This is a genomic window from Mesorhizobium sp. M1A.F.Ca.IN.020.04.1.1 (assembly GCF_003997315.1).
Classification (GTDB): domain Bacteria; phylum Pseudomonadota; class Alphaproteobacteria; order Rhizobiales; family Rhizobiaceae; genus Mesorhizobium.
On the sequence record NZ_RZSN01000028.1, the window covers coordinates 1 to 43,310 of the forward strand.

Sequence of the window (43,310 nt, forward strand, 5' to 3'; positions counted from 1 at the left end):
GGTCGCGGCTCCCTCCTTCGCGCCAGAACCGCAATTCCTCGACTTCGAGCGTTTCATCGAAGGCAACATTTCCCGTCGCCGCGTGCTGCGCGGCGAACTGGGCTTCCTCAAGCCGGTGATCAGCCGGGCGTTCCTCGATCGTCACGGGCTGAGCTACGATGAAAACCTGCGGCTCGGTGAGGACTACGAGCTCTATGCGCGCGCGGTCGCCCGCGGCGCGCGTTTCAAGATCATCAAGACCTGCGGCTATGGTGCGATCGTTCGCGCCGATTCGCTGAGCGGCCGCCACAGGACGCAGGATCTGAAGCGGCTTGCCGATGCCGACCTGGCCTTGCTGGCGCTGGGCAACCTGCCGGAGGGCTCGAAGGCCGCGTTGCGGCGCCACGAGCGCCATGTGCGCGACAAATACCGGCTGCGGAATTTCCTTGACGTGAAGGCGGAGCGCGGCCTGGCATCGGCCGCCGCCTATGCCTTGGCCAGCCAGTCCAATCTGATCCCGATCGTTCGCGGCGTGGCGGCCGACAAGCTGGACGCCCTGCTCCGCCGCGCCGGCATTGCTGCGAAGCAGCAGGTGCCGCCGATGCGCTTCCTGTTGCCGGCAACAAGTCCCGCGACGGAATGATCCGACAAAGGCGGTCAGCGCGGGCGCCGTTCCCAAAAAAATCCGCTTTCCGAAACTACGAGGTTGCCTACGTGCCCCGAGAATGGCAAGCTATGCTGCGGTGCAGCAATTTCGAAAGGCCGATCGAATGGCTTCGATTTTTGGCTTCAGATCCAGGGATCCGGCGCGTGACCGGCAGACCGATCTCCAGCGGCTCGACCGTCTGGCGAAGCTGTTCGACCAGATCTCCGCCGAGATCGAAGCGGAAAAGACCGGGCTGGAGAGCCGCTATCGGTCGACGGCGACCAACGCCGCTTTCCTGGTCGAGGCAATGGAGAACGGCTCCGCGTCGACAGACAAGTCGTCGGATGTCAACACGATGACCGGCGCGATCCTGAATTACGAGCGGCGCATCGCCGAACTCACGCGTCAGAAAGGTCTGATGAAGGAACTGCGTCATTCGCTCGACGCGATTGTCGAAGATGGTGTCGGGCAACCCGGTTCGCAGGCCGCACAGGCAAGGTCTGCGGGCAGAGGCTGACAGCGCTTCCAGGCGCGGTCATAGCTGCAAAACATTAGAGGAGTAAGAGGGGGGAGGATCAGAAGCGGCTCTCTGGAGGCGGGCCAGGAATGACTTTGGGTTGGGGCGGACAGCACAAAGGTAAGTTTGTCATGAACGCATATCCGAACGACACCTCCACCGCGGCTGCTTGCAGCATGCCGCGCGCGAATTCGAATAGGTCGAAGACGCTTAAGCTCTGGCTCGCCGGCGCGCTGGTTGCGGCCGCGGCCGCCATTGTGGCACCACCCCATTCGGTGCATGCCGAGGAGATGCAGAGCGCGCCGTCCTTCGTCGACAATTTTTCGAATTTCGACCGTTCGCGCTGGTTCGTCTCCGACGGCTGGAGCAACGGCAATCATCAGAACTGCACATGGTCGAAGGACCTTGTCCGGCTTTCGGACGGCGTGCTGTCGCTGAGCTTCGAAAAGCGCAAGCTGAAGGATCGCGAGTTCGCCTGCGCCGAGGTCCAGACCAAGCAGCGCTATGGCTACGGCGTCTATGAGGCGCGGATGAAGACCGATACCGGATCCGGCCTCAATGCCGCCTTTTTCACCTATATCGGACCGCAGGACAAAAAGCCCTGGGACGAGATCGACTTCGAGGTCCTCACCAAGGACCCGACCAAAGTCCAGGTGAACAGCTACATCCAAGGCAAGCCGAAGAACGGCAAGCTGGTCGACGTCGAAGGCGGCGCCGATAAGGGCTTCAACGACTATGGGTTCGTCTGGGAGAAGGACCGGCTGCGCTGGTATGTCAACGGCAAGCTGGTCAACGAGGTGACCAACCCGGACGAATTGCCGACCAATCCGCAAAAAATATTCTTCAGCTTGTGGGGCAGCGACAAACTGACCAACTGGATGGGCGCCTTCGCCGATCCCGGCCGCACGGTGACCATGCAGGTCAAGCGCATCGCTTTCACAGCGCTCGGCCAGCCGTGCCAGTTCCCGGAGTCGCTGGCATGCACCATAACCAACAGCAACTAGGCATGTCCCCCAAAGTAGGAACTGGTTTTGGGATGCGGATCATGCCGAATATCTAGGCCTCATGGGCCTGGGGGACATCTTAACTGGCCGGGCCGTCTTTGCGGCCCGGCCTTAAACAGGAATAGAACCAAATGAATTTGACGGTGTTTGGAATTGGCTATGTCGGTCTCGTCCAGGCCGCGGTGCTTGCGGAAGTCGGGCACGAGGTGGTGTGCGTCGACATCGACGAAGCGAAGGTGGACCGGCTCAACCAGGGCTTCATCCCGATTTTCGAGCCCGGACTGGAAGCTCTCGTCAAGGAGAACCACGCCGCCGGCCGCATCCGCTTCACCACCGACGCGGCCGCGGCGGTCAAGCATGGCCAGATCCAGATGATCGCGGTCGGCACGCCCCCTGGCGAGGATGGCTCGGCCGACCTGAAATACGTGCTTGCCGTCGCCGAGGCCATCGGCCGCGAGATGGACGCGCCCAAGATTGTCGTCGGCAAGTCCACCGTGCCGGTCGGCACCTGCGAGAAGATCAAGGAAAGGGTCGCCCAGACGCTGAAGGCGCGCGGCCGCGAGGACCTGACCTTCGACGTCGCTTCGAATCCGGAATTCCTCAAGGAAGGCTCGGCGGTCGCCGACTGCATGAAGCCGGACCGCATCATCGTCGGGACGTCGAGCGAGGCCACCGAGGCGGTGATGCGCGAGCTTTACGCGCCGTTCAACCGCAACCACGAGAAGATGATCGTGATGGATGTCCGTAGCGCCGAGTTCACAAAGTATGCGGCCAACTGCATGCTGGCGACCAAGATCAGCTTCATGAACGAGATGGCGAACCTCGCCGAGCAATTGGGCGCCGACATAGAGGAGGTGCGCAAGGGCATCGGCAGCGATCCGCGCATTGGCTACCATTTCATCTATCCCGGCCTGGGCTATGGCGGCTCCTGCTTCCCCAAGGATGTACGCGCGCTGATCAAGACCGCCGAGGGCGTCAAGTTCGACGCCAAGCTGCTGCGCGCCGTCGAAGAGCGCAACAACGCGCAGAAATCGGTGCTGTTCGACAAGGTCAACCGCTATTTCCAGGGCGCCCTCAAGGGCAAGACATTTGCGCTGTGGGGCCTGGCCTTCAAGCCGAACACCGACGACATGCGCGAGGCTCCGTCGCGCACGCTGATGGAGGCGCTTTGGGCCGCCGGCGCCAAGGTGCAGGCTTACGATCCGGAGGCCATGCAGGAGTGCCAGGCCATCTACGGCCAGCGCGAGGACCTTCTCTTGTGCGGCACCAAGGAAGCGGCCCTGCGCGGCGCCGACGCGCTTCTCATCTGCACCGAATGGAAGAGCTTCAGGGCTCCCTCCTTCGACGCGCTCAAGGACGCGCTGTCGACACCGGTCATCTTCGACGGCCGCAACCTCTACGACCCGAGGGTCATCGCCCGCTACGGCATCGAATACCACTCGATCGGCAGGATGGCGGCATGACAGTGTCCGCCGCCGGCTTCCCGCCGCATGGCTCCGGCGAACGGACAGTGGGACCGACAATGATGGAGGGTCGATAATGATCGTGCGCGTTTCGGGAGATTCGATCTGATGGTGATGGACGTTCAGCCCGAACAAATCGCCAACGAGCATTTCGACCTCGTCGTCATCGGTTCCGGGTTCGGTTCAGCCTTTTTCCTGCATGAGTTCCTGAAGCGGCGCAAAGCCCGGGTCTTGGTGCTGGAATGGGGCCGCCACAACACGCATGAATGGCAGCTTGACCAGAACGCCAACACCGACATAGACGACGAGAGCACTTATAAGACCGACAATGCCGACAAGCCGTGGAACTACACGATCGGCCTCGGCGGTGGCACCAACTGCTGGTTCGCGCAAACGCCGCGTTTCCATCCCAACGACTTCAGGCTGAAGAGCACATACGGCGTCGGCAACGACTGGCCGATCAGCTATGACGAGCTGGAGCCGTTCTACTGCGACGCCGAGGAGGTCATGTCGATCTCCGGCGACCCCGACATGGCCCGGATGCTGCCGCGTTCGCGGCCGTTTCCGCAGCCGCCGCACCGCATGTCGACGCCGGACCGGATGATGAAGGCGGCGCAGCCGGAGCAGCATTTCGTCATGCCGACCGCCCGCGCCCGCGTCGCGACGGCGCAGCGCAACTCATGCTGCGCCAACCTCAGATGCTGGCTGTGCCCGGCCGACGCCAAGTTCACCGCCAACAATGGTTTGATGCACGTCTTCCAGCACGCGGACGTGTCGGTTTGCTTGGGCGCCGAAGTGCGGCGGCTCGACCATTCAGCCGGCTCGGTGCGTTCGGTTGCCTTCCTGCGCGACGGCAAGGAATACTCTGTCAGCGGCGAACTCGTCATCCTTGGCGCCAACGCCATCCAGAGCCCTGCAATCATGTTGCGCTCGGGGCTCGGCGGCGAATTCGTCGGGCTCGGCCTGCACGAATCCTATGGCTGGAACTACGAGGTCTATCTCGACGGCGTCGACAATTTCGACGGCAGCACCATCACCACCGGCTTGAATTTCGGCCTCTATGACGGCCCGCATCGCGCCGAGCACGCGGCGGCGCTGGTCTATTTCGAGAACCGCTGGCAGCACGGCATGCGAGCCGAGAAGGGGCGGCTGCGGCAGGCGCTGCCGCTGGTCATCGTCACCGAAAACCTGCTCGACCCGGAAAACCGGGTGATCCTCGACAAGAACGAGAACGTCTTCGTCAGCTTCAAGGGTGCCTCCGACTATGCAACCAAGGGCATGGCCAAGGCGCTCGAGAGGCTGCCGGAGCTGCTCAAGCCGCTTCCGGTCGAGCAGATATTCGATCGCGGCATAAGGCCGACCGAGTCGCATGTGCAGGGCACCTTGCGGATGGGCACCGGCCCGGCCGACTCGGTGGTCGACCGCGACATGATCCACCACCAGCTCCGGAACCTCGTCGTCGTCGGCACCAGCACCTATCCGAGCTGTTCCTGCGCCAACCCAAGCCTGACCGCCGCGGCGCTTTCGCTGCGGGCGGCGAGCCGGCTGGCATGAAGGAGGGGTCGATGAAGATCACGCGACGCACCGCATTGGCCGTTGTTGCCGGCGGCATTGCTTCGACCGGCATCGCCGCTGCGGCCGTATCGTCCTTCTCGGATGAAGATCTGGTCCGCATCACGCTCGAGAAATACTTCGGCCCGCTCAACATGCGCATCGAGCACCTGCAGCAATTCGTGCTCGAATTCCGCAACCGCAACCCGTGGATATTCCCGAGCGAAAAGCTGGCGGACGCGGTGACGCTTTTGGAGACCGTGAGGCTCGACAGGGCGCGCGAATTGCTACCCAGGCGCAAGCAGCAGGATGTCGGCAATTTCGAGCGCTGGGTCATCGCCGAGTTCCACATGCTGACCGATTATGCCTGGCGCAGCTCGCCCCATGATCCGATCCGCTTCACCGGCTGGCATCCATGCACCAATCCGTTCGCCAATCTCGAGCAGCAGACTGCCTGACACTGCCCGCCGGCATGTTTGCCGGCAAGCCAGGAAAACTGGCCAAGAAAATGTGACAAGGAGCCGAACCATGAAAGTTCTCTTCGCAGGCGGAAACGGCTATCCGCCGCAATTCAGCGGCGGGGTCCAGTCGAGCACCCATCATCTGGCGGAGCAATTGATCGAACACGGTCATGAGGCATCGGTGCTTGCGGCCTTGTTCGGCCAGGGCATGTTCGGATACAAGGCGCGCGCCAAGATGAAGCTCCTCGGTCAGCGCGCCGTCATCGACAATTTCCCCGGCTATCCGGTGGTGCGCGCCTGGTTCCCCTGGGAAGCGGCCGCCTTTGCCGTAAAGAAGCTGCAGCCGGACGTAGCGGTGGTGCAGTGTCACAAATCGGTTCCGCTCGGCAAGGCGCTGGAGGCCGAGGGCGTGCCGCTGGTGGTCTATCTCAGGAATGTTGAATTCCATGAACTCGGGGGCGATCTGCGCGAGCTGAACTCGGCGTCTTACATCGCCAATTCCGAGTTCACGGCGCGCACTTACAAGCGCGAGTTTGGCATCGATTCCACGGTAATCCCGCCGACGATCAATCCGGCCTCTTACAGCACGCCGACGACGGGCGAGTACGTCACCTTTATCAATCCCTACGAGGAAAAGGGTTTCGAGCTGGCGGTGCGGATCGCGGCCGCCTGCAGGGAGATCCCTTTCCTGTTCGTCGAGAGCTGGAAGCTGGATGACGATCACCGCGCCCGCATCGCGGAAACGATCGCGCCGTTCTCCAATATCAAGCTCGAAAACCGCACCGACGACATGAAGACTCTCTACGGCCGCACCAGGATCCTGCTGGCGCCGAGCAAATGGGAAGAGGCGTGGGGTCGCGTTGCCTCGGAGGCCCATTGCAGCGGTATTCCCGTCGTCGGCTCGCGGCGCGGCGGACTGCCCGAAGCGATCGGCTCCGGCGGCGTCGTGCTGGACTATGACGCGCCGCTCGAGGACTGGGTCACGGCGCTCAGGCGGCTGTGGAACGATCGCGAGGAATATGAGCGAGTCTCGGAAGCCGCGCTCACGTTCTCGCAGCGCCCGGAACTCGATCCCGAGCGCCAGTTCGCCACCTTCTTCGCCTTGCTGGACAGGGCTGCCCGGCAGCGCGCCCGGCGCGCTGCTTAATGCATGTCGCCCAGAAATCTGCAGCGGTTCTGGGGCGCGACAGGCATCAAAACGACGGCTCAAACGTCGACTGAATGCGATTCGGCGCGAGGCACCCTAGTTCCGCGTTAGGTTTTGCTTACGCTGGTCTTTTGACCCGGCTCTTCAGCATTTCATAGGCGCGTTCGCCGAGCAGGGCGCGCGCGGCGGTCTTGATGACCTTCTTGCGCCCCTCGGGCGAATTGATCTGCCTGAGCCGTGCCGGCAGGTTGCGGGCCGCCTGCTCCAGCGCCGGCAAGGAAAACGCGTCGGGAAAGCTCACGATGTTGGTTTCGACGCACAGCACCGGCTTGCCCGATAGCTTGGCGATCTTGAGCGCCTGCTCGTGCTCGCTCTCGATGAACAGGATGGCGTCCGACTTGCGATAGAACTCGGCCTTGAAGCTGCCATGCGCGCCAAGCCGCTGCCGCTCGGCCTTGCTCGGCAGGTCGAGCATGACGAGATGGTCATATTTGATCTCGTGCTTGGCCAGCCAGGCTTCAGTCAGCTTGCGATACTTTTCCAGCCGGCTGGTCACCAGCCAGCCGATCTTGCGCGTCGGCCCGAGAAGCGGCCGCGCCTCGGTGAGGAATTTCTCGTAGGCCGGGCCGTCGTCATTCTCGTCCGCCGTCGGATCGAGGCAAAGCACGCCGTCTATGTCGACGCAGCATTGCTCGAGGAAGACGTGGTGCATGAAGTTCCACTGGAACATCCTGGGATGCGGCACGACCTCGAAGACGATGTCGGTTTCGTTGTGCTGCGAAAGCAGGCCGAACACGGCCGCGTAGACGAAATCGCCCGGGATGCCGGCAGCCGCGATTTTGCTGCGCGCGTCGCGCATGGCGTTGCCGCCGCTAACGCTGTCGTCGATCACCAGGATCTTGCGCATTTCGGAATGCTGCCGATCGAGCGCCGCGCGCCGCTTGGTGATCCCCGAGGTGTAGATCTTGCCGGCGAGAAAGCTGTCGAGATCGGTCATCGGGATATTCGCCGTCAGGCTGACCAGCGTCGCGGCGAGGATGCCGCTTCGCGGCACGCCGACCACCAGGTCGATGTCGCGCGGCAGCCGGTGCAGGTTCCGCGCGATCGCGTCGTTCATGTCTGAGATCGATCGGTAATTCATGCTGTTGCCTAACCCTCAAAAGTCAGCAGTTTTGGGCTGTCCGGCCGCGGCCGGAATGCCTGGCGGTTTGCGCAGGCAAGGTCATTTCGCCTCGCTGGGCGCGGGCGAAAACCCGCGCGCCGGGATCAGTCGCAGGGCCTCCCGAAGCGCCTCGCGGCCGGCGCCGAAGGCGAGCGCGACGATGATGGTGACGACATAGGACAGCACCGCGCCGCCTACGAGAGCGATGATGGGCTGCGCCGGCAGCATCGGCTTGGCGACCCAGACCAGGGCCAGCGCCAGATGCGCGCCGAGCACGAAGGGGGCGGCTGCGTGCAGCACATGGCTCGCCCGCAGCGGCCCGGCCTTGCCGACATAGAGCCAGAGGAAAGGCGTCCGCAAATATTCGCTGACCGCATAGGCGACCGCGACGCCGAGCGCGCCATAAGGAAGGCCGATGGCGAAGGCCAGCACCGAGGTGACGGCGGTGATGATGCCCCAGCGCATGAAATCGCCCGAACGGCCCTGGCTGACGAACAGCCATCCGGCCGGATTGTTGAGCGGCTGCAGCAGGCCGGCGAAGCCCAGCGCGAGGAAAATGTTGGCGCTCTCCCGCCATTGCGGGCCGAGCACGAAAGGAATGAGCGTATCCGACATGGCGGTGGCGAAGGCCACGCCCGGCAACGCCACCAGGAGGATCAGCGGCATGACGCGCAGATAGGCGCTGCGATAACGGTCCGGCTCGTCCTTCAGCCGCGAAAGTGCCGGCACCATCACCTTCGACAGCGGGTTGGTGATCTGGCTGAGCGGGAAAAGCAGCAGCTTGTAGGCGCGGTCGTAGAGGCCGAGCTGCGCCTCGCCCCAATATTTGCCGATCAGCACATTGTCGAGATTGCGGGCGAAGAAATTGGCGAAGTTGAAGCCGGTGATGCCGGCGCCGAAATTGATCAGCTGGCTGATGCCTTCGACCTTGCGCGGCAGCCCCGGACGCCAGCGCGATGACACCCAGTAGCAAAGCGTCGGCAACACGGCGCCGGTCAGCGTGCCGGCAAAAAGCGCCCAATAGGAGCGGTCGATGAAGGTCCAGGCGATCGAGACCACAAGGCCCGTAACGGCGCTGGCGACGTCGATGACGGCGAGCCGGCTGAATTCCATGCGGCGCGTCAGCAACGCCAGATGCTGGGCGCCGAGACCATAGGCCATGATCTGCAGGCCGAAGGCGGCAACCAGCCCCGTGACGCGCGGCTCGCCGTAGAAGGCGGCCACCAGGGGAGCCGCCGCAGCAAGCACGCAGGCCAGGATCGCGCTCACCGCCGTGTTGATCCAGAAGAGGTAGTTGACCTCCTCGTGCCGGATGCCGGTTTTCTGGATCGTCGCCTGGGTCAGGCCGAAATCCTGGAACAGCGCGATGAAGGCGAGCACCGGCGCGCACATCGCCACGACGCCGAAATCCTGCGGCGACAAAAGCCGCGACAGCACGATGACCGACACGATTTGGGTGGCGACCCGCACGCCCTGCGCCATCGCGGTGACGACGGCGCCGCGCCCGACCGATCTGCGCAGGGAGCCCTCGGGCGGATCGAATGCACTGGTTTCCAAATTCTGGATTCCTGATTTTGCGCCAGTCATCATCGCGACCGGCGCCCGCCGCCATGCACAAACTACCGCAAGAGGTTTTTGCAGCGCAACAAAAAATGTGCGCCGATTGCTACGCTGCACCAAAAATGTTGCGATGCAGCAAAAGCTGTACTAGCATCCCCTCTTGGGTGGCGGGCCCAAAAGCGGTCGAGTTTCATGCTGCATGTCTTGTACCTTGTGCATGACATATCCGACCCGGCGGTGCGCCGGAGGATAAAAATGCTCAGGGCAGGCGGCGCCGGGATAACCCTGGCGGGCTTCCGTCGCACCTCCAATCCGATCGCCGAGATCGAAGGCATCAGGCCCGTCGACCTCGGACCGACGCGCGATGGCCGATTCGCCCAGCGCATCGGCGCAGTTGCCAAGGCCGCCATGTCGATCGGCGCCAAATTCGCGGGCCTGGCGCGACCCGACCTGATCATCGCGCGCAATCTCGAGATGCTGGCGCTTGCCAGCCGCGCCAGGCGCGCTTTCGGCGCCAGCGTGCCGATCGTCTACGAGTGCCTCGACATCCATCGGCTGGTGTTGCGCAACGACCTGATCGGCAAGACGTTGCGCGGCGCCGAACGCCATCTGGCCCGCGACGTCAAGCTTCTGGTGACCAGCTCTCCCGCCTTCGTCGCCAATTATTTCAAGCCGTTCGGGCAAATCGCGGCGCCGGTCGAGCTGATCGAGAACAAATATTTCGACACCATGCCCGTGCCGGCGGATCATCGCCGCGAGGACGACAGCCCGGTAGCGCCGCCTTGGCGCATCGGCTGGTTCGGCGCGCTGCGCTGCCGGCGCTCGCTGGAGCTCCTGGCCGAGTTCACCCGCCGGCAAGACGGACGCTTTGAAGTGGTGCTCAGGGGGCGTCCCGCGCTCTCCGAATTCCCGGATTTTCATGCCTTTGTCGAAGCCGAGCCCTGGCTTTCCTTCCGCGGTCCCTACCGCAATCCGGAGGACATGGCGGCGATCTACCGCGAGGTGCATTTCTCCTGGGCGATCGATTTCTTCGAGCAGGGCCAGAATTCCGAATGGCTGCTTCCCAACCGGCTCTACGAAGGCTGCCGCTTCGGCGCCGTGCCGATCTCGATGGCGAGCACCGAAACCGGCCGGTTCCTGAAGCAGCAGGACATCGGTGTGCTTCTGTCCGAGGCCACGTCCGAAGGACTCGACACCGCGCTCGGCCGAATGGGTCAGGAACACTACGGCAAGCTGAAGTCGCGGGTGCTGGCACGCAATCCGCGGACCTGGAGCTACGACCGCAGCGATTGCCTGGCTTTCGTAGACAAGCTGCGCGGCCTGACCGCCGGTCGCGGGAGCTTTGCGACCGAGGCGCTGGCATAGGATGGCTAAGAATGGACAAAACCCGATGACGCGCACGACGAGATCGAGCCTGATCGTCATCCCGTGCCTCAACGAGGCCGCTCATATCGGCGGGCTGCTCCAGCGGCTGCGGCCGGCCGCGGCTCGGCTCGGCGCGCGCATCGTCGTGGCCGACGGCGGCAGCACCGATGGCACACAAGGCATCGTCGAAGAACTCGCTGCGGAGGATCCACGCGTCATCCTGATCGCCAATCCGAAGCGCATCCAAAGCGCGGCGATCAACCTTGCGGTGGCGACCTTCGGCGACGACGCCGACTATCTCATCCGCATCGATGCGCATGGCGGGTATCCGGCCGATTATTGCGACAGGCTGGTCGAGGAAGCGCAAGCCACGGGTGCGGATTCGGTCGTCGTTTCGATGCTGACCAGCGGCACGGGCGCGGTGCAGAAGGCCGTGGCGGCGGCGCAGAATTCCAGGCTCGGTACCGGCGGCTCCAAGCACCGCCACATGTCGGCCGGCGAGTGGGTCGATCACGGCCACCATGCGCTGATGCGCATTGCCGCGTTCCGCGCGGTGGGCGGCTATGACGAGAGCTTCAGCCACAACGAGGACGCCGAGCTCGATCACCGCCTCCGTCTGGCCGGCTACCGCATCTGGATGAGCGGCAAGACGCAGATGGTTTATTATCCGCGCTCCACCTTGAAGAGCCTGTTTTTCCAATATCTCGGCTATGGCCGCGGCCGCGCCAGGAACGTGCTCAAGCATCGCATGATGCCCAAGTTGCGGCAAATGATCCCGCTGCTGGTGTTTCCGGTGGTCCTGATGGCGCTCTTGTCTCCGATCTTTGTGCTGGCGGCCGTGCCGTTTCTGGTGTGGGCGGGTGTCTGCCTCGGTTACGGCATCCGGACCGCGATCAGCCAGCGCAACCCCGCCATCGCGTTGGCCGGCGTGTCGGTGATGGTCATGCATCTGGGCTGGTCCATGGGCTTTTGGCTGCAACTTTTCGGCCCGCAGCCGTCGCGTGAGGCGGCGTGATGGCTGCGAAGAAGAGCGGCAGCATCGACATCTGCATCTGCACTTTCCGCAGGCCGGAGCTTGCCGACACGCTGCGCTCCATCGCCGCGCTGGAGAACCCCGCCGGTTTCGAGATCGGCATCGTCGTCGCCGACAATGACGACGAGCCGAGTGCGCAGCCGCTGGTGAAGGCGCTGGCGCAGGAACTGAAGCTGCCGATCCGCTATCGCCACGCGCCGGCGCGCAACATCTCGATCGCTCGCAACGCCTGCCTCGATGCCAGCGTCTCGGACCTCGTCGCCTTCATCGACGACGACGAGACGGCTTCGCCGGGCTGGCTCGTCGAACTCGTGGCGACCGCGGAGGCGACGGGCGCGACGGCCGTGCTCGGGCCGGTCCGCGCGACATATCGCCAGGACGCGCCGGACTGGATGCGCAAGGGCGATTTCCACTCGACCTTGCCCGTCTGGGTGCGCGGCGAGATCCGCACCGGCTACACCTGCAATGTCCTGCTCAGGATGACCGAGGAAAGCCTGCGCAACCGGCGCTTCAGCCTGGCGCGTGGCCAGACCGGCGGCGAGGACACCGAATTCTTCGATTCGGTGGTCAAGTCCGGCGGGCGCATCGCCTTTGCCTCGCACGCCTTTGTCGACGAGGTGGTGCCGAGTTCGAGGGCCGCCTTCGACTGGCTGCGCCGCCGCCGCTTCCGCTTCGGGCAGACGCATGGTCATCTCATCGGGCGCAACACCGGCGGCCTGCGTCGCGTCTGCCAGGTCGGTCTCGCCTCGGCGAAGGCGGGCTACTGCTTCGGTATGGCGCTTTTGGCCGCAGTCAGCCCGGTGCGACGGAACCGCAGCATGCTGCGCGGCATTATGCATCTCGGCGTCGTCAGCGGTTTGGTCGGAGTCCGCGAAATCCGCCAGTACGGCATCACTCCGCAGGAAGGGGAAAAGCGTGCAGCCTGACGTCAGCTTCGTCATCGCCGCTTACAACGCCGAGGCAACTCTCGACCGGGCGATCGCCAGCGCGATGGCGCAGCGCGATGTCGCGATCGAAGTCATCGTCGTCGACGACCGGTCGAGCGACCGCACGCTCGATGTCGCGCGCGCTTATCCTCAGGACATCGTCAAGGTAGTCGCGCTTCCTGCCAACCGCGGCCCCGGCGGCGCCAGGAATGCCGGGCTCGATCTGGCCCGCGGCCGCTGGGTCGCCGTGCTCGATTCCGACGATGCCGTCCTGCCCGGCAGACTGGCGGCCATGATCGCGCGGGCGGAGAAGGCGGGTGCCGAGATCGCGGTCGACAATGTCCAGGTCGTGCGCGAAGACGGCACGCCCGAAGACATCATGTTCCCGACCAGGTACCTCGAAGGGCTCGGCGAAATCTCGCTGACCGACTATATCGCCGGCAACATCGTCTTCGAGTCGCGCTTCAACCTCGGCTATCTGAAGCCGATCTTCCAGCGCCGTTTCCTGGACGATAATCACCTCCGCTACGACGAGAAGCTGCGCATCGGCGAAGACTACATTCTTCTGGCGAGCGCGCTGGCCAAAGGCGGCCGCTGCGTGGTCGAGCCGACCGTCGGCTATGTCTACCATATCCGCACCGGCTCGATCTCGCGCGTGCTCGAGTTGCATCATGTCGAGGCGATGGCCGAGGCCGATGCCGCCTTCGCGGCCGAGCATTTCATGGACGACGGCGCCAAGGCGGCTTTCGCCAGACGCGGCCGCAGCCTGCGCAAGGCGGCCTCGTTCCTGTCATTGGTGCAGCACATCAAGGCGCGTGCGCCGCTGAAGGCGATACGCACGGCGCTCAGCGATCCGGCCGCGGTCCGGCATATGTCGATGCCGATCGCGGTTCGGCTGAGAAGGGTTGCGGCACAGTTTGCCGTGGGCACGGGGAGGTGAAGTATGCAGGCGCATGGAATGCGGTTTCATAGCCAGCGATAGGTAAAAAAGCGATATCCTCAGAAGGAATAAGCGATGCAGAAAGTCAGGAAGGCAGTCATACCAGTGGCGGGGCTCGGAACGCGGTTCCTGCCGGCGACCAAGTCGATGCCGAAGGAAATGCTGCCCGTCGTCGACAAGCCTGTCGTGCAATATGCCGTGGACGAGGCCTTCGAGGCCGGCATCGAGCACATCGTCTTCGTCACCGGGCGCAACAAGGCGGTCATCGAAGACTATTTCGACCTGCACCCTGAACTGATCGGGACGCTCGAGCAGACTGGCAAGAAGGCGCAGCTCCAATCGCTGGAAAGCTTGCTGCCGGTGGCCGGCGCCACCTCCTTCATCCGCCAGCAGTCGCCGCACGGTCTCGGCCATGCCGTATGGTGCGCACGCGACGTGATCGGCAACGAGCCCTTCGCGCTGCTGCTCCCCGACATGGTGTCCTTCGGCGCGCCGGGCTGCCTGGCGGAAACCGTCGACCTCTATCAGCGGACCGGCGGCAACGTCATCGCCGTCGAGCGCTGCGATCCTTCGGAAACCAGCAAATACGGCATCGTCGGCCGCGGCGCCGAGGTGGCCTCGGGCTTCGAAGTAACCGCCATGGTCGAGAAGCCGGCCCCCGCCAACGCGCCGTCGAACTTCTACATCAATGGCCGCTATATCCTGCAGCCGGAGATCTTCGCCCTGCTCGGCACCCAGCAACGCGGCGCCGGCAACGAGATCCAACTCACCGACGCCATGGTTCGACTGGCTGAAAGCCAGCCTTTCTATGCCCAGCCCTTCAACGGCCGCATGTTCGACTGCGGCTCCAAGGAGGGCTTCATCGAGGCCACCATCGCCTTTGCTCTGGCGCGCGACGACATGAAAGGACCTGTCTTCGAAATGCTGCAGCAATTCGTCCGGTCGCACGAGCGCCGGGAAGTAGCCGCATAATGCCCAAATTTTGGGTGCATATGCGAAATCGCGATGGCGCGACAGCCACGCAAGCGCTTGGCCTTCTTGGCCGGGCGCTCCGTGGCACGAATGTTGCGTGGCCTTTTCTGGTAACGACGACACTCTTCGAAGGCCGGTAGCGCCTGCAACCTGGAATTGGACCGACGATGAATTATGCCAACTTTCCTCTCGACAAGAGGATTCCATTGCCCACCACCGAACCGGAAAAGGGTGAAGACTTCATCGACATCGAGCGTCTGCTTGGCATGGCCGCCCGGCAGGCCAAGGTGGTGGCGGTCTGCGCCGTCATCGGTCTATTCCTGGGTGTGATTTATCTCCAGACGACGCCCAAGCAATACACCTCCCTTGCGAGCGTGCTGATCGACGACGGCCTGAACAAGGTCGTGGACGACATTTCGGCTGTCAGTGCCACGCAGCAGACGGACGCGACGATCCTCAGCCAGATCGAGATACTCAACTCGGCGCGGCTGGCATCGGAGGTGGTCGACAAGCTGAAGCTGGACCAGAACCAAGAATTCATGAACCCGCCGCAATCGGCTTTGGCCCAGGGAATCGGATTCTTGCGCGGCATCGTCGGCTATTTCCGCAGCGGCGGCGGCAACCAAATCCCCGGGATCGAGAATGTCGATGCCGCAACGCGCGAAGCCATGATGAAGGCGGCAACCCATGACTACGCGGTCCTCGTGCTGCAAACCGGATTGATGGCGGATCGCAACGGCCGCAGCAATGTCATCAGCATCGGCTATCAGTCGACCAATCCGGCTTTGGCCACGGCCATCACCAAGGCCTATGCGGACGCCTACCTTGCCGACCAGCTCAACGCCAGCTTCGACGCCACCGAGCGCGCGGCCGTTTGGCTGCAAGGCCGGCTGACCGAACTGCGCGAAAGCTCGCAGGCAGCTGCGCTGGCGGTCGAGAAGTTCAGGGCCGAGCACGGGCTTTCCGCAAACAGCGACGGCCAGTTGCTCAGCGACAAGCAACTCGCCGACCTGAACGCCCAGCTTATCGTCGCGCAGGCCGATACAGCCCGCGCCAGCGCCCGCTACCAGCAGTACAAGGCGATCGTCGACAGCGGCTCCGAAAGCGCCTTCAACGATTCGGCGATAGCGGCCGATCAGCCGAGCAGCTCGGTCATCATCGCGCTGAAAACCCGCTATCTCGCGATCGCCAAACGGTTGCAGGACGTGGAGAACAACTTCGGCAAGGATCACCCGCAGGCGGTTGCGCTGGCCAAGGAGAAGGCCGACGTCTCGGCGCAGATCTTCGGACAGTTGAAACAGATCACCGAAAGCTATCGAAACGACTATCAGGTGGCGCAGGCGCGCGAGACCGCGCTTAGGGAGAAAATCGCCACCCAGGCAGGCAAGAGCTCGATCGACAACCAGTCGCAGGTCAGGCTGAAGGAGCTCGATCAGCAGGCGCAGGCGCTGACCACGCTCTATCAGACCTTCCTTAGCCGTTACGAGGAAGCGTCGCAGCAGCAGTCATTCCCGGTCGGTAAGGTCCGCATCATCTCCGACGCGTCGATGCCTCTCACCGCCTCGGCTCCGCGCACCTTGCGCGTGCTGGCGCTCTCGCTGGTGCTTGGCCTCATGCTCGGCGCCGGCTGCGGAGGCCTGAACGAATTCAACGAGCGCTTCTTCCGGACAGGCGAGGACATTCGCGACCGTGTCGGCCTGAAGTTCCTCGGCTATCTGCCGACGATCGGTGGCGGCAAGCCCAAGGAGTCGAAGCCGGACGACTTGCCGGCCGACGGCAAGGTCACCAGCCTGTCGGCCGCCGAGAAACGGGCGCGCATGCGGGTGAGCCTCGATGCGCCGGCATCGATGTTCGCCGAAACGCTCCGCAATGCCAAGATCGCTTTCGACGTGGTGATGGAAGACAAGGGCAGTCGGGTGATCGGCGTCATCTCCGTCCTGCCCGGGGAAGGCAAGTCGACGGTTGCGGCGAACCTCGCCGGTCTGCTCGCCGCCAACGGCGCCAAGACTTTGCTGATCGATGGCGACCTGCGCAATCCGGGCCTCAGCCGCAGCCTCGGCATGGAGTCGGAGCACGGGCTGATGGAAGCGGTGGTCAATGGACAGACCTGGCAGTCGGTCGGCAAGGTCGACCGCCAGACCAAGCTGGCGATCATCCCGGCCGTGGTGCGCGGCCAGTTCTCGCACACCAGCGAGCTTCTCGGCTCCGCCGGCATGCGGCGTTTCATCGAGAACGCCAAGGAGACGTTCGAATACATCATCGTCGACCTGCCGCCGCTCGGCCCGGTGGTCGACGCCAAGGCCTTCGCGCCGTTGGTCGACGGCTTCGTGCTCGTCACCGAGTGGGGACGCACGCCACGCGCCATGGTGCGCTCGATGCTGGAGTCGGAACCCTACATCGCCGAAAAGATCACCGGCGCGGTGCTCAACAAGGTCGAGCTGAAGAAGCTGGCGAAATACGGCTCTCTCGGCGGTTCGGAAAAGTTCTTCGACCGCTATTCGAGTTACTACCTCGAGAAGTCGGAATCGCGCGCCAAGCATGCCGCCTAAAGCAGTTCATCCGACGAAAAGCCGCGGCGGTTATTCTCCGGTCGACAGCAGCCGCCCATATTTGCCGACGATCCTGAGGGCGGTCAGCCGGCCGCTCTGGAAGGCGCCGGTGTCGATGCCGAGCCGGCGCCCGTCGAGCGTCGGAACGTCCACGATCGTATGTCCGTGCACGACCCAGCGATCGAGGCGGTGAGCCGCCGCCAGGAACTCGGATCGTATGTTGAGCAGGTCGGCCTCGTCCTGCGCTTCGAGCGCGATGCCGGGCCGGATGCCGGCATGGACGAAAAGGAACCGCTCCGAACAGATCATCACCGGCAGCGTGCGCATGAAGGCGACGTGGGTGGCCGGAATGGCCTCCCGGATACGCTCGACTACCTCTTCGCTCGATCCGTACAAATCGGCCAGGCGGTCGGGATCGATACCGTAGGAGAACAGCGTTTCCCGTCCGCCGACGCGGAGCCACGGCTCCAGTGACAGATGGCCGTCGAGATAGGCGAGCATCGCCACTTCGTGGTTCCCGGCAAGGCACACGCGCATGAAACCTTCTGGCGGCGGTGCCATCAAATGCTCGACCACGCGCCGCGAATTGGGCCCGCGGTCGACATAGTCGCCCAGCATGATGATGATCTTGCGGCCGCGGAACTGCAGCGCGTCGGCCTCGATCTTCTGCTCCAGCGTGCGCAGCTCGTCGTAGCAGCCATGCACGTCGCCGATCGCGTAGACCACCGTGTCGCGCATATCCATCATCAGCCGTTCGCGCGGCAAGGGCCGGGGTCGTCTCGATCGTTGGAACAGGCTCACGGATTGAGGCTCGGTACTCAAACTAGGGTCATGCCACGGAGCGTGGACCAAGCCTCGATATCATGTCGAATGCAAACATTTCCACACCGGGCTGCTCGATGCACATCGCCAAAAAGGCGCAGCGGTCTTGGCAAAACGACGTGCGTCAATACCCCGAAAAGCGTCGCCTGAACCGTTTCGGCGCGATGCGCTTTAGGCCGCTTTGAGCCGATAGCGGAAAAGCGTGCGGTCGAGCAGCATGCGGACGCGCGGCTCGGCCTCGGCCGCCACCAGCCAGCTTGCCGCGATCATGGCCATGCCGACGATCGGGATCGAAACCAGATATGGCACGCCGGCGCGGATCAGGACGCCGAGCAGCGCCGCGCCGACGACATCGTGGATGAGGTAGAGCGGATAGGTCATCAGCCCGATCCGGCGCCAGCCGCCCCAGGAAAGGTTGAGGCGCAGCGACCAAGCCATCAGCGCTACCGCGGCCAGGAAGATGATGATCGGCGGCGCATAGGGCATCGCCGCTTCCACCTTGATGCTGTGCACGTCGACCGAGCTTACGATCTGCAGCGCCCCGCCGGCGAGAAACAGCGCCGAGAAGCAGAGCCGTGCCGCCGTCACCGCCTTGAAGCGCATCAGCCAGATCAGCACGCCGACCGCGAAGAATGCGCCGTGATGCACTAGGGTGAGCTGCAGCCAGCGCGCCTCCGCGAGATCGGTCCAGCCGAAGGCGAAATAGAGACACCAGAACACCGTGCTGAGCAGGCCGATGATGACGGCGACAGCTTCCATCAGGTCGAATCGGCCGAACCGCAGCAGGGTCCAGACGATGGCGTAGAAGGCGATCTCGATGCCGAGCGTCCAGTAGACACTGTCGACCCATGGCTCGAACGGCACGAACAGCGCCGTGCGGGCAAGTCGCACCACGGCATCGGTCGGCCAGGAAAGACCGACCATCAGCAGCACGATCGCGGAGATGGGCGCGCAGACCCAGACCGCCGGCGCCAGCCGTCTGACACGAGCTTCGAAGAACTTCAGCGGCGTCGAATTCTCGGCGCTGAATGCGATGACGAAGCCGCTGATGACGAAGAACACCTGAACGCCGACCCAGCCGGAGCCGACAAACGCCATTTCGGGATGGGCAGGGATGCCGCCGGTCGAGCGCGCCGACACGCCGTCGGGAAACGCCCATACCCAGAAGCCGTAGTGATAGAACATCACCATGACGGCGGCGAAGAAACGCAAAATGTCGACGCCGCCGAATGTGGTCTTGTGCTGAGCCATGCCGTGCCTTCGGAACGGCCCCCCGGGCAGACTTCTAGGGGGTGCTGCTGCATTGCACAACAGTCGATTGCAGCGCAGGATGCATTCGTGAGGCTGCCTCGCGTTGCGATCCCGCGAGCGGCTAGATCCCGATGCCGCGCCCCTTGAGCGCCGCCGTGATCTCGTCGAGGATCGCGGGATCGTCGATGGTCGCCGGCATCGTCCATTCCTCCTTGTCGGCGATCTTCTGCATCGTGCCGCGCAGGATCTTGCCGGAGCGCGTCTTCGGCAGCCGCTTGATCGTCACCACCGTCTTGAAGGCTGCGACCGGGCCGATCCGCTCGCGCACCAGGCCCACCACCTCGCTTTCGATGGCGCCGGTGTCGCGCGCCACACCGGCGTTGAGCACGACGAAGCCGAGCGGCACCTGACCTTTCATCGCGTCGGCGATGCCGATCACGGCGCATTCGGCGACGTCCGGATGCGCGGCCAGCACCTCCTCCATCGCGCCGGTCGAGAGGCGGTGCCCGGCGACGTTGATGATGTCGTCGGTGCGGGCCATGACGTAGAGATAGCCGTCCTCGTCCATCATGCCGGCGTCGGCCGTCTTGTAGAAACCGGGGAACTCCTCGAGATAGGCTTGGCGGAAGCGGGCGTCGGCGTTCCAGAGCGTCGGCAGGCAGCCTGCCGGCAGCGGCAGCTTGACCACGACATTGCCGAGCGTGCCGCGCGGCACCTCGTGGCCGGCATCGTCGAGAATACGAATATCGTAGCCCGGCATCGGCACGCCCGGCGAGCCGTATTTCACCGGCAAAAGCCCGAGCCCGGCCGGGTTGATGGTCATTGGCGAGCCGGTCTCGGTCTGCCACCAATGGTCGATCACCGGACGGTTGAGCTTCTGCTCTGCCCATTTGATGGTCTCGGGGTCGGCGCGCTCGCCGGCGAGGAACAGCGTGCGGAATTTCGACAGATCGTATTTCGGCACGAACTCGCCGCGCGGATCCTGCCCCTTGATGGCGCGGAAGGCGGTCGGCGCCGTGAACAGCGCCACCACACCGTGTTCCGAGATCACCCGCCAGTAGGTGCCGGCGTCCGGCGCGCCGATCGGCTTGCCTTCGAAGAGCACGCTGGTGCAGCCATGCAGAAGCGGCCCGTAGACGATGTAGGAATGGCCGACCACCCAGCCGACGTCGGAGGCCGCCCAGAACACCTCGCCGGGGTTGACGCCGAACTCGTTGTCCATCGTCCATTTCAGCGCGACCATGTGACCGCCATTGTCGCGCACGATGCCCTTCGGCTGCCCGGTCGTGCCGGAGGTGTAGATGATGTAGAGCGGGTCGGTGGCCAAGACCGGCACGCAGTCGACATTGGCGCCGGCGGCGCGCTCGCGGGCGACCGCATCGGCATAGTCGATGTCGTAATTGTCCTTCATCTCGCAGCGCAATTGCTCGCGCTGCAGGATCAGGCAGGCATCGGGCTTGTGCTTCGACATCTCGATCGCCTTGTCGAGCAGCGGCTTGTAAGCGACGACGCGTCCCGGCTCCAGGCCGCAGGAGGCGGTGATGATCAGCTTCGGCCTGGCGTCGTCGATGCGGGTCGCGAGCTCATGCGAGGCGAAGCCGCCGAACACCACTGAATGCACGGCGCCGATGCGGGCCGACGCGAGCATGGCGATCGCCGCTTCCGCCACCATCGGCATGTAGATAATCACCCGATCTCCCTTGCCGATGCCACGGTTCTTGAGGACAGAGGCGAGCGCGACCACCTCGCGCTTCAGTTCGGCATAGGTGAATTTCCGGATCGTGCCGGTGATCGCGCTGTCATGGATCAGCGCCAGCTGGTCGGCGCGCCCCCCCGCCACGTGGCGGTCGATGGCATTGAAGCAGGTGTTGCAGGTGGCGCCTGTGAACCAGCGGCCATAGACGCCCGCCGCCGGATCGAAGACCTTTTCGGCTGGCGAATACCAGTCGATCGCTTTGGCCGCTTCGGCCCAGAACGCTATGGGGTCGCGTTTCCAGCCCTCATAGACTTCGTGGTAGCGTGAGGCCATCGACTTTTCCTCCCCAGGAACATTCCGTCGTATGGCAATAGCCTAAGCCGCTTTGGCCGGCCATGTCTCCTCGCATTTTGGTCGGCGTTGCCGGCAAACGGATCCAGCCGCTCCCGGATCGGAGCGCGCTATGACGTCAGCAAGTGAATTCGGCTTAGAGCGGCAGTGCTGCCAGCATCAGCCCGACACCGCCGGCTATTAGAATGGCGGCGGCCAATGCCTTCCGATGGCGTTCGAATGCCGTCGGAGCGCGATCCCAGTTGTAACGCATACTGTCCACTCCCCAAAAAGCCGGCAGACTCTTAGCTTACTTATGGGAAAGATGGCAACCCTGGCGCGAACGGCGGCTTGATAGTGGTTCCAGCCCACCATCATTCTCGCGCGAGTTGGATAGTCTTTCCGGGGAAGTTTTGATGGAAAGAACTTACGAAAAACCGGTTCCGGTCAGGCGCGGGAAGCTGTCGAGCATCGTTGCGGGCCCGAGTGGCCCGATAGGCCCGGCCGTCTGACACGCAGCGTTGCCCGCTTGGCAATGGACAGCGACGGCATGCCGCGCTAATTGCAGTTCGGCATAGGGAGCGGGCGTATGGCTGAAATCGCCTTTGAAACGGTTCTGCGGATGGCGGACGACGCCTCCGTGCAGCATGTCGGCGACGGCGCCGTGGTGCTTCTGGCGCGCAGCGGCCAGCTTTACACCTGCAACGGCACCACCGAAGCGTTCCTCGACAAGGTCGACGGCGCCCGCAGCCTCGACCACATCGTCGATCTGCTGTCGGAAGAATTCGAGGTCGACAAGGCGACGCTCGGCGACGACATGACGGCGCTGGCCGCCGAGCTGGTGGCCGAAGGCATCCTTGCCGACCCGGGCGCGTGATGGCCGGCGGACCGTTCCTGCGCGCCCTGTTCCGCACTCATCTGTGGCTCAGCGCCCGGCTGATACCGGTACTGGTCGTCCGGCGCGACTTCGAAAGCGTGCTGAAATTGGCGCCGCTGCAATTGCGCACACCCTATCGTGGCCTGCCATGGAGCTACGTCGTCAGCCGCGTCAACCGCACGGTTCGGCATCCCTGGGTGATGCGTGATCGCAGATGCCTGAGGGAAGGGCTGCTCGGTTTCCGCTTCCTGCGGATGGCGGGTTTCAACCCCGACCTCCATTTCGGTGTCGATGCCAAATCGATGCATGAGCCGCGCCTTTCGGCGCATTGCTGGGTTTGCCTCGACGGCAAGCCGGTGGTCAGCGACAGCCTTCCCGACATGGTTGAAATCTATCGCCACCCCGGCGGCAGCGTGAAGGCGCGCGCCGCTTGACCGGCGCCGCAGCCACCGTTTGCTATGACCTGAACGGCCAGGTCATCGGCATATCGGCAGAGCGCGCCGAGCTCTGGCCGAGCTTCGATCTGATGCTCGGCACATTGCGCGTCAATGAAGCGGTCGAACCCGGCTTTCGCATCGATATCCTCGAAACGTCGGCGCTGCCCGAAAACCCGGAGGGGAAGCTCGCCTTCGACGGCGAAGTGCCGCTGGACGGCCATTGCCGCATCATCGACGCCGACGACGTCGTCCATCTGGTCTTTCCCGGCCTCCAGACGGCCTCGATCCGTGCCGACGAGGGCTCGGCCGAAATCCGCGTTCATCCCGACAGCAAGGTCAAATGGACGCTGCTGATGATGGTGCTGGATGCCGCGCTCGATTCCGGCGGGCAGTACATGCTCCATACCGCCGGTCTGACGCTGCCCGATAGCGGGGCGCTCGTGCTAATCCATGCGCCGAGCGGCACTGGCAAGTCGACAACTTCAATGGCGCTGGCATCGCAGGGCTTCGGCCTATGCTCGGACGATGTGATGATCCTCGGTGCAACATCTGAAGGCACCCTAGCCTGGGGCATGCCGCGTAAGGTGAAGATCCATCGCAACACCGCGGCGATGCTGCCATTCCTCTCGCCCTGCCTTGGCGACAGATGGGACGCCGAGGGCGAGCAGGCCGTCTCGCTGGAGCGTCTCGCCGAGATCATTCGCATCGAGGACGTCCGTCCCAGGCCGGTCTCGGCGCTGCTGCATCTGGCGCGCTCGACCGACGGCCACACCCGGCTCACGCGCTTGGCCAGGACCGATGCGATGGTCGCGCTTGCCACCGACAATGTCAGGACCGGCCTGACCGGCCTGTTGCCGATGCAGCAACGGCGGATGGCGTCGATCGCGGCACTGGTCAGGGCCGTCCCCACTTTCACCCTGGAAGTCGGCTCAAGCCCGGCCGATGCAGCGGGGCTGATCCGCGGCGCGGTGGAGGAGTAGATCTCCAAACGGGCTTTCAGGCCGGATAGGGCCTTGGCCGGGCAAGCCGCTGGACCCAGCGGAAGGCGTCGCGGCTAAGGCGCGAGCGCATCTTGTCCCGCGAATTGACCCTGAGCAGCACGTTGCCGGTGATCAGCCATTTGGCGAGCCGTATCGACAGATCGGGCTTGATGCGGTTGGCAAGGGCGATCGCGCGCGGCTCGTCGAACAGCCGCCCGGTCACATTGAGCACGGTCGCCAGCTCGAGCTCGATGCCGGTCATACGCGCGGCATCGAGAAGGCGCGCTTCGGCTTCCGGCGATTGCAGCGCGCGCACACCTTGCAGCACGTCGATACAGAGCTGCAGCCGGTGGAATTTGTGGCCTCCGGCGGCATGAACGATGGCGATGGTGAGCAGCGACGCCGGCGTGTCGGCCTCGCCGCCGTCAATGATCTGCAACTCGCGGAAGCCGAGCGACAGGCGCCGCCGCATGCCGGTGTCATGCACCAGATTGCCATGCAGCTCGATCAGCAGGCTGGAGTTCTCCTTCTCCAGCCACTTGAACTCCTGCAACTCATGCGATTCGGCCTCGCCACTGGCAAGCGTGAAGCCGCATTCGGCGATCACGTTGTTGGCCTCGCCGATGCTGGCCGGATCGACAAGTATGTCGATGTCGGTGAACGGCCGATCGGCAGCATGGCGATAAAGCTTGCGCGCGAACACCGGGCCCTTGACGATGCGAGCCGCAACGCCTTTCGCGGCCAAGGCCTTCATGATGCGGTCGCCGTGATATTGCAGCAGCATCGACTGCCCGGTCGCCAGTGTAGCCTGATCGCGAAGCCCGGAGAGTTTTTGCCGCAGGGCGGCATCGTTCGGCAGATCGGCCTCGCCGATTTCCCGAAGCTTGCGCAGCATGATCGGCAGCACGCCGTGGAACTCGGCATTGGCGAGCAGCGCCATGAGGCTGCTTGCCGAGAGGGCCCCGCCCCGCTCGGACGGCGCCTCCGGATCGGCAAATTCGAGCAGCAGCTTTTCTTCGGCAGGTGAAAGCGGGAGCAGCATCAACCGGGCAATATCGCGAACAACAGGCGACCATGGTCGCAGAAAAGCCCGCGCGACGCTACATCCCCCAGCGCAGCGCCGCCGTGTGCACCGGAGCGTCCCAAAGCGCCGTCGTCTCATCCTCGAGCACCGTCAGCGTGATCGAGCAGCCTGCCATGTCGAGCGAGGTGACATAGGAGCCGACCAGCGAGCGGGTCACCGTCACGCCTCTCTTCTCGAAGATTTTTCGCGCGCTGTTGTACATCAAATAAAGCTCCATCGACGGCGTGCCGCCGAAGCCGTTGACGAAAAGAAGCGCCGGTCCCCTGGCGCGGTCACCAAGATCGCCGAGGATTGCCGTGCAGATCTCCTCGGCGATGGCGTCGGCACTCTTCAGCTCATCGCGCCGCCGGCCGGGCTCGCCATGGATGCCGACGCCGAATTCCATCTCGTTGTCGCCAATGTCGAAGGTCGGCCTGCCCGCAGCCGGCACCGTGCAACTGGTCAGCGCCACGCCCATCGAGCGCGTCGCGGCGTTGACGCGGTCGCCCAGCGCCTTGAGCTCGGGCAGTGGCATGCCTTGCTCGGCCGCGGCGCCGACGATCTTCTCCACCACCAGCGTGCCGGCCACGCCGCGCCGACCGGTGGTGTAGGACGAATTCTCGACCGCGACGTCGTCATTGGTCACCACCTGCAGAACGCCGTCCGACATTTCGGCGGCCATGTCGAAATTCATCACGTCGCCTTCATAGTTTTTGACGATAAACAGGCAGCCGGCGCCGGTGTCGACGGCTTGCGCGGCCGCGAGCATCTGGTCGGGCGTCGGCGAGGTGAAGACCTGGCCGGGGCAGGCGGCGTCGAGCATGCCGTGGCCAACCAGCCCGCCATGCAGCGGCTCGTGGCCGGAGCCGCCACCCGAGATCAGCGCCACCTTGCCCGGTTTCAGCGTCTTGCGGCGAACGAATTTGTGCTCGTCGCCGATCGCGAGGATGTCGGAATGCGCGGCGACGAAGCCATCGAGGCTTTCGGTGAGGACCGTGTCCACCGAATTCAGAAACTTCTTCATGGCAGTCCTCCCGAATAGAGATCGCTCAGCCGCTGCCCCTGCCGGCGATGCTGGTGATCTTCTGGATGAATTCGTTGATCGCTCGGTCGAGCGCTGCGTTCTGCTTGTCGTCGCCGAAATCCGGCACGATGAGCGAGACGTGGCGCGTCTTGCGCGGACCCGAAGCCGCCGGCAGCTTGCCCGGATGCGCCTGGTGGTAGGCGGCCAGGAACTGGTCGCGCTCGGCCGGGCTGAAATGGCAGACGGAAAAGATAGCCGGCAAATGCTTCGACGGGATCGGGATCGAATAGGCCGGGCTGGAGATTTGCGTGACGAAACTGCGATGCTTGCCGAGCGCATCGGCAAGTCGCTGGCGCATGCCGGAAGGCCGCTGGTCGATGACTTGCGACAGGATGGTCTTATACGCGCGGATCGCGTCTTCCGCGCCGGCTTCTTGTATCTTGGCTGGCCTGGCCATGCTGTGCTTACACCGGGACGTCCGCTATGGCCGCCTTGGCCATGGCGAGTTGCGCCGGAGACACCGATAGGTCGCGCAGGCCGGCCTCAATCAGCGCCGGAATGGCGGCCGGATCGCCGCCCGCATCGCCACAGAGGCTGACCGGAATTCCTTTCTCGCGCCCGAAGGCCGCGACCGAAGCGATCAGCCGCATCACAGCCGGATGGCGGACAGCGTTGAGATGTGCAACGGCGGCGTTGTCACGCGCGGCTGCCATCACATATTGCGTCAGGTCGTTGGAGCCGATCGAGAAGAAGGCAACGTCGGCAAAAGCCTCCGGCGCGATGGCCACCGAAGGGACCTCGACCATGATGCCCAGCGGCGGCAGCTTGTGCGCAACACCGCGCGACGCGAGAGCGGCCTCCTCCTCCGCAAACAACGCGGCGGCCTGCCTGTGCTCTTCGGCCATGGCGATCATCGGAAACATCACCTTCAGATTGCCGTGGACGGCGGCGCGCAGCAATGCCCGGATTTGCACCCGGAAGATGTCGCTCCGCGCCAGCGACAGCCTGATACCGCGCAGGCCGAGAAACGGGTTGGTCTCCTCGACGGTGAAGTCGGGGATCGGTTTGTCGCCGCCGGCATCGATGGTGCGGATGGTCACCGGTTTTTCTCCGGCCCATTCCAGCACCTTGCGGTAGGCTTGGTACTGTGTCTCCTCGTCCGGCAGGGCCTTGCCGAACAGGAATTCGGTGCGCATGAGCCCGACGCCATCACAGGTCGCAATGTCGATGCCGTCGACATCGGAAGGGTAGGCAATGTTTACCTGCACCCGCACCGACGTGCCGGCCTTGGTCGCCGCCGGCTGGGCGAGAAAAGTCTGCGCCTGGCCTTGTCGCGCCGCGAAGGAGGAGGATGATTGCCGGAACGCCTCGATCTCCTTCGGCGAGGGCGAGAGCACGATGCCGCCATGCTCGGCGTCGAGCAGCGCGTTTCCGGTGGGCTCGTCCGCAAAGGCACCAATCCCCACCACCATCGGCACGCCGCGCGAGCGTGCCAGCATGGCGACATGGCTGGCGGTGCTGCCGGCCTCGAGCGCAATGCCGCCGCCTCTGCTCCAGTCGGTTTCGAGGAAACGCGTCGGCGCGATGTCCAGGCCATAGAGGATGGCGCCGAGGGGCGCCGCGGTCTCGCTATCCTCGCTCAGCGCTCGCAGCACCTGGTCGCGGATGTCGCGCAAGTCCGAGGCGCGTGCCCGGAAATAGTCCTGGTCGGACGCCTCATAGCCGGCGATCTCGGCATCCAGTGCTTGCCGCCAGGCAGCGTCGGCCGGCTCTCCGGAGCCGAGCGCCGCGAAGGCGGGCGCGCTCAGCGCGACGTCCTCCAGCATGGCGATGTGGAATTCGAGGATGCCGGCGGCATCGCCATCGGCCGTCTCGACAAGCGAGGTCAGCCGGCTCACCGCCCTGCCGATGGCCGCCTTCAGCGCTGCTTTCTCCTCCGCCTCGCTCGCCTTGGCCACATAAGCAGCCGGTGGACGGTCGAGGTTGAACAGCGGCCCTTCGGCGTAGCCGGGAGAGGCAGGGATGCCCTCAATCCGCATGGCCCGCATTCCTTGCGGATTGAGAGGGCGGCAGACCCGGCTCAAGCGGAGCGGGCATGATCCGCATCCTCGTCGAAATCGCGCTGCACCAGGCCGACCAGCGCTTCGACCGCGTTGCTTGCGCCGTCGCCTCGCGCCCTTATGTGCAGCACGGTTCCTTTCGGCGCCTTGGCCGCCATGACCTTGACGATGCTCTTGGCATCGAACCAGGGGCCGTTGGCGGCGACTGCCACCTCCACCTCGGCCGTGAACGACTTGGCGAGCTTGGTGAACTTCACCGAAGGGCGCGCGTGCAGGCCCACCTCGTGGGTGATCAGAACCGTGGCTTCGGCGGATGCGGACATTCAGTCGATTCCCGTTCACTCACGACGGCGACAATTCATGCGCCGTCGCCACCACTTCCTTGAGCGATGCGCCGCCGGACGATTCCGTCGCCGCCATCACCGCACCCTCGACGATCGGCGCATTGCAGACGACTATTCTGCGGGATCGCGGCTCGCCGATCATTTCGACCGCCATCTCGCTGTTGGTCTCGGCGCCGCCGAGATCGACCAGGATGGCGACGCCCGCTTCCGACCAGGCCTTGTCGATCGCGCCCATGATCGCCTCGACGCTGGTGCCGAGCCCGCCATGGCCGTTTCCGCCGCACCATGCAAGCGGCACTTCGTCGCCCACCATCTGGCGCACCATGTCGGCCGTGCCTTCGGCGACAAGCGGCGAATGCGAGACGATGACGATACCGACATTGCTCATCAAGAACCCTCGATCGCTTCAGCGACTGCGCGCACCAAGAGCGCGGTCGAGCGCGCCCCGGCGTCCATATGCCCGATCGAGCGCTCCCCCAGGAAAGAGGCGCGCCCACGCAAGGCCTTCATCGGCACGGTGGCTTCGGCCGCCTTGTCGGCAGCGTCTGCGATTGCGGCAGCCGTCTTGCCCTGCGCCAGTGCCTCATACACCGGCTGCAGCACGTCGAGCATCGTTTTTTGCCCCGGCTGCGATTTGCCGCGCGCCGAAACCGCCTCGATCGCCTTACCCAGCGCCGCTGTCAGCGCGGCGCGGTCGGGCGTGCCGGACAGTTCCTTGCCGAGCGCCATGAACAGAGTACCGAACAAGGGCCCGGAGGCTCCACCGACGGTCATCACCAGCTTGGTGCCGACCGCGGTCAGCGCGTCCGGCAGCGGTTTTGCCGCGATTGCGGCCTTTTCGGCGCGCACCGCATCGAAGCCGCGCTTCATGTTCAGACCATGGTCGCCGTCGCCGATCGCCTGGTCGAGCGCGGTCAGCTCGTCGGCATGCGCCGCGATCGTATCCGCAGTCGCCGCGATCAATTGTGAGAAATCGGATGCGGCCATCGCCTGTCCTTCATGCCGGGGCGAACATGGCCACCACGGCCGCGAACGCCTCGGCAACTGCAAACGCGCCCGGATCCGCTATGTCAAGCTGGCGGCCGATATAGGCCGAGCGACCGGCCTTCGCCTTCTGCATCGCCACCGTCGCCTGCGCGCCGCTCCGCGCGGCCGAAGCAGCCGCCTCCAGCCCGTTCGTGTCGAGCGCCTTCAGAGCCGGCTCCAGCGCGTCGACCATTGTGCGGTCGCCGAGCTTCGCGCCGCCGTAGAAGGTCATGCGGTCAAGGCCGGCGAGCAGCGCCTTGCTGAGCGGCGCGCCGCCGTTGAGCGACTGTGCGGCAGCCGTGAAGAAGATCGACAAAAGCACGCCGCTGGAACCGCCCATGGAAGTTCCCAATGTATCGCCGATTGTGGCGAGAGTTGCGGCCTTGTCCGCAAGCGGCAGCGTGTCGACGCGGTCGAGCACGCTGCGTGCGCCGGTCGCCACCGTCGATCCGGTGTCGCCGTCGCCGGCTTTGGCGTCGAGGCCATTCAGAGCCTCCTCGAGCGAGATCAGCTTCTCGCAGACCGCAGCAATCAGCCGCTCGGCGCCGGCGTCACGGCTGGCCGCCTTGGCGATGTCGCAACCTGCCGGCTGGGCTGTGGCCACCACGACCGGCGGGCGAACCGGCCTGGCCGGCAGCCAGGCATGCGGGCCGACCGGCGCCAGCAGCGCCGCCTCGCGCTCCGCCTCGAGCCTGATCAGCGACAGCGAAAACCCGTTCATGTTGAGCGCGGTCATCAGATGTCCGGGACCGATCGTCAGCCTCACCGCCTTTGCCAGCGGCGAGGCCAGCACGGCATTGGCGATCAACGACATTTCGAGCGGCGGTACCGATCCGAGATTGTTGATCAGCAAGGCATAGCGGCTGCCGGCATCGAGCCGGGCCGCGAGGCGGTCGGCCATGATGGCGACGAGCGCACTGGCGCTCTGCAGGGTTATGCGCTCCACGCCCGGCTCGCCATGGATGCCGAGACCGAGCTCGCCATCGCCGGCGCCGAAGCGGTCCTCGTGGGTCTGGCCGGGGATCGAGCAGGAGGAGAGCGAGATGCCGAGCGAAACAATATCCTTCGCCGCCGCCTGCGCTGCCGCCGCGACCGAGGCTAGGTCATGGCCGGATTCGGAAAGATGTCCGGCGATCTTGTGCACGAACAGCGTGCCGGCGATGCCGCGCGGCTGTGCGATGTCGGGCAGCGCGATGTCGTCGCCGACGATCACCATGTCGACCGCGAAGCCCTCGGCGCGGGCCTTTTCTGCGGCGAGGCCGAAGTTGAGGCGGTCGCCGGTGTAGTTCTTGACGATCAGCAGGCAGCCGGCCGGCCCGGTCGTCGCGCGGATCGCCGCCAGCACCGCCTCGACGCTCGGCGAAGCAAAGATCTCGCCGGAGACAGCCGCCGTCAGCATGCCGGCGCCGACGAAGCCCGCATGCGACGGCTCGTGCCCCGCGCCGCCGCCCGAAACGACGCTGACCTTCGCCTTGTCCCAGTCGGCGCGCAACACCACCTTGATCTCCGGATAGCCGTCGAGCCGCGCCAGCGCCCCGGAGCCGGCAGTGGCCAGATAACCGTCCAGCGCTTCGGTAACGATCGAGTCCTTGCGGTTGAAAAAGTGCTTCATGGATTTCGTCCAGTCCGTATCTGCGGGTCGTCAAAAAGTGCGGATGCGCCGGCTACATCAATCTGTGCCCGTCCGACCCAAAATAAAGCGGCGAGCGATAGCGGACCGTCACTCTGTCCCCCTTTGCGAGCGGCGTGTCGGGATCGGTCAGCGTCACCAGCTTCTTGGCGCCCACCGTGACATGCAGATGGTTCTGGTCGCCGAGATGCTCGACCCAGTCGACGACGCCGTCGGCATGGCCGTTCGCCGCCTTTTCGATCGCGAGATGTTCGGTGCGCGCGCCGATCGTCGTCGTGCCGGTTGGCGCGCCGCCGTCGGGCAGCAGCCCTGCCGGCAGAAGGTTGATCGCCGGCTGGCCGAGGCGGGCGGCGACATGAAGGTTTGCCGGCTCAGAATAGATCGCGCGGGGCGTGCCGATCTGCACCACCACGCCCTCGGAGAGGATGCCGATGCGGTCGGCCATGGTCATGGCCTCGATCTGGTCATGCGTGACATAGAGCATGGTGGCGCCGAGCTCGGATTGGATGCGCTTCAGCTCGAGCCTGAGATCGGCGCGCAGCTTGGCGTCGAGCGAGGACAGCGGCTCGTCCATCAGATAGATCGAGGGCTTTCGCACCAGCGCGCGGCCGATGGCGACGCGTTGCATCTCGCCGCCCGAAAGCCTGGTCGAGCGGTTGTTGAGCTTGTGGTCGATGCGCACCATCCGCGCGACTTCCTCGACGCGGCGGCGGATTGCTTCCTCCGGAAAACGCCGCGCCGGCGAGCGCAGCGGGAAGGCGAGGTTGTCGAAGACCGAAAGATGCGGGTAGAGCGAATATTGCTGGAAGACGAAGGCCGTGTCGCGCTCGGCCGGCGACAGCCCCGTCGCATCATGGCCGCCGATGTAAATCGTGCCGCTGTCCGGCCGCTCGAGCCCGGCGATCAGCCTGAGCGTCGTCGTCTTCCCGGCGCCGGTCGGCCCGAGCAGCACGACGAACTCACCGTCCTTGATCTGCAGGTCGAGATCGCTGACCGCGACTGTCTCGCCGAAGCTCTTGGTCACACCCTGAATCTGGACGTCAGCCATGGCGCGCCTCCACTGCCTGATCGTACATGGCGGTTTTCACCGCGCGTCCAGTGCCTTTCTCGAACAGCGACAGCCGCGTGCTGCTCAATGCCAGCCCTACCTGTTCGCCCGTATTTAGATGGATTCCGGCCGGCACCCGGGCCTTGATGATGCCGTCAGCCGTCTCCACCGCGACGATCTGCGTGGTGCCGAGATATTCGGTGCCGTAGATCGCGCCGCGCAGCTTCGAGGCATCGTCGAAGCGGATGTGCTCGGGGCGGATGCCAAGCGCCATGTCGGCCGGCGCAATATCCTCGCGCACTTCCGGGACCGTCACCCTGGCGCCCTGCACGACGATCTCCTTCGCACCCTTCGCGAGCCCACCGCCGAAGCGCAAGAAGTTCATCGGCGGCGAGCCGATGAAATCGGCGACGAAAATCGTGGCCGGCCGGTCGTAAATCTCGCGCGGGCTGCCGAACTGCTCGATGACGCCGTGGTTCATCACCGCTATCTTGTCGGCCATCGACATCGCTTCCATCTGGTCGTGCGTGACATAGACGGTGGTGGCGTGGATGCGGTTGTGCAGCTCGCGCAGCTCATGCACCATCAAATCGCGGAACTCGGTGTCGAGGGTTCCAAGCGGCTCATCCATCAGGAAACATTTCGGTCGCCTGACGATGGCGCGGCCGAGCGCGACGCGTTGACGGTCGCCGCCGGCAAGACCGGAGACCGACTTGTCGAGCAGGTGGTCGATGCGCAGCAGCTTCGCGGTCTCCTCGACGCGCGCGCGGATCTCGGCCGACGCCATGCCTTGCGCCAAGAGCGGGAAGCCGATGTTCTTGCGCACATTCATATGCGGATAGAGCGCGAAGAGCTGGAAGACGAAGGCGATGTCACGCTCGCGCGCCCGGCGCATGGTGACGTCCTCGCCGCCGAGCAGGATCTTGCCGCCGGTGGGCAGTTCGAGGCCGGCGATCATGCGGAGCGTCGTCGTCTTGCCGCAGCCCGACGGCCCGAGCATGACGAAGAACTCGCCATCCTCGACGACGAAATTGGAATCCTGCACGGCGACGAACTCGCCGAAGGCCTTCCTCAGATTCTGAACACGGATCTCGGCCATTTTTATTCCGGGAATTTCGAGACGACGATGAACATGGCGGTGCCGGCGAGCATGGTGACGAAGGAATAGCTGTAGAGCGACAGCGCCAAAGGCTGGAACAGCATCAAAAAGCCGATGGCGATGATCGCCGTGGCGATGTTTTCCATCAGGCCGCGTCTTGCCCAGACGGGCCAACGCGATTTGCGTTTTGCAGGCTGGATTGTGCTCATTTGCGCACCGCGCCGAAGGTGATGCCGCGCAGCAATTGCTTGCGGAGCAGGATGGTGAAGACCAGGATCGGCACCAGGAAGATCGTGGTGCCGGCGGCGACTGCCGGCCAGTCCTGGCCGCCTTCGCCGATGATGGTCGGGATGAAGGGCGGCGCCGTCTGCGCCGTGCCGGAGGTCAGAAGCGCGGCGAACGCATATTCGTTCCAGGCAAAGATCAGGCAGAAGATGGCGGTCGCGGCAATGCCGGTGGTCGCCTGCGGCAGCACCGTGCGCCAGAAGGCCTGCAGCCGCGTATAGCCGTCGATCATCGCCGCTTCTTCGTATTCGCGCGGGATCTCGTCGATGAAGCCCTTGAGCAGCCAGACCGCCAGCGAGACATTGACCGCGGTGTAGAGCAGGATCATGCCGAGCGCGGTGTCGGAGAGGCCGAGCTCGCGGTACATCAGATAGATCGGGATCGCGACGGCGATCGGCGGCATCATGCGCGTCGACAGGATGAAGAACAGGAGGTCGTCTGCCAAAGGCACCTTGAAGCGCGAGAAGCCGTAGGCCGAGAGCGTGCCGAGGAACACCGCGCAGAAGGTCGAGCCGAAGGCGATGATCAGCGAGTTGACGAAGCGCGGCAGGAAGTTCGACGGGCCGGCGATCACCATGTTGCGCTTGCGCACCGTCTCGTCGCAGAAGCCGGTCGCCGGTCCGAGCGCGTTGATGTATTCTGGCGTCTGCCTGGTGCGGGTCGTGAACAGGTTGCAGTAGCCTTCGATGCTAGGCTGGAAGACGATCTTCGGCGGATAGGCAATCGAATCCGGCGGCGTCTTGAAGCTGGTGGCGAAGATCCACAAGAGCGGCACGATCGAGATCAGCGCGTAGCCGACGACGAGCACGCCGGCGATCCGCTTCGAGTTCGTCGAAGGTGCGACGACGGAATGGGCGGCGGTCAGGCTCATCTCTGCTTCACCTTGTTGAGTGCCTTGACGTAGATGTTGGCAAGGCCGAACACCGCGACGAACAGGACGATGGCGAAAGCCGAGGAATAGCCGGTGCGCCAGCTTTCGAAGGCCTGCCGCTTCAGCGTGATCGAGGCGACCTCGGTGGTCGAGCCCGGTCCGCCGCCGGTGAGCAGGTTGACCATGTCGAACATCTTGAAGTTCTCGATGCCGCGAAACAGCACCGCCAGCATGATGAAGGGCAGCGCCATCGGCAGGGTGATCGACCAGAACTGCCGCCAGTTGGAGGCGCGGTCGACCTCGGCCGCTTCATAAATGTATTCTGGTATGGAGCGCAGGCCCGCGAGGCAGATCAGCATCACGTAAGGCGTCCACATCCAGGTGTCGACGATGATGATCGCCCATGGCGCCAGCTCGACGTTGGACAGCATCTGGACATTCGTCGGCGGGATGCCGGTGAGGAACGAGACGGCGTAGGCGAACAGCCCGATCTGCGGCTCGTAGAGGAAGCGCCAGAAATTGCCGACCACCGCCGGCGACAGCATCATCGGCACCAGGATGATCGTGGTCCAGAAGGCGTGGCCGCGGAATTTCCGGTCGATCAGCCAGGCGAGCGTGAAGCCGATCACCGTCTGCAGCAGGATGGTCCAGAAGACGAAATGCGCCGTCGTCTGCATGGCGATCCAGATATCCTGGTCGCCGAGGATGCGCCTGTAGTTGGAAAGCCCGAGATTCTTGACCACTTCGTTCGGGCGGTTGGCGCGGTAATTGGTGAAGGAGAGGTAGATCGCCCAGAACAGCGGGAAGATGTTGATGGCTAAAAGCAGAAGGATCGTCGGCGAAATGAACAGCCAGGCGAGGCCCTTGTCGCTGATGCCTCGGATCTTCTTGGCCAACGGCTCGGGTGTGGCCCGTGCAGCGTTGTCCGCAGTCCGATTGAGCATGGTTAGTCCTGCATCGGTCACTGGTCAGCCTCGGCGCTGGAATTTATCTGAACTGCGTCCCGTGCCAAGGCGGCACGGGACGCACCTGCTCGGGAGGAGCCTTACATCTTGCCGTCGTCCTGGAAGATCTGCGTCCAGTCCTTGACGAGGCCGTCGAGCGCATCCTTGGCCGAGCCCTGGCCGGCGACGACATAGTCGTGGAAGCGCTTCTGCGAGGCCTGCAGCAGCGGCGCGTAGCTCGGCTCTGCCCAGAAGTCCTTCACGATCGCCATGGAGTCGAGGAAGGCCTGCGCATAGGGCTGGCTGGACGGGAACTTCGGATCCTTGACGACGGAATTCAGGCAGGAATAGCCGCCGAGCGACCACCACTTGGCCTGCACGTCCTTGTTGGCGAACCACTTGATGTACTTCAGCGCCGATTCCTGCTTGTCGGAGTAGGAAACCACCGAAATGCCCTGGCCGCCGAGCTGCGCGAACTGGTCGCCGTCGGGACCTTTCGGATTGGCGAAGTAACCGATCTTGTCGCCGCCGACATTCTCGTCCTTCTGCAGGCCGGGCCAGGTGAAGGCGAAGTTCATGTGCATTGCCACCTGGCCGGATTTGAAGGCATCGACGCCTTCGCCCATGTAGCTGTTGGAGGCGCCGGGCGGCGTGCAGCAATCATAGAGCGCCTTGTAGAATTCCAGCCCCTTCACCGACTTCTCGGAATTGACGAAGCCGTCCATCTCATAGGGCTTCTTCGGGTTCTCATACTGGAAGCCGTAGCTGTAAAGCACGTCCATGGCGCCCATGGTGATGCCTTCCGAGCCGCGCTCGGTGTAGATCGAGGCGCCATAGACGGTCTTGCCGTCGATCTGCCGCTTCTGGAAGAACTCGGCGATCTGCCTCAGCTGGTCGAAGGTCGTCGGCGGGGCGAGATCCCAGCCATACTTCTCCTTGAACTCCTTCTGCAGTTCCGGCCGCGAGAACCAGTCTTTGCGATAGGTCCAGCCGACCACGTCGCCCATGGCCGGCAGCGCCCAGTAGTTCGGCGTGTTCTTCGGCCATTCGGAATAGCCGACGACGGTCGCCGGCACGAAGTCGTCCATGCTGATCTTCTCCTTGTCGAAGAAGTCGTTCAGCTTGACGTAATGACCGTTCTCGGCCGCGCCGCCTATCCACTGGCTGTCGCCGATGATCAGGTCGCAGAGCTTGCCGTGTGAGTTGAGCTCGTTAAGGAAGCGGTCGGCATAGTTGGTCCACGGCACGAATTCGAACTTCATGCCGATGCCGGTTTCCTTGGTGAAGTCCTTGGACAGTTCAACCAGCGCGTTGGCCGGATCCCAGGCCGCCCAGCAAAGCGTCAGGTCTTCCGCATGCGCCGCGTTCGAGACGGCGGTCGACGCGAGTGCCGCCGAGGCCAGTCCCAACGCCAGTTTCAAGGTCGATTTCATGCCTTACCTCCCATTTGCGAAACGCGTCCGGATGACGGTTTCAAAAGCCTCAACCTCGCTCCTCCGAGGGCCTGAACACGGCGCTGCGCCGTGCTGCCGATGTTTAGTAATTTTGTTTAGTGATGCTCTTTTTACTAAACAACGCAAGCGAATTCGTTGCTGCGCCGCAGCATGACGAAGGCGGTGCTTGAAATCGTTGGGGAATAACTGTTGGTGCCTTGGCGGCTCGTAGCTTCAGCCGGCTACTTGACGCTCTTCGGGCCCACCGTGACCGGCCGGATCCGCGGCGCCGGAGGCAGCAGCTCGCGGATGTCGGCAAAGGGGAAGACGGGCTGGAACCGAAACGCCTCGGCCAGCGCGCCGGGCGCGCCGTTGCATTGGCCGGCGCGGAACGCGTTCTGCATGCGTGCACCGTTGAGATAATGCTCGGGCCCCTGTGAGCGATGCGCGAGAATCGCCTGCCCCTTGAGGTCCCAGTGGCTGGAAATGTCGACGTAATGCGTCGGCGAGAAACCTGTGCCGCCCAGCGTGTCGGCATGCAGCACCGGTACCTCGAAGGACACCGCGATGCGCACGCCATCGGACAGCGCGCGGTGGTCGCCGTGATAGTCGTTCGGCGCATGCGTGATCGCGAGGTCCGGTTGCACCTCGCCAATCAGCGCCTTGAGTGTGTCGATCAATGCGGCATCCGCAACCAGCGCCCCGTCGGGGAAACCGAGGAAACGCGGTGTGACGCCGAGCAGGCCGGCCGCCTCGGTCGCTTCCTCGCGCCGCGTTTTGACAAGCGACTTCGGATCGCCCTTGCCGCCCTTGGCTCCGTCCGTGGCTATCGCAAAAGTCAGCTCTGCGCCTAGCGCGGCATAGGCGGCCAGCGTACCGAACATGAATATCTCGATATCGTCGGGATGAGCCCCCAGCGCCAGTATCTTCACTTCTTTTCTCCCGGATATGGAACGTGCCGAACGGAATCCTGCTCGCCCTCATCGCCTATGCAAGCTATTCGTGGAGCGATGCCGTCATCAAGAGCCTGGGCGGGCAGTTCACCGTCTTCGAGATCGGCTTCTTCGTAACCTTGTTTGCCGGCTGTTTCCTGTTCTTCACAAGGCCTGCCGATGAGCGCTGGCGCGACTTCTGGCGCACCAGCCGGCCCTGGGCCGTGCAGGCCCGCGCCTGGGCGGGCATCGCATCGGGGGTGCTCAGCGTCTATGCCTTCACCACCATCCCGCTGGCGGAAGTCTACGCGTTGATTTTCCTGGCGCCCTTGTTCGTCACCATCCTCTCCACTCTCATCCTGAGGGAGAAGGTTGGGCCGTGGCGATGGCTTGCCGTGGTCGCCGGATTTGCCGGGGTCATGCTGGTCGTCAGGCCGGGTTTCCGCCAACTTCATCTCGCCCACCTCGCGGCCTTCGCCATCGCCTTTCTTGCCGCTACCAGCGTCATCCTGATGCGGTCGCTGGCGCAGCAGGAGAAGCGCACGACGATGCTCGGCGTGCTTGTCGGCTATGGCCTGCTGTTCAATGGCCTCGGCGTGGCGGCAACGTCCTTCACCTTGCCGGATGGCAGGCAGCTGATCTGGCTGGTCATGGCCGGCGCCTTCACCGCCGGCGGTCAGCTGTTGCAGCTTCTCGCGGCCAAATACGCGCCTGCCAACCGGATCGCGCCGACGCACTATTCGCAGATCGTCTGGGCGGTGGTGCTGGGCTCGTTGTTCTTCCAGGAAGATCCCGACCTGCTGACGCTGGCCGGCCTTGCAGTGCTCGGCGCCTCGGGTCTGCTGACCATGGTTCGCGAGGAGGTACGGCTGGGCACCGTGCGCTGGAACCCGTTCACGCGCACCAGGCTTTAGGCAATTCCGGGACAGGTTGCGTGCTCACCGTGGCCGCTGATATGCGGACGCCATGAACAGAGGAAATTTGCCGGAACTCCCGGTATCGGGCGTGCTGCCGGCGCTCGGCGAGGCGCTCGCCGGGCGCAACAGCGCCGTGCTGGTGGCGCCGCCCGGTGCCGGCAAGACGACGCTGGTGCCGCTGGCGCTGCTCGACGCGCCCTGGCTCGGCGAAGGCAGGATCGTGCTGCTGGAGCCGCGCAGGCTGGCAGCCCGCGCCGCCGCCCGTCGCATGGCCGAGCTTGTCGGCGAGGAGCCGGGTGGTACAGTCGGCTACGCGATGCGCATGGAGAACCGCACTTCAGCGCGGACAAAGATCCTCGTCGTCACCGAAGGCGTGCTGTCGCGCATGATCCTCGACGATCCCGAACTGCCCGGCGTTGCGGCGGTAATCTTCGATGAATTCCACGAGCGTTCGCTCGACGGCGATTTCGGCCTCGCGCTGGCGCTCGATGTTCAGGGCGCGCTGCGGCCGGATCTGCGCCTGCTGGTGATGTCGGCGACGCTCGACGGCGCGCGCGTCGCAAAACTACTGGCCGGGGCGCCGGTGGTCGAAAGCGAGGGCCGCGCCTTCCCGGTCGACATCCGCTATGACGAGCGGCCGGCCGGCATGGCGGTCGAGGACGCGATGGCCAAGGCGGTTCGCTCGGCTTTAGCCGCCGAGCAGGGCAGCGTGCTCGCTTTCCTGCCCGGACAGCGCGAGATCGAGCGCACCGCAGAGCGGCTAGAAGATCGCCTCGGTGCCGATACCGACATCGTTCCGCTCTATGGCCAGTTGGACAACAGGGCGCAGGATGCCGCGATCAAGCCGGCGCCGCTTGGCCGCCGTAAAGTGGTGCTGGCGACCTCGATCGCGGAGACCTCGATCACCATCGACGGCGTGCGCGTCGTCATCGATTCCGGCCTGTCGCGCCTGCCGCGCTACGAGCCGGAGAGCGGCCTGACCCGACTGGAGACGGTGCGCGTCAGCAAGGCTTCCGCCGATCAGCGGGCCGGCCGCGCCGGACGAACGCAGCCGGGCGTCGCCATCCGACTGTGGCGTGCCGAGCAGACGGCGGCGCTGCCCGCCTTCACACCGCCGGAAATCCTCGAGGCTGACCTTTCCGGCATGTTGCTCGACTGCGCCGCTTTCGGCGTCGCCGATCCGTCGAGGCTGTCCTTCCTCAACCCGCCGCCGGCGCCGGCGCTCAACGAAGCGAGGGTATTGCTCAAAGCGCTGCATGCAATCGATGACGCCGGCCGCTTGACGGAGGCGGGCGCGGCGATGCGCAAGCTCGCTCTGCCCGTGCGGCTCGCGCATATGGTGGCCGAAGCGGCTGAGATCGGGCAGGCGCAGGAAGCGGCGATGCTTGCCGTGCTTTTGACGGAGCGCGGGCTTGGCGGCGACAGCGCAGATTTGGAACGGCGGCTGATCCGCTTCCGCGCCGAAAAATCGCCGCGCGCCGGTGCCGCCCGGCAACTTGCCGCACGCCTGGCCAAGCAGGCAGGCGGGGCAAGGGCAGACTCGCCAGCCGCGCCCGGCGCCTTGCTGATCCATGCCTGGCCGGATCGTGTCGCCAGAGCCCGCGGCGAGCGCGGCCGCTTCGTGCTCGCCAACGGTTCCGGCGCGATGGTCGATGCTGCCGATCCGCTTGCCGGCGAGAGCTGGCTGGTCGTCGCCGATCTGCAGGGCAAGGCGCAGAATGCCCGTATCACCGCCGCCGCGCCCGTCGACGAGGCCCTTATCCGCACCGCGCTTGCCGACCGCATCGAGACGAAGCGCGAGACGAGTTTCGACCGCGAGCGCCGCGCCGTGCGCGCGCGCGAGACCGCTCGCCTTGGCGCCATCACCCTTTCCGAGCGCATGCTGCCCGCACCTTCCGGTGTTGAGGCCGATCGGGCCATGCTGGACGCCCTGCGCGAGCACGGCCTGTCGCTGCTCGACTGGGGCAAGGAGGCGGAAACGCTGCGCCAGCGGCTCGGCTGGCTCTATCGCGGCCTCGGTTCTCCCTGGCCCGACGTCTCGGACCAGGCGCTTCTCGACCGTCTCGACGACTGGTTGCTGCCTTTCCTTGCCGGCGAGGCCTCCTTCGCGGCGATCAGGCCGACGGCGCTTGCGGCGGGGCTGATGTCGCTGGTCCCGCACGACCTGCAGCGCGAGGTCGACGCGCTGGCGCCGACCCATTTCGACGCGCCCTCGGGCAGCCATGTGCCGATCCGCTATGACGGCGAATGGCCGGTGCTGGCGATCCGCGTGCAGGAGCTGTTCGGTCTCGATCGCCATCCTTCGATCGCTGGCGGTAGGGTGCCGCTGACTCTGGAGCTCTTGTCGCCGGCGCACCGCCCGATCCAGACGACGCGCGATCTGCCCGGCTTCTGGCGCGGCTCGTGGGCGGATGTGCGCACCGATATGCGCGGCCGCTATCCCAAGCATGTCTGGCCGGAAAACCCGCTGCTGGCGGCCGCCACCAGCCGCGCCAAGCCGCGCGGGACATAGGTTCGTGCCGCTTTCGGCGGGCCATTCGCGTTAGTGGGCAACGCGCGTTGGCGATTGGCGCAAACGCCCATCACTTCGTCATCCTAGGGCCTGCGATCCGCTTCGCGTCGCTCCGCCCGTGGATGACGAAATCGCGAGGGGCCTCGGCCAATCATCAAGCCCTCATGATGGTGAACCGAAACAACGGCCGCTGACCGGTCAAGTCGCCGTCACAGCGCTACTAGCGCTCACCCTCCTGCGGCTATAATCGTAAGTCGATGATCAATATTCTGCGCGCGCCCGATTCCCAGCAGAGCCAGCGGCTGCGGCTCAACACGCTGATCCGCCTGCGCTGGCTGGCCATCGTCGGCCAGAGCATGGCGGTGCTTGTCGTCGCCTACGGGCTGAAATTCCCGCTTCCGGTCTCGCTGTGCTTCGCGCTGATTGCCTGCTCGGCCTGGATGAACCTCTGGCTCACCTTCCGCTATCCCGCGGCGCATCGGCTGACCCCGCTCTCGGCCTTCGTCATCCTTACCATCGACAGCCTGCAGCTCGCCGGCCTGCTCTATATGACTGGCGGCCTGACCAATCCGTTCTCGGTCCTGCTCTCGGTGCCCGTCGTCATTTCCGCCGCGTCGCTGCCGCTGCGCCTCACCGCGGTGCTCGGCGCGCTGGTTATCGCGGCGGCCACGCTGCTTGTGTTCTTCCATCTGCCGCTGCCCTGGTACGAAGGCGCGCCGCTGTCGATGCCCTTCATCTATGTCGCCGGCATGTGGATGGCGGTGTTCGCCTCGATCGCCTTCACCGCGATTTACGCCTTCCGCGTCGCGGCCGAGGCACGCCTGCTCGCCAACGCGCTCGCCGCCACCGAGCTGGTGCTGCAGCGCGAGCAGCATCTTTCGGCGCTCGACGGCCTCGCGGCGGCCGCCGCGCATGAGCTCGGCACGCCTTTGGCCACCATCACCGTCGTCGCCAAGGAAATGGAAAAGGCGCTGGGAGAAGATCCGAAATTCAGCGAGGACGTGAAGCTGCTGCGCTCGCAAAGCGAGCGTTGCCGCGAGATTTTGAAGCGGCTGACCAGCCTGTCCTCGGAAGGCGAGGCGCATCTTTCGCGCCTGCCGCTGACCTCGCTGGTCGAGGAAGTGACGGCGCCGCACCGCGACTTCGGCATCTCGATCCGGTTGCGCCCCGGCGAGCGCATCGGCCCGGAGCCGGTCGGGCAGCGCAGCCCCGGCGTCATCTACGGGCTCGGCAATCTGGTCGAGAACGCCGTCGACTTCGCCAAGAACACGGTCACCGTCAGCTGGAACTGGGACGGTGAGGAGGTCTCCTTCTCGATCATTGACGACGGGCCGGGCTTCCCGCCGGAAATCATCGACCGCATCGGCGAGCCCTATATGTCGACGCGCCAGGGGACGGAGGCCGGCGGCGGCCTCGGGCTCGGGCTTTTCATCGCCAAGACGTTGCTGGAGCGCTCGGGCGCGACGATCGATTTTCGCAATTCGAGCGGGCTCGGCGAGGGGGCGGTGGTGCAGATCACCTGGCCTCGCGGCGTCTTCCTCAATCCCGAGCATGCCCCGGGCACCGCATTCGACAATGCGTGAGCCTATGCATTTGGCGCATGGCAGCTTTGTTGCCGGGTGTAAAAATTGGACATTGCTGTTGCAGAATTGTATCTGCGTAAAAGTAAGGCAGTAGGATGCTGACGCAAATGAGCGCAGAAGAACCCACCGGCGCAATGGTAGAAGGCGAGGACACCTCGCTGCTGATCGTCGACGACGACAAGCCATTTCTCACCCGGCTTGCCCGCGCCATGGAAACCAGGGGCTTCGCGGTCGAGACGGCGGAAAGCGTGGAAGAGGCCGTCGCCAAGGCGCGCGCCCGCCCGCCGGCCTATGCGGTGGTCGACATGCGGCTCGGCGACGGCAACGGCCTCGACGTGGTCGCCGCCATCCGCGAGAAGCGCGACGATTCCCGCACCATCATCCTGACCGGCTACGGCAACATCGCCACCGCGGTGACGGCGGTGAAGCTCGGCGCTGTCGACTACCTGTCGAAGCCCGCCGATGCCGACGACGTCTTCGCCGCGCTGACCCGCACCGCGGGCGAGCGGGCAGCACCCCCGGAAAACCCAATGTCGGCCGACCGCGTGCGCTGGGAACATATCCAGCGCGTCTATGAAATGTGCGACCGCAACGTCTCCGAGACCGCGCGCCGGCTCAACATGCACCGGCGCACCCTGCAGCGGATTCTGGCAAAGCGGGCGCCGCGGTAACCTGCTTAAACGCGCGTACGGTGCTGCCGATGGCGAGTGTCGAAGGCAGCGCTGGCTGCCGCCTAGCAACGCTGGCGATTGGCGAAAACCGCGATGAGAGCGCCCCTCTCCCCGTCATACGGGGAGAGGATGCCGGCAGACAGGTGAGGGGCGGCGCCGGCGCTTGCAAGGAGGGCGACGGTGGCCGACCGGTCCATTGC

39 protein-coding genes and 1 pseudogene are annotated in these 43,310 nt (G+C 64.7%); 20 read left to right on the forward strand and 20 right to left on the reverse strand.

The features are described from left to right. The 7 genes and pseudogenes from EOA49_RS08835 to EOA49_RS08865 form a co-directional block, all read left to right on the forward strand. A pseudogene (locus EOA49_RS08835) lies at positions 1 to 622 on the forward strand (glycosyl transferase family A); the annotation flags it as partial. Positions 623 to 749: 127 nt separating this feature from the next. After that, complete coding sequence (locus EOA49_RS08840) at positions 750 to 1,142, forward strand: hypothetical protein (protein ID WP_127239447.1); 393 nt, start codon at positions 750 to 752, stop codon at positions 1,140 to 1,142. 131 nt (positions 1,143 to 1,273) lie between these two features. Then, positions 1,274 to 2,146: a glycoside hydrolase family 16 protein gene (locus tag EOA49_RS08845; RefSeq protein ID WP_127239446.1), complete on the forward strand. Its 873-nt coding sequence runs from the start codon at positions 1,274 to 1,276 to the stop codon at positions 2,144 to 2,146. A gap of 131 nt (positions 2,147 to 2,277) precedes the next feature. Continuing rightward, entirely contained in the window at positions 2,278 to 3,609 is a 1,332-nt protein-coding gene (locus EOA49_RS08850) for a UDP-glucose/GDP-mannose dehydrogenase family protein (RefSeq protein ID WP_127239445.1), read from the forward strand. 108 nt (positions 3,610 to 3,717) lie between these two features. Next, a complete protein-coding gene (locus tag EOA49_RS08855; RefSeq protein ID WP_127243122.1) occupies positions 3,718 to 5,163 on the forward strand; it encodes a GMC family oxidoreductase in 1,446 nt (481 codons plus the stop codon). Positions 5,164 to 5,174: 11 nt separating this feature from the next. Then, positions 5,175 to 5,618, forward strand: coding sequence for a hypothetical protein (locus EOA49_RS08860; protein ID WP_095777108.1), 444 nt, complete (start codon positions 5,175 to 5,177; stop codon positions 5,616 to 5,618). Positions 5,619 to 5,688: 70 nt separating this feature from the next. After that, the gene (locus EOA49_RS08865) at positions 5,689 to 6,768 is read left to right on the forward strand and encodes a glycosyltransferase (RefSeq protein ID WP_067324233.1); all 1,080 of its coding nucleotides are present in this window, start codon (positions 5,689 to 5,691) and stop codon (positions 6,766 to 6,768) included. A gap of 118 nt (positions 6,769 to 6,886) precedes the next feature. Here EOA49_RS08865 and EOA49_RS08870 read toward each other — a convergent pair whose 3' ends face one another. Next, positions 6,887 to 7,909 carry a phosphoribosyltransferase gene (locus tag EOA49_RS08870; RefSeq protein ID WP_127216693.1) on the reverse strand — a complete coding sequence of 341 codons (1,023 nt, stop codon included), beginning with the start codon at positions 7,907 to 7,909 and terminating at the stop codon, positions 6,887 to 6,889. Between the two features lie 81 nt (positions 7,910 to 7,990). Next, positions 7,991 to 9,487, reverse strand: a complete 1,497-nt coding sequence (locus EOA49_RS08875) for a lipopolysaccharide biosynthesis protein (RefSeq protein WP_127243123.1) — start codon at positions 9,485 to 9,487, stop codon at positions 7,991 to 7,993. 195 nt (positions 9,488 to 9,682) lie between these two features. On the opposite strand from EOA49_RS08875, the gene EOA49_RS08880 reads away from it, so the two are divergent. From EOA49_RS08880 to EOA49_RS08905, 6 genes are all read left to right on the forward strand, one after another. Next, on the forward strand, positions 9,683 to 10,855 hold the full coding sequence (locus tag EOA49_RS08880; RefSeq protein ID WP_127241057.1) for a glycosyl transferase family 1: 1,173 nt from the start codon (positions 9,683 to 9,685) through the stop codon (positions 10,853 to 10,855). A 25-nt stretch (positions 10,856 to 10,880) separates the two neighbouring features. Beyond that, positions 10,881 to 11,870 carry a glycosyltransferase family 2 protein gene (locus EOA49_RS08885; protein WP_127241056.1) on the forward strand — a complete coding sequence of 330 codons (990 nt, stop codon included), beginning with the start codon at positions 10,881 to 10,883 and terminating at the stop codon, positions 11,868 to 11,870. Further along, positions 11,870 to 12,814, forward strand: a complete 945-nt coding sequence (locus EOA49_RS08890) for a glycosyltransferase (protein WP_127241055.1) — start codon at positions 11,870 to 11,872, stop codon at positions 12,812 to 12,814. Before EOA49_RS08885 ends, EOA49_RS08890 begins: the two co-directional genes overlap by 1 nt. Further along, positions 12,804 to 13,754 carry a glycosyltransferase family 2 protein gene (locus EOA49_RS08895; protein ID WP_127216404.1) on the forward strand — a complete coding sequence of 317 codons (951 nt, stop codon included), beginning with the start codon at positions 12,804 to 12,806 and terminating at the stop codon, positions 13,752 to 13,754. The genes EOA49_RS08890 and EOA49_RS08895 overlap by 11 nt, the downstream gene beginning before the upstream one ends. Before the next feature lie 75 nt (positions 13,755 to 13,829). After that, positions 13,830 to 14,726 carry a UTP--glucose-1-phosphate uridylyltransferase GalU gene (galU, locus tag EOA49_RS08900; protein ID WP_095799217.1) on the forward strand — a complete coding sequence of 299 codons (897 nt, stop codon included), beginning with the start codon at positions 13,830 to 13,832 and terminating at the stop codon, positions 14,724 to 14,726. Between the two features lie 167 nt (positions 14,727 to 14,893). Further along, positions 14,894 to 17,275 (forward strand): polysaccharide biosynthesis tyrosine autokinase, encoded by a 2,382-nt coding sequence (locus tag EOA49_RS08905; protein ID WP_127241054.1) that lies wholly within the window; start codon positions 14,894 to 14,896, stop codon positions 17,273 to 17,275. Between the two features lie 30 nt (positions 17,276 to 17,305). Here the strand turns inward: EOA49_RS08905 and EOA49_RS08910 are convergent, their stop codons facing one another. From EOA49_RS08910 to EOA49_RS08920, 3 genes are all read right to left on the reverse strand, one after another. Further along, on the reverse strand, positions 17,306 to 18,022 hold the full coding sequence (locus EOA49_RS08910) for a metallophosphoesterase family protein (RefSeq protein ID WP_164749204.1): 717 nt from the start codon (positions 18,020 to 18,022) through the stop codon (positions 17,306 to 17,308). A gap of 246 nt (positions 18,023 to 18,268) precedes the next feature. Further along, positions 18,269 to 19,348 (reverse strand): acyltransferase, encoded by a 1,080-nt coding sequence (locus tag EOA49_RS08915; RefSeq protein WP_067324249.1) that lies wholly within the window; start codon positions 19,346 to 19,348, stop codon positions 18,269 to 18,271. A 121-nt stretch (positions 19,349 to 19,469) separates the two neighbouring features. Then, positions 19,470 to 21,377: a propionyl-CoA synthetase gene (locus EOA49_RS08920; RefSeq protein WP_127239908.1), complete on the reverse strand. Its 1,908-nt coding sequence runs from the start codon at positions 21,375 to 21,377 to the stop codon at positions 19,470 to 19,472. 586 nt (positions 21,378 to 21,963) lie between these two features. On the opposite strand from EOA49_RS08920, the gene EOA49_RS08930 reads away from it, so the two are divergent. The 3 genes from EOA49_RS08930 to EOA49_RS08940 are packed head-to-tail and all read left to right on the forward strand — an operon-like array spanning position 21,964 to position 23,668. Next, positions 21,964 to 22,251, forward strand: coding sequence for a PqqD family protein (locus tag EOA49_RS08930; RefSeq protein ID WP_067324253.1), 288 nt, complete (start codon positions 21,964 to 21,966; stop codon positions 22,249 to 22,251). Continuing rightward, positions 22,251 to 22,685, forward strand: coding sequence for a lasso peptide biosynthesis B2 protein (locus EOA49_RS08935; RefSeq protein ID WP_067324255.1), 435 nt, complete (start codon positions 22,251 to 22,253; stop codon positions 22,683 to 22,685). The genes EOA49_RS08930 and EOA49_RS08935 overlap by 1 nt, the downstream gene beginning before the upstream one ends. Further along, a complete protein-coding gene (locus tag EOA49_RS08940) occupies positions 22,682 to 23,668 on the forward strand; it encodes a serine kinase (RefSeq protein ID WP_067324256.1) in 987 nt (328 codons plus the stop codon). The genes EOA49_RS08935 and EOA49_RS08940 overlap by 4 nt, the downstream gene beginning before the upstream one ends. A gap of 16 nt (positions 23,669 to 23,684) precedes the next feature. Here the strand turns inward: EOA49_RS08940 and EOA49_RS08945 are convergent, their stop codons facing one another. From EOA49_RS08945 to EOA49_RS09015, 15 genes are all read right to left on the reverse strand, one after another. Beyond that, complete coding sequence (locus EOA49_RS08945) at positions 23,685 to 24,710, reverse strand: nucleotidyltransferase family protein (protein WP_127239910.1); 1,026 nt, start codon at positions 24,708 to 24,710, stop codon at positions 23,685 to 23,687. Between the two features lie 58 nt (positions 24,711 to 24,768). Continuing rightward, a complete protein-coding gene (gene dhaK, locus EOA49_RS08950) occupies positions 24,769 to 25,755 on the reverse strand; it encodes a dihydroxyacetone kinase subunit DhaK (protein WP_127239911.1) in 987 nt (328 codons plus the stop codon). A 25-nt stretch (positions 25,756 to 25,780) separates the two neighbouring features. Then, complete coding sequence (locus EOA49_RS08955) at positions 25,781 to 26,212, reverse strand: hypothetical protein (protein ID WP_067324262.1); 432 nt, start codon at positions 26,210 to 26,212, stop codon at positions 25,781 to 25,783. Positions 26,213 to 26,219: 7 nt separating this feature from the next. Then, positions 26,220 to 27,794: a phosphoenolpyruvate--protein phosphotransferase gene (gene ptsP, locus EOA49_RS08960; RefSeq protein ID WP_164746685.1), complete on the reverse strand. Its 1,575-nt coding sequence runs from the start codon at positions 27,792 to 27,794 to the stop codon at positions 26,220 to 26,222. A gap of 41 nt (positions 27,795 to 27,835) precedes the next feature. Then, positions 27,836 to 28,138 (reverse strand): HPr family phosphocarrier protein, encoded by a 303-nt coding sequence (locus EOA49_RS08965; RefSeq protein WP_067324266.1) that lies wholly within the window; start codon positions 28,136 to 28,138, stop codon positions 27,836 to 27,838. 19 nt (positions 28,139 to 28,157) lie between these two features. After that, positions 28,158 to 28,547: a dihydroxyacetone kinase phosphoryl donor subunit DhaM gene (gene dhaM, locus EOA49_RS08970; protein WP_067324268.1), complete on the reverse strand. Its 390-nt coding sequence runs from the start codon at positions 28,545 to 28,547 to the stop codon at positions 28,158 to 28,160. Further along, entirely contained in the window at positions 28,547 to 29,146 is a 600-nt protein-coding gene (gene dhaL / locus EOA49_RS08975; protein WP_127239913.1) for a dihydroxyacetone kinase subunit DhaL, read from the reverse strand. Before dhaL ends, dhaM begins: the two co-directional genes overlap by 1 nt. 10 nt (positions 29,147 to 29,156) lie before the next feature. Then, positions 29,157 to 30,797: a dihydroxyacetone kinase subunit DhaK gene (locus EOA49_RS08980; RefSeq protein ID WP_127243124.1), complete on the reverse strand. Its 1,641-nt coding sequence runs from the start codon at positions 30,795 to 30,797 to the stop codon at positions 29,157 to 29,159. Positions 30,798 to 30,849: 52 nt separating this feature from the next. Then, positions 30,850 to 31,863: an ABC transporter ATP-binding protein gene (locus EOA49_RS08985; RefSeq protein ID WP_127239915.1), complete on the reverse strand. Its 1,014-nt coding sequence runs from the start codon at positions 31,861 to 31,863 to the stop codon at positions 30,850 to 30,852. Next, the gene (locus EOA49_RS08990) at positions 31,856 to 32,962 is read right to left on the reverse strand and encodes an ABC transporter ATP-binding protein (protein ID WP_127239916.1); all 1,107 of its coding nucleotides are present in this window, start codon (positions 32,960 to 32,962) and stop codon (positions 31,856 to 31,858) included. The genes EOA49_RS08985 and EOA49_RS08990 overlap by 8 nt, the downstream gene beginning before the upstream one ends. Before the next feature lie 2 nt (positions 32,963 to 32,964). Next, positions 32,965 to 33,171: a hypothetical protein gene (locus EOA49_RS08995; RefSeq protein ID WP_067324278.1), complete on the reverse strand. Its 207-nt coding sequence runs from the start codon at positions 33,169 to 33,171 to the stop codon at positions 32,965 to 32,967. Beyond that, positions 33,168 to 34,118: a carbohydrate ABC transporter permease gene (locus EOA49_RS09000; protein ID WP_067003501.1), complete on the reverse strand. Its 951-nt coding sequence runs from the start codon at positions 34,116 to 34,118 to the stop codon at positions 33,168 to 33,170. The genes EOA49_RS08995 and EOA49_RS09000 overlap by 4 nt, the downstream gene beginning before the upstream one ends. Further along, positions 34,115 to 35,062 (reverse strand): sugar ABC transporter permease, encoded by a 948-nt coding sequence (locus EOA49_RS09005; protein WP_095777045.1) that lies wholly within the window; start codon positions 35,060 to 35,062, stop codon positions 34,115 to 34,117. Before EOA49_RS09005 ends, EOA49_RS09000 begins: the two co-directional genes overlap by 4 nt. 101 nt (positions 35,063 to 35,163) lie before the next feature. Beyond that, entirely contained in the window at positions 35,164 to 36,495 is a 1,332-nt protein-coding gene (locus EOA49_RS09010) for an extracellular solute-binding protein (protein WP_095782297.1), read from the reverse strand. 242 nt (positions 36,496 to 36,737) lie between these two features. Further along, complete coding sequence (locus tag EOA49_RS09015; RefSeq protein ID WP_127239917.1) at positions 36,738 to 37,427, reverse strand: PIG-L deacetylase family protein; 690 nt, start codon at positions 37,425 to 37,427, stop codon at positions 36,738 to 36,740. A gap of 23 nt (positions 37,428 to 37,450) precedes the next feature. Here EOA49_RS09015 and EOA49_RS09020 point away from each other — a divergent pair, with 23 nt between their 5' ends. The 4 genes from EOA49_RS09020 (at position 37,451) to EOA49_RS09035 (ending at position 43,110) form a co-directional block, all read left to right on the forward strand. Next, positions 37,451 to 38,341, forward strand: a complete 891-nt coding sequence (locus EOA49_RS09020) for a DMT family transporter (RefSeq protein WP_127239918.1) — start codon at positions 37,451 to 37,453, stop codon at positions 38,339 to 38,341. A 52-nt stretch (positions 38,342 to 38,393) separates the two neighbouring features. Continuing rightward, positions 38,394 to 40,856 (forward strand): ATP-dependent helicase HrpB, encoded by a 2,463-nt coding sequence (gene hrpB, locus EOA49_RS09025; protein ID WP_127239919.1) that lies wholly within the window; start codon positions 38,394 to 38,396, stop codon positions 40,854 to 40,856. Between the two features lie 257 nt (positions 40,857 to 41,113). After that, complete coding sequence (locus EOA49_RS09030; protein WP_095824307.1) at positions 41,114 to 42,439, forward strand: ActS/PrrB/RegB family redox-sensitive histidine kinase; 1,326 nt, start codon at positions 41,114 to 41,116, stop codon at positions 42,437 to 42,439. A gap of 107 nt (positions 42,440 to 42,546) precedes the next feature. Further along, positions 42,547 to 43,110, forward strand: coding sequence for an ActR/PrrA/RegA family redox response regulator transcription factor (locus EOA49_RS09035; RefSeq protein ID WP_040974834.1), 564 nt, complete (start codon positions 42,547 to 42,549; stop codon positions 43,108 to 43,110). Positions 43,111 to 43,310: the final 200 nt, after the last annotated feature.

Bases quoted from the DNA above. Each gene is read 5' to 3' on its own strand.
- EOA49_RS09030 (WP_095824307.1), top strand. From the start codon at position 41,114: ATGATCAATATTCTGCGCGCGCCCGATTCCCAGCAGAGCCAGCGGCTG.
- EOA49_RS08995 (WP_067324278.1), bottom strand. From the start codon at position 33,171: ATGAGCACAATCCAGCCTGCAAAACGCAAATCGCGTTGGCCCGTCTGG.
- EOA49_RS08990 (WP_127239916.1), bottom strand. From the start codon at position 32,962: ATGGCCGAGATCCGTGTTCAGAATCTGAGGAAGGCCTTCGGCGAGTTC.
- EOA49_RS08880 (WP_127241057.1), top strand. From the start codon at position 9,683: ATGCTGCATGTCTTGTACCTTGTGCATGACATATCCGACCCGGCGGTG.
- EOA49_RS08910 (WP_164749204.1), bottom strand. From the start codon at position 18,022: ATGATGGATATGCGCGACACGGTGGTCTACGCGATCGGCGACGTGCAT.
- EOA49_RS09005 (WP_095777045.1), bottom strand. From the start codon at position 35,062: ATGCTCAATCGGACTGCGGACAACGCTGCACGGGCCACACCCGAGCCG.
- EOA49_RS08870 (WP_127216693.1), bottom strand. From the start codon at position 7,909: ATGAATTACCGATCGATCTCAGACATGAACGACGCGATCGCGCGGAAC.
- EOA49_RS08890 (WP_127241055.1), top strand. From the start codon at position 11,870: ATGGCTGCGAAGAAGAGCGGCAGCATCGACATCTGCATCTGCACTTTC.
- hrpB (WP_127239919.1), top strand. From the start codon at position 38,394: ATGAACAGAGGAAATTTGCCGGAACTCCCGGTATCGGGCGTGCTGCCG.
- EOA49_RS08980 (WP_127243124.1), bottom strand. From the start codon at position 30,797: ATGAAGCACTTTTTCAACCGCAAGGACTCGATCGTTACCGAAGCGCTG.
- EOA49_RS08885 (WP_127241056.1), top strand. From the start codon at position 10,881: ATGACGCGCACGACGAGATCGAGCCTGATCGTCATCCCGTGCCTCAAC.
- dhaM (WP_067324268.1), bottom strand. From the start codon at position 28,547: ATGAGCAATGTCGGTATCGTCATCGTCTCGCATTCGCCGCTTGTCGCC.
- EOA49_RS08935 (WP_067324255.1), top strand. From the start codon at position 22,251: ATGGCCGGCGGACCGTTCCTGCGCGCCCTGTTCCGCACTCATCTGTGG.
- EOA49_RS08865 (WP_067324233.1), top strand. From the start codon at position 5,689: ATGAAAGTTCTCTTCGCAGGCGGAAACGGCTATCCGCCGCAATTCAGC.
- EOA49_RS08945 (WP_127239910.1), bottom strand. From the start codon at position 24,710: ATGCTGCTCCCGCTTTCACCTGCCGAAGAAAAGCTGCTGCTCGAATTT.
- EOA49_RS09035 (WP_040974834.1), top strand. From the start codon at position 42,547: ATGAGCGCAGAAGAACCCACCGGCGCAATGGTAGAAGGCGAGGACACC.
- galU (WP_095799217.1), top strand. From the start codon at position 13,830: ATGCAGAAAGTCAGGAAGGCAGTCATACCAGTGGCGGGGCTCGGAACG.
- EOA49_RS08845 (WP_127239446.1), top strand. From the start codon at position 1,274: ATGAACGCATATCCGAACGACACCTCCACCGCGGCTGCTTGCAGCATG.
- EOA49_RS08855 (WP_127243122.1), top strand. From the start codon at position 3,718: ATGGTGATGGACGTTCAGCCCGAACAAATCGCCAACGAGCATTTCGAC.
- EOA49_RS08965 (WP_067324266.1), bottom strand. From the start codon at position 28,138: ATGTCCGCATCCGCCGAAGCCACGGTTCTGATCACCCACGAGGTGGGC.
- EOA49_RS08930 (WP_067324253.1), top strand. From the start codon at position 21,964: ATGGCTGAAATCGCCTTTGAAACGGTTCTGCGGATGGCGGACGACGCC.
- EOA49_RS09000 (WP_067003501.1), bottom strand. From the start codon at position 34,118: ATGAGCCTGACCGCCGCCCATTCCGTCGTCGCACCTTCGACGAACTCG.
- EOA49_RS08860 (WP_095777108.1), top strand. From the start codon at position 5,175: ATGAAGATCACGCGACGCACCGCATTGGCCGTTGTTGCCGGCGGCATT.
- EOA49_RS08840 (WP_127239447.1), top strand. From the start codon at position 750: ATGGCTTCGATTTTTGGCTTCAGATCCAGGGATCCGGCGCGTGACCGG.
- EOA49_RS08985 (WP_127239915.1), bottom strand. From the start codon at position 31,863: ATGGCTGACGTCCAGATTCAGGGTGTGACCAAGAGCTTCGGCGAGACA.
- EOA49_RS08920 (WP_127239908.1), bottom strand. From the start codon at position 21,377: ATGGCCTCACGCTACCACGAAGTCTATGAGGGCTGGAAACGCGACCCC.
- EOA49_RS08915 (WP_067324249.1), bottom strand. From the start codon at position 19,348: ATGGCTCAGCACAAGACCACATTCGGCGGCGTCGACATTTTGCGTTTC.
- EOA49_RS08850 (WP_127239445.1), top strand. From the start codon at position 2,278: ATGAATTTGACGGTGTTTGGAATTGGCTATGTCGGTCTCGTCCAGGCC.
- EOA49_RS08955 (WP_067324262.1), bottom strand. From the start codon at position 26,212: ATGGCCAGGCCAGCCAAGATACAAGAAGCCGGCGCGGAAGACGCGATC.
- EOA49_RS09010 (WP_095782297.1), bottom strand. From the start codon at position 36,495: ATGAAATCGACCTTGAAACTGGCGTTGGGACTGGCCTCGGCGGCACTC.
- ptsP (WP_164746685.1), bottom strand. From the start codon at position 27,794: ATGCGGATTGAGGGCATCCCTGCCTCTCCCGGCTACGCCGAAGGGCCG.
- EOA49_RS08905 (WP_127241054.1), top strand. From the start codon at position 14,894: ATGAATTATGCCAACTTTCCTCTCGACAAGAGGATTCCATTGCCCACC.
- dhaK (WP_127239911.1), bottom strand. From the start codon at position 25,755: ATGAAGAAGTTTCTGAATTCGGTGGACACGGTCCTCACCGAAAGCCTC.
- dhaL (WP_127239913.1), bottom strand. From the start codon at position 29,146: ATGGCCGCATCCGATTTCTCACAATTGATCGCGGCGACTGCGGATACG.